Below are 57,207 nucleotides of genomic sequence, written 5' to 3'. Positions count from 1 at the left end.
GGTGCTGGGGTTGCGGGTTTCTTTCGGAAAGATAGCGCCAAACTGGATCTCCAGCGGATCGTTACCAGAGCCATAGGGATGCTGATCGGGTAGAGGCTGCTCGTAGCTGGCAAACAGCGTGATAAACTGCGGCACCTTGCGGAAAGGGGCGCTGTAGTTGAGCAGATCCTGCTGGGCACCCCAGTTGCGGCACTCCTGAGCCTCTTGACCCAAGCCGCGAATGTAGGGAACCGTTTCTTCGTTGAAGTAGTCGCCGTACTCCCTAGAATCCACTAGAGCATCCACGAAGGCTGACCAGCCGCCCTCAGAAATAATCGAGAAGTACTTTTGCACTTCTTCGCGAGAACTAGGGCCGCGTCCCAGAATGTGACGGAAGCCTAGCTCAATCGCCCGGCTGTTGATATAGGGTTCGTAGAAGTTTTTGCGGTAGAGCGGAGACTTCGCCAGCCGTCGAATAAACTCCTTCATGGAGATTTCGCCGTTCTTGACCTTGGATTCTAGGTCAGAAATTGATAGCGAATAAGCGCGGGTAATGTCTCGCTCAAATACTTGACGGTAGGCTGCTTTCACCACCGTCATCTTCTCGCTAGCAGAGAGTCCCGGCTTCATAGCATAGACCGGGCGTCTTTCGGCGGCGTTGTAGTAAATCTGTGGTAGTTCTAAACCCTGCAGATCAGATGAGGAACGCTGACGTAGCTTATTAGAAGGCGTCGGCGCTTTGAACTCGGAAACGACTACGCCAAAGTAGCGAGCCACAGTTTCCTGAGCTTCTGCATCTTGCTTGAAGTAGCTAAGCGCTACCTGCTCCATTGTTTGCAGTGCCACTATGGTAGCGGCGCTAGAGCAGGCATTTTCGATAATTTCCCGCAGCCCTCGGATATTGACCGAGAGAATATTGGGGTCACCCGCCACAATGGCATAGGTGGTGTAGCGCAGAAACCAGCTCAAATCCCGCAGCGACTTTTGCATGTTGCTGGGGCCATAACGAGAAACGTTAATTGGCCGAAATCCGGGAGGAATCGGCCCGGAACTGGCAGCGCTAAAAAGCGATCTCAGCCCTTCAAAAAATCCGCCTCCACTCTCAACATAGGTGGCGGTTCCCAGCTTAGCCGCTTCCTTGTCGTCTAAGACGGTACCCCCGCGGGTTATTTCAGGCGCATCCGTTTCCTCTGGTCTTTCCAAATAAGCCAAAGGCGATCCGCCCGTAAAGATACGATTGGCCGCCTGAGACACAATCAGTTCCGATTTGCGAGTCAGCGTTTGGGCAATTTCCAAACGCTTAGCGCCCGACTCAAAAAAATTAGCTAACTCGGTCAGCTCGCCCCGGGTGATATAGCGATCTTGCTGCTCAGCTTGGGAGATCGTGGCGACCGGAAGAGTCTGATAGAGTTGTGGCCGCGCAACAGAGCTTCCACCGCTTGCTGTAACACTCATTAGATCTCAAAGGCTCCCTTCTCAACTAGTGTCTGCATTCAGACCTGCCTTGCGATTCCAAGCTACTTGCTCAAAGGGCTACAAAGCGGAAACTCCAGCGCCGACTTTGAGTTTGTAAAATTGCATGGAATTGGTTAGTCAGGATTCAACCTAAAATTATTTATCTAGGTTTCAGATTAAAACGTTTCGGGATGTCACAGTGATTTATTAAAAAGTGTGTAACATCTCAGCGCTTAACTTCTTCAGGCAATCATAAGAGATAGGGGAAACTCCCTGAGAAAAAAGATAAGTTTTGTTACGTCATCGCAATAAAAGGCATCGTTTTTGACGTTTTGTTACGGCTTGTTGTCGTGAGTGTTTCCCCTGTGTTCTGTGGGCGCTGAAGCGGTCTGCCGCAGCCCTAGATTTCCCCTTAGCCTTAGATTTACCTAGATTCAATTGGACAAGCATTTAAACCGAGATGGAAGCATCAAAAACTCGTCAGATTAGCGATCGCGTCGCCCAGCTTTACAACACCTATCCCTTTCCGCCAGAGCCAATTTTAGACGAGCCACCGCCGGGCTATAACTGGCGCTGGAACTGGTTGGCGGCCTACGCTTTTTGTACAGGACAAAAGCCGCCTAGAGAGAATATCCGTATTCTGGATGTGGGCTGCGGCACGGGTGTCGGCACTGAGTATCTAGTACACCTGAATCCGCAGGCCGAAGTGGTAGGCGTAGATCTTAGCGTCGCCGCCATTGACATTGCCCGTGAGCGTTGTCGCCGCTCCGGAGCCGAGCGAGTCGAGTTTCACAATCTCAGCCTCTACGACATCGATCAGATTTCGGGTCAGTTTGATCTGATCAACTGCGTCGGCGTCCTGCATCACCTGCCCGATCCAGTCCGGGGAATTCAGGCGATCGCCCCTAAGCTGGCCCCCGGCGGCCTGATGCACATCTTTGTCTATGCTGCCTTAGGCCGCTGGGAAATTAGCCTGATGCAGCAGGCGATCGCGCTGCTCCAGGGCGATCGGCGGGGAGACTACACCGATGGCGTTAAAGTCGGGCGGCAGGTCCTCGCCTCACTACCGGAAAAGAACCGTCTGGTACAGCGCGAAAAGCAGCGCTGGTCGATGGAGAATCAGCGGGACGAGTGCTTTGCCGATATGTACGTGCATCCGCAAGAGGTGGACTACACTGTTGACTCGCTGTTTGAGCTGATTGCCGCTTCTGAGCTGGATTTTGTCGGGTTCTCTAATCCGCAGTACTGGCAGATTGAGCGACTGTTGGGCCAAGCGCCAGAACTAATTGAACGGACGCAAAATTTGAGCGATCGCCAGCGCTATCGCCTAATTGAGCTGCTCGATCCAGATATCAGTCACTACGAGTTTTTCCTCAGCCGTCCGCCCTTGCCTGTGGCTGACTGGCAAGATGAGGCTCAGCTACTGAAAGCCATCCCCCAGCGTCACCCCTGCATGGAAGGCTGGCCGAGCCAGTCTGTGTTCAACTACGACTACCAAATCACCAAGCTATCCCCGGCAGAATTTGACTTCTTGCAGGCCTGCGATCGCAATCAGACTTCCGAAACCGTAGGACAGATAGCAGAAAAATTATCGACGCCTTTGGAAACCGTGCGGCAGCTTCAGTCGCAGCAGCTAATTATCCTAGAGCCGCAATAGGCGATCGCTAAATCTAGCTGGCGAAAAATAATTCTGCAAAATCCAATACCCAAATTTCCATTAAGTATTATTGCCGTGATATGATCTGCTCTGGCTTGAAGGTTGGCTAAAGCTTTTATGCCAGCAAGGAATATGAGGTTGTGAGTTCGTCCAGAGAGTCTCTTGAAGTAGATTCGGTGCAAGCGTCAGACACAGAACCTCAGCTGTCCTCAGCCCAGCCGAGTGAGTCTATGCAGGAGTACTATCAGCTGCAGCAAGGTCTGCTATGGTACACCCTCTTGCTATCAGGAATTGTCTTTGGGTTTGTCTGGGTTTTCTATTCCTTGCACATCGCTCTGAATTATTTAATCGGAGCGTGCACAGGTGTGGTTTACTTGAGGATGTTGGCTAAAAGCGTGGCACAATTGGGTCGCCAAAAACAGCGACTCGGCAGCGGGCGACTGGCCTTGTTTATTGGCTTGATGGTTGTCGCTAGCCAACTCAACCAGCTTGAAGTAGTTCCTATATTTTTAGGTTTTTTGACCTACAAAGGGTCTTTGCTGGGGTACACAGTCTGGGCCGCGCTGACATCGGAATAATGGAATTTTCGGTAGTCTAGCATCCTTTTTATCTGCAGATTCCTACGGAAATCTTAAAGTTTATGGAGATGTTGAATCCCTTGTCTTCTGTATTTCCCTTGCCTCTAGCTGAGTTAGAGGTGGGGCAGCATCTTTACTGGCATATTGGCAACTTAAAGGTGCACGGTCAGGTCTTCCTCACTTCCTGGTTTGTGATCGCGGTGCTGGTGATTGCCTCACTGTTAGCAACCCGGAAGGTTGAGCGGATTCCTTCGGGTCTGCAGAACTTTATGGAGTATGCGCTAGAGTTCATTCGTGACCTGGCAAAAAACCAGATTGGTGAAAAGGAATATCGCCCCTGGGTTCCCTTTGTCGGCACGCTTTTTCTGTTCATCTTTGTCTCTAACTGGTCAGGTGCGCTGGTTCCTTGGCGGCTGATTCATTTGCCCGCTGGTGAACTTGCAGCTCCAACCAACGACATCAATACAACAGTGGCGCTGGCTCTGCTGACTTCGGTTGCTTATTTTTACGCCGGATTTAGCAAGCGTGGACTTGGCTATTTTGCTCGCTATATTGAGCCGACTCCCATTCTGCTGCCAATCAATATTCTTGAAGATTTCACCAAGCCTCTTTCCCTTAGCTTCCGTCTGTTTGGCAACATCTTGGCAGACGAGCTGGTTGTAGCTGTTCTAGTGCTGCTGGTACCTCTGTTTGTACCGCTGCCGGTAATGGCTTTAGGACTCTTCACCAGCGCAATTCAGGCATTGATTTTCGCTACGCTAGCGGCTGCCTACATTGGTGAAGCAATGGAAGGGCATGGTGTAGAAGAGCATGAGTGATAAAGATCGCTCAGTTGACAGTTGGTTGATGCTGGACTTACGTCCTTTACTGCTCATCAACTAAGGCACAAAGCCTAATGTATCGAGGTTGACTGGCCTCATTTTCCCTCCAAATCTGTTTTAGTCTGTCAATTTTCACTTTGAGGTAAGGAACACATGGATCCTATTATTGCTGCTGCTTCCGTTGTAGCTGCTGCATTAGCTGTTGGTCTAGCAGCTATTGGGCCTGGAATCGGTCAGGGTAACGCGGCAGGTCAAGCGGTAGAAGGTATTGCGCGTCAGCCCGAAGCTGAAGGTAAAATTCGCGGTACTCTACTGCTGAGCTTGGCCTTCATGGAAGCGCTTACCATTTACGGCCTGGTTGTTGCTCTCGTTCTGCTCTTTGCTAACCCTTTTAGCTAAGAAGTAGATATGGAAGAGGGAGTTGCTAGTCAACTTCCTCTAAAATTTGCGGGTCAATAGTAAACGTTTTGATTTTCAAGCCCCTCTATGACATGAGGGCATTGACTTATGACATATTGGATAACGCTATTGGCGGTTGAGGCTGCTGCTGAGGGAGGGGGTCTCTTTGACTTTGACGCCACGCTTCCTCTGGTTGCTGTGCAGTTTGTGATTTTGGCCGTTATTCTAAATGCCGTCTTTTACAAGCCCTTAGGCAACGCGATCGATGAGCGTGATGGCTACATTCGCGGTAGTCAGGCAGAGGCTGAAGAGCGGTTGCAAAAAGCTGAGCGTTTAGCCCAGCAGTACGAGCAGGAACTGGCAGACACGCGCCGTCAGTCTCAGGCTTTAATTGCTGACGCCCGTGAGGAAGCTCAGAAGCAGTCATCTGCTAAGATTGCAGCCGCTCAGCAAGAAGCTCAGGCTAAGCGAGAACAAGCGCAGCAGGAAATCGATCAGCAGAAAGCGGCGGCTATGGCCACGCTTGAAGGCCAGGTTGATGAACTGAGTCAGCAAATTTTAAACAAGGTTTTAGCTGGCGTTTCAACATAGCTGAAGTTAGATAACGAGTAGTTTGCATCCTACTGCGTCTTGAGTAAGCTGCAAGCTGCCAACCTTTGATTATTTGAAGTGACTTTGATTACTGTGGGCAGCGTGTATCCGTGATGGAAAGTATAGTTTTTTTCAGATTGCTAGCTGTCGAAGAAGGTGGCGTAGGGCTGAATTTTGATTTGCTAGAGACAAATCTGATCAACCTGGCAATTATTATTGGTGTCTTATTTTACTTCGGCAGTAAGTTTCTGGGGAATACCCTGGCAACCCGTCGGCAAGAGATTGAAGCCGCTATCAAAGCAGCCGAGAAACGCAAGCAGGAAGCCTCCTCGGCGCTGGCTGAGCAGCAGCAGAAGCTAGCTCAGGCTCAGGTTGAAGCGGAGCAAATCAAGGCGAGAGCTGAAGAAAACGCGACGCGGGCCAGGGGTGAAATCTTGCAGCAGGCCGACAAAGACGTTGAGCGATTGCAGGCGGCGGCTGAGCAGGATTTGTCAGCTCAGCAAGACAAGGTTATGCGGGAATTGCAGAAGCGCATAGCGGCTCTGGCAATGGACCGAGTTGAAGCCCAGCTAGCCGACCGGCTTAATGAAGATGTCCAGCGACAGCTAGTAGACAAGAGTATTGCACTGTTAGGAGGTCGTTGATGAGCGGCAGTCTAGTTAATTCAGAAATTATCGACCCCTACGCGCAGGGACTGATGTCTTTGGCGAAGGATCAGAGTTTAACCGATCGCTTTGGTGAAGACGCCGCTGGCTTGCTCTCGATTCTGCAGGAGTCAGCAGAACTCAATCAGTTTTTGGGCAGCCCGCTAGTGGGCGCAGAGGCAAAGAAATCTGTTCTGCGTCAGGTGGCCTCAGAGAGTCTTCATCCCTACATGCTCAACTTTCTCATGCTGCTGATTGACAGAGGGCGTATCTCTCTGCTGACAGGCGTTTTGAAGCAGTATCAGTCATTGCTGCGGGATTTGAACAAGACGGTGCTGGCTGAAGTGACTTCTGCCATCGAACTGACAGACGAACAGAAGGAGTCTGTACGTCAAAAGGTTTTGTCGATGACGGAGGCTCAAGGTGTCGATTTGGAAACTCAAATTGATCCCGATCTGCTAGGGGGCGTCATTATTAAGGTTGGTTCTCAGGTGGTTGATGCCAGCCTTCGCAGTCAGCTTCGTCGAATTGGACTACAGCTCGGCAGTGCCGCCTGATTCTGACTTGCTCGCACTTTTGATAACCTACTCACTGTTCTTAGAGATTCAGTAACTTTTATGGTAAGCATCAGACCTGACGAAATTAGCAGCATTATTCGACAGCAGATCGAACAGTACGATCAGGAGATTAAAGTTTCCAACGTGGGAACAGTACTCCAGGTTGGAGACGGTATTGCTCGAATTTATGGCCTAGATAAGGCGATGGCAGGTGAACTGCTGGAGTTTGAAGACGGTACTGTGGGTATCGCCCTCAACCTGGAAGAAGATAACGTGGGCGCGGTGCTGATGGGCAGCGGCCGCGATATTCAAGAAGGGAGTTCGGTTAAGTCAACGGGGCGGATTGCTGAAGTTCCGGTAGGCGAAGCCCTGCTGGGCCGCGTTGTGGATTCTCTCGCTCGTCCGCTAGATGGCAAAGGCGATATTCAAACTTCTGAAACTCGTCTAATTGAGTCGGGAGCGCCTGGCATTATTGAGCGGAAGTCAGTTTACGAGCCGCTGCAGACAGGGATTACGGCTATTGACGCTATGATTCCGGTAGGACGCGGTCAGCGAGAGCTAATCATTGGCGATCGCCAAACTGGCAAAACTGCGATCGCGATCGACACCATTCTCAACCAGCACGACCAAAACGTAGTCTGTGTTTACGTAGCAATTGGTCAAAAAGCCTCTTCGGTAGCGCAGATCGTCAGCGTTTTGGAAGAGCGGGGCGCAATGGAGTACACCATTGTAGTCGCTGCCAATGCCAATGACCCGGCTCCGCTGCAGTATCTCGCTCCCTATACCGGCGCAGCGCTAGCTGAATACTTCATGTATAACGGTCGCCATACCCTGGTGATCTATGATGACCTGACCAAACAAGCTCAAGCCTATCGTCAGATGTCGCTGCTGCTGCGTCGTCCGCCCGGACGGGAAGCTTACCCCGGTGACGTTTTCTATCTCCACTCCCGTCTGCTAGAGCGGGCAGCCAAACTAAGCCCTGCCCTCGGCGAAGGCAGCATGACGGCACTGCCGATTATCGAAACCCAGGCAGGTGACGTTTCAGCCTACATTCCCACCAACGTAATTTCTATTACAGACGGTCAGATTTTCTTGTCTTCTGACCTGTTTAACTCCGGCCTGCGGCCTGCCATCAACGCCGGTATTTCCGTTTCACGGGTGGGATCAGCCGCGCAGATTAAGGCCATGAAGAAGGTAGCTGGTAAGGTGAAGCTGGAGCTAGCTCAGTACGACGAACTGCAGGCGTTCGCCCAGTTTGCTTCTGACCTGGATCAGGCCACGCAGAAACAGCTAGCTCGCGGTCAGCGTCTCCGGGAACTGCTGAAGCAGCCTCAATATTCGCCACTGCCGGTTGAGGAGCAAATCGCGATCATCTACGCCGGTATCAATGGCTTTATGGATGATGTACCGGTGGAGAAAGTATCTAACTTCGCCGTTGAGATGCGCGAGTATATCCGCAACAATAAGCCCAAGTATGCTGAGCTAGTCAGAAACGAGAAAAAGCTCAATGACGAGATTATCAGCCTGCTTGAAGAAGGCATTACTGAAGCCAAGCAAGCCTTCATGGCGACTGTCTAAGCTCCGTGTTAGTGGGTAGCTGTTGACAACAGACAGCAGCTACTCCCACTGCCTTTGATATCACCGGTACGAGGAAGGCCGATGCCAAATCTCAAATCTATTCGCGATCGCATTAAGTCAGTTAAGAATACGCGCAAAATTACCGAAGCTATGCGCTTGGTGGCTGCCGCCAAGGTTCGGCGGGCACAAGAGCAGGTAACGGCAACTCGTCCCTTTGCCGACCGGCTAGCTCAGGTGCTCTACGGGCTACAAACCCGTCTCCGCTTTGAAGATGCCGATCTGCCGCTGCTGAAGCAGAGAGAAGTTGAGAACGTTGGATTGCTGGTTATTTCTGGCGATCGCGGTCTTTGCGGCGGCTATAACATCAACGTTATCAAGCGGGCTGAAATCCGTGCCAAAGAGTTGGAAAAAGAGGGCGTAGGCTATAAGTACGTTATTGTAGGCCGCAAAGCTAACCAACACTTCAAGCGCCGTGATGTCCCCATTAGCGCTTCTTTTACTGAGCTAGAGCAAATCCCGACGGCTGAGGAAGCATCAAATATTGCCGACGAGCTGCTTTCACTGTTTCTTTCAGGGACAGTTGATCGAGTTGAGCTAGTCTATACTAAGTTTGTTTCGCTGATTAGCTCTCGCCCAGTCGTACAAACCCTGCTGCCGCTTGATCCTCAAGGTCTAGAAGCCTCGGATGACGAAATCTTCCGCTTGACTACGCGCGGCGGTCAGTTTCGGGTTGAGCGTGAGCGGGTAGAATCGCCTCTGGAAAATCTGCCCCAGGACATGATTTTCGAACAGGATCCGGTACAAATTCTAGACGCTTTATTGCCGCTCTACCTCAACAACCAAATTCTGCGGGCGCTACAAGAAGCTGCTGCTAGTGAACTGGCCGCGCGGATGACGGCGATGAACAATGCCAGCGACAATGCTTCCGAGCTAGTGAAAACCCTAACCCTGTCTTACAACAAGGCGCGTCAGGCCGCAATTACTCAGGAAATTCTAGAAGTTGTTGGCGGAGCTGAAGCATTGGGCTAAAACTCAGCTATTACTAAAACAATAGTAAAACGACTAGCGAGGATAATTTATCCATCCTTGCTAGTCGTTTTTTAGATCCTCAAGATATTTGTGAGGCGGCAACTTATTGCTTGAGCTTTTCCAAAACTCGCGTGTTGCCTTGGTAAACCACCTCAATCTCAGCGTTGTTTTCCGCCTTGATATCTTCTTTCAACGTGTCGGGCAGCGAGTACAAGAAAATATCTGCGAATCCATCGGGAATTTTGGGCGCGTTAAACTCGTCATGCAGTAGCTGAAGTTGGACGTTCGGCTCTAAAGAGTAACTCAATGAGAGAATTGATCTACCATCGTTGCTTGTGAGCCTGGCAATTACCAGAGCACTTTCAGACTTATTGATAAGTTTAGAAATTTTAGGATTATCAACATTGTTACTCTTGTTCCACCAAACTTTTGCTTGGGAATAAGTCAAACAGGAAAAAAGACTAATTGATAGGGTTATGTAGAGGATGAATTTCCATATTCTTCGCTGTAGAAAACTGGTCGGATTTAGACTGATTTTAGTCCCGAAGGTATATGCAGTTGCTAGCTGTATGCCCAAGTAGCAGGACATTAAATAACGGGGAATAGTTGAGCGTATTCCGCCTTTAATTAGATCCGGCAGTGCTAAAAAAAGCCAAGGCACTAATATCAGCACTAAGATAAAAAGCCAGCTTTTTCTAGAAGTACCGCGAATTAGACAGTAAAACGCATACCCAAATAAAACAAGCAGAAAAAAGATCAATAAAAATTCTTTGTTTGAAATACTCCATAAGCCATCCCCATAAAAATCCCATAGCGTAATACTTAAGCTAGACAGCCAGGCTTTTACCAGCATCAGCAGAGGTATTTTTTGCTGTCTCCAGTCAGACATTTGGCCAGAGTTAATAGCGATCAGCCAGCCCCACGGCGCAAAAGCAACAACGCTAGCAAAAAGCGACAGCAGATAATTAACAGTTTCCTGGTTCAGCTTAAACTTGTTGATAAACGCTAAATAAATTCCATGACTGATGGCAATTAGACCTGTGAAAGGATATATGTATAGTCCTACGGTCAAAGTGGCTGCATAGAGCACCCATGCCAAGCTGTGTTTACATCGAACTGACCATAAAAAAACTGCACTAGATAAAGCAACTATTGCCGTCCAGGCGGCGTAATAGCGAGCTTCTTGAGCATAGATAATGTGAATGGGAGAAACTGAGAACAGCGTTACAGATAGCCAAGCGACTAAATTTGAGTTGAATAACTCTTTGCTCAGCCAATAAATACAGGGAAAAGTGAGCAGACTAAAGAAAACGGATAGGCTTCTTCGGATAGCGACAGAATCGCCAAAAATTTGTATCCATCCTCTCAGTAAAAGATAGTAGAGGGGGGGGCTTTGAGGTTCTTCAAGCGCTAGCGCTCTAATCGTATCGACCGGGGTTTTATTGGGGCTGGGCGACTGAAATCTGTGTAGTTCTTCAATACTGATAGCCTGACCCTGCCAGTCTTGAACCTGATTGCCGATATCTACCTCTGTGTAGCCGAACGTGTAATGGGTGTTGATGACTTCATCAACCCAAAAAGGCTTCAAATCTAGGTTGGCAAATCGAAAAAAAATGCCTAAAACTACGGATGCAGCAATAAAAATTTGCAGGTAATTTGTTAGAGGCGTTACCCAAAATCTAGTTGAAGGTACTACCCTTAATTTGTTTTGTATATTTTCAACGAACATTGGATGAGGAGGGGCAAAATTTTTGAAATTGAGGTAGTCAACTCTGATTAATAGATAGATCAAAGCCAGAAGATCGCCAAAAACACAATCTTCTGGAGCTTTTTAATTGTTAGTCAAAATTAAACTTCCTGATATTGAAAAGATAATTCCTTGCCAAAGCTCTCAGGAACTTTTGATGTATAGATCACTAAATCTTAAAAGACAAACGTTCTATTTAAAGAAATAGCAAACTGAAGGAAATAGAGTTTTATATCTACCCAAGGAAGGAGCCGAAAGATCGAATCTTTAGCTGACTTACTCTGTCTCGGGCGCAATTGCCAATTTGTAAACTTGCTGACGGGACAGGTTAGTCTGCGGCGCTATTTGACGACTGGCCTGCGATCGCGATAAGCCCTGGTTCATCAGCGCCGCCAGTGCTGCCCGGATTTCTGCTGGGCTGGTGAGTAACAGGTTATCTGCTGGTGCACCGGCTACAACCAGGGTGAATTCTCCTTTGGGTGACGTGGTTTGGTAGTGAGCGATCGCTTCAGTCAGGGTTCCCTGCCAAAACTCCTCGTAGCGCTTAGTGAGTTCGCGGGCGGTCGTGATTAGGCGATCGCCGCCCAAGGTATCGGCTAAATCAGCCAGCGTCTTTTCCAAGCGGTGAGGGGCTTCGTAAAAGATTAGGGTGCATGGTTCTGACTGGATAGCCTGGAGGCGATCGCGTCTGGCCTTGCCCTTAGCGGGCAGAAAACCTTCAAAAGTGAAGCGATCGGTGGGTAAACCGGAAGCGGCGATCGCGGTAATGGCAGCGGTCACACCTGGAATCGGAATTACTGGCAGGTTGGCCGCCCGACACGCTTTGACTAGCTCATAGCCCGGATCAGAAATTCCCGGCATCCCCGCGTCAGAAACCAGAGCAACTGTTTTACCCTGCTGAAGCAGCCGCAAGATTTCTGGAATACGCTGCTGCTGATTATGTTCATGATAGCTAAGCTGCGGTGTCTTGATCTGAAAGTGCTGTAATAGCTTGCCTGTATGGCGAGTATCTTCGGCGGCGATCAGGTCAGCTTCCCCCAGCACCCGCACCGCTCGCAGCGTCATGTCCTCTAAATTACCAATGGGCGTCCCTACAATGTAAAGCGCCCCTATGCTCGATTCTGTCACTAGTAAATTTGCAACCCCAGCCTATGCGTGAACAGCCCAAGCGTGGTCTCTTTGTCGGCATGACCACCCTCGACTTAATCTATCAGGTTCCCCGTGTGCCTCAGGCTAATGAGAAACTAGTCGCCTCAGCCAGCCTGATGACGGCGGGCGGGCCTGCAACCAACGCGGCGATCGCTTTTCAAAGCCTGGGCAATATTGCACAGCTAATGAGCGTTTTAGGCCAGCATCCTCTATCAGGGCTGCTGCGGCAAGAACTACAGCAGCAACAGGTTCAATCTTTTGACCTGATGCCGCACTACGCTCAAATGCTGCCCGCCTCCTCTATTTTAGTAACCCAGTCCACGGGCGATCGCGCTGTGGTTTCGCGCAATGCCGTAGATCTGCAGGCAGCACCTCACAACCTGCCGCCCGAACTCACAGCCGAAGTTGTGCTCATCGATGGTCATCAGATGGCCGTTAGTCAGAGGGTGGCTCAGCAGGCCAAAGTTCAGCAGATTCCGGTGGTGATTGATGGTGGTAGCTGGAAACCTGGTTTTGAACACGTTCTACCCCAGGCTACCTACGCCATTTGCTCAGAAAACTTCTATCCACCGGGTTGCCAGTCCACCCCGGAGGTTGTCGCTTACCTACAAGACTTGGGAATTGCGCAAATTGCCGTCACCCACGGCGATCGCCCAATCGAATTTTGGCAGTTTCAGGAGCAGGGGACGCTATCGGTACCCCAGGTTAGGGCTGTTGACACCTTAGGAGCAGGGGATATTTTTCACGGCGCGTTTTGCCACTGGATTTTACAGCCCCACAGCACTTTTGTTCAGGCTTTGACTCAGTCTGCTCAGGTCGCCGCTTTTTGCTGTCAGTTTTGGGGAACACGCGACGGCCTCAATCGGCTGCGGCAGCAAGGCTGGCAAAGCTTAAAGTTTAAGTAAATCAGCCTCAAGAATCTACGGCCAATTGATCGGCACAACAGTAGACTAGAGCAGAAAACTACTCCACTTAAATAGCTGCATGGTCTACGACACCGAAAAACAAGTTGCGGTTCAAGCTGCGATCGCCGCTGCTAAGCTCTGCCAGCAAGTGCGGCAGCAAATTACGCCCGAAGCGATTGAAAAGAAGGATCGCAGCCCAGTAACAGTTGCTGACTTTGGCTCTCAGGCTCTGATTTGCCATGCCCTAGCTGAGGCTTTTCCTGATGACCCGGTGGTGGGGGAAGAGGATGCGGCTACCCTGCGTCAAGCCGATATGAGCCAGCAGTTAGATAAAGTGACGAAGTACGTGCAGGCAATTGATCCAGCGGCGACGCCGGAAAAAGTAGCTGACTGGATTGATCAGGGGAACGGTCAGGTTAGCTCACGCTACTGGACGCTCGATCCGATTGACGGCACGAAAGGCTTTTTGCGAGGCGACCAGTACGCCGTGGCGCTGGCGCTGATTGAGGAGGGGGATATTAAAGTCGGCGTACTGGCCTGCCCTGCTTTAGAAATTGACGGTCAGCAAGGGATAGTTTTGGTGGCTGTGAGAGGTCAAGGGACAGAGCTTCTAACGGCTGCAGGCCAGCCCGTTAAGTCAGTGCAGGTGTTGCAGACCGCAGACAAAGCACGATTGCGATTTGTTGAAAGTGTGGAATCTGGACACGGCGATCAGTCCCAGCAGTCAGCAGTGGCGAAAGCAGTGGGTATTACAGCAGATTCAATCCGCATGGACAGTCAGGCTAAGTATGCGGCGGTGGCAACCGGAGAAGCAGCACTCTATCTGCGACTGCCATCACCCAAGTCACCAGACTACCGCGAAAAAATTTGGGATCACGCCGCAGGTGTTCTCGTCGTGGAAGAGGCTGGCGGCCAGGTCACCGATATGAACGGCAAGCCTTTGGACTTCTCTAAGAGCGATCGCATGCAGGATAATCGCGGAGTGGTAGTGAGCAACGGCGCTATTCACGATACGGTTTTAGCTGCGCTGGCCGCTAGCTCCTAAGTCAGCGCTTTTGGGTTCCTGGTCACCTGACTGGGAATCCATCTTAGGGTTTTTTGCCAGTGCGCTTGCCAGTGTTGCGTCTACAGTAATCGCAACTGCTGGGAAGCCAAGTCCAGTTCAGGCAAAACTTCATCAGTCTCCGATTCGAGGAGCGCAGCAGGGCAGTCTTCCTCAATCAGCAGGGCATTGGCTGCTGCCAGCATTTCAGCCGACAGCTCGGTCAAATCTTCCCGATTAGCCAAATAGGTTTGTAAGGCTGCTAGGGGTTCTAAAGTGCTGTCAGCCTTGAGTTCTGGCAGCCGAGGGCGGGCTAATTGGCTGATAAATTCAGCCTGAATCGTATAGGTATGAGCCGCACTGAGCGCTTCATAGAGGGCGGCGTTATCGATCTGCTCGACCTGCTCTGATCGCAGCTTATACATCAGCCGCACCACCGCCTCGTCAATTTCAGCCGCTGCGATCGCTTGGAGCAGCTTTTGCTGCGGTTCCTTTGCCTGAGACAAATCAGCTTTGATGGTTTTAAAGGGACGTACCGGCAGAGAACAAAATTCAGCCGCTACCTGTCCTCGTGCGAGGGATACTAGGACGTATCCTTTCTCTTCTTTTTCTTCGCTGAAGTCTACTCGCTCAATGCTGCCGGGATAGAGCGCCAGCGGGGACTGGCTCAAAATCTGATGTTTGTGGACATGCCCTAGAGCAATATAGTCAAAACAGTCCCGCGTCAGCAGCGCCATAGGTACTGTAAACCCTTTGCCTGCAGCCAGAAAACGCTCCGCGCCATAGCAGGCCGTATCGGCCATTAGGTGCCCCAGCAAAATTGTTGGCAGGGCCGGATTGAGGCGGCGAATTTCTCCCTCTAGGGCGACTCGCAGCCGATCGATCAAAAGCTGATTCACCTCAGCCATTGAAAGTCCTTCCGTTTCAGGGCGGGTTAGCAGGGTCGATCGCGTCAGCCAGGGCAGCGTGATAATCTGTACTGCGCCGCTGCGGGTTTCAATCTGGTGGGTCATTAGGCGATCGCCCACCACAAACCCCGGTACCCCCAACGTTCGATAAATGCAGAGGCTAGCCCCGCCTGTACCCTGAGCGTGCTGATCGTGATTGCCGACAAGTAAAACAGTCGGAATTTCGGCATCCACAAGGCGACGAAACTGACTGGCAAATGCCTGCTGCACAATTGGTGGCGGCGTAGCGTCGGGGAAAGCGTCGCCGCTGAAAAGAACTAGGTCAACCGGGTCTTCAAGGGCACGATCAATGCATAGGCTGAGGGTTGCGACAAAATCCTCTAGCCGGGTGTTCAATCCGGTTTCGGGATTGATCCGTCCGTGACAGAAGCCGCTGCCCATGTGGATATCGGAGAGGTGCAGGAGGCGGATCATAGCGGGTATACCTGTACTAGGCTTAAGCGTAGCATGAGCGAAGCAGGGGTAATAAAGAGGGGATAACTGGCGAAAATTGCCACCGTGCGCGCAGTTGTTTTGTCACTAAGGTAGGCTAATTTCAAAATTCTTAATGGGCGAAAGTCGCTCAATGGCTGACAGCCGCTGGGAATCGCTATAGGCTGAACAAGCAGGCACAACACATTGCTCATGGTTCGCCTAAAAATTGTTCAAAACTATGACAGCCGCTTCACCCTGGCCCCGGATGCTAAAACGGCATTGTTTGAGCTGCTGCAGGACGCCAGTTTTCTCAAGCAGGTTTGCCAGCAGGCGGGATTTAACCAGATAGAATTCACCGGGCTGCTCTTTCAGCCTATTCCCTACACAGAAGCTACCCCTAAAGGGATGCCTGCTGAGTTTGAACCGTATCATGAATCTCCCGATCACGTTCTAATCAACGTACCGCCGCCGTTCATGTTTAAGGCTAAAATTTTCCAGCCTAGCCGTCTCTGTGCCATTTATCGCCGAGTTGAAACTCAGTAATGCCTTCTCAAACCTCAACGCCTAACCTTGCCGATCTTGAAGCTGTGCCTTACCTCAATGAAGCGGGGCAAATTCCCGAACAGTTTCAGGGCAAAGTGGGTATTTACGCCATTTTCGATCAGGCGCAGACCTTACAGTATGTGGGCTACTCCCGCGATATAGCCCTGAGCCTGAGACAGCACCTCATGCGTCAACCGATGGCCTGTCACTGGATAAAAGTGCAGACCGTCGATCGCCCCAGCCGTACTCTCTTGGAAGGAATTCAGGACGCCTGGATTAAGGAAAACGGTGAGATGCCGGTGGGGAATGCCGCCGAAAGCGATCGCTGGAACCAGCCGATTGATGCCAAACCTGCTATGACTGCAGCGGAAAAGCAGCAGTTTGCCCAAACCGATGAGCTAGGCCAAATTAAGCTGTTGAAAAAGGTATCGCGGCGGGTAGAGGCTGAAATCCTGGAAACACTGAAGCAGCGCGGGGTACAAATGGACTTGCGCTTCAATCCCAAGCTGAAAGAGCAGGGACTGTTAGATTTGAAATGAACTGCGACGGATAGGACAGCGATGACAGCTCCGGCAAGCATGGGACAGATTGATGTGGAAACTCTGGCGCAGCGACTGGCCGCCGGGGAGAGCTTACAGCTAATTGACGTGCGGGAGGCACAAGAGCTAGCGATCGCCCGTTTAGACGGTTTTGAGCATTTGCCCCTGAGCGAGTTCAATCAGTGGGCCGAGCAGGTACCCGTCCGCTTAGATCCCGATGCGGAAACTGTTGTCATGTGTCACCACGGTATGCGATCGGCGCAGATGTGCCAGTGGCTACTCGGTCAGGGCTTTACCCAGGTGAAAAACCTGGTGGGCGGCATTGATGCCTATTCCTGCGTAGTGGATCCAGCAGTGCCACGTTATTGAGCTTTGAGGGCGATCGCCACAAGTCTAAAAGGCTCTCTCCGCAAAATGGTGCGTTACGGCTATGCCTAAGGCACCTTTGCGTTGACTCGCTTACTGAGTCAGATCGGCTAGAAAATTGCCAATTAGGTACAAAGAACCACATAAAACTCTGAGTCCGTTTGTCTGGTGAGTTGTGGCCTGTAGCGCCGTGGATAAGTCGGTAAAAGTTTGACATATCGCTAAATCGGGGCAGATCGTGCTCGCTAGCTCAGCCAATTCTTTCGGTTCTGCAGAGAGGTGGCCGGGTACGGGGACTAGATGAAGGCGATCGCCCGGACGCAGCAGTGCCGTAAAAATGTCGGCATGATCTTTAGTGGCTAGCATTCCCATCACCCAGGTAGTCGGGCCGTTGGCAATCTGATCAACATATCGCCGGAGGGCTGTTGCGGCTGCCGGATTGTGCGCTCCATCAATGAGTAGCTCGTGCTGAGTTCCGGCTGCATCTGCCCAGTCAATCCACTGCAATCTGCCGGGCCAGCGGGCCTTGGCCATGCCTTGCTGAATGGCTGTGTCAGAAACCTGCCAGTCCTGCTGCCGCAGAATATTCAGGGCCGCGATCGCCAGTGCCGAGTTCACTAACTGATGCTGACCCAGTAGCGATAGGGGATAGTCAATCTGCAGGTTATCGTGGACATATCGCGCCCAATCGCCGTCAAGCTTGTGCGCAGGCTGGGGCCACACCGCCGGACAGTCGAGGTCAGCTAAACGCTTTTGAATCACCGCTGCCGCCTCTGGAAGCTGCGGTGCGATCGCGGCAGGACAGTTGGCTTTCAAAATGCCAGCCTTTTCTCCGGCAATATCGGCCACGGTTGGCCCTAAGCGCTGCCAGTGCTCTTTGCTAATCGGCGTGATGAGACTGACTAAGGGGCGATCGCAGACGTTGGTGGCATCTAGGCGTCCGCCTAGTCCTACTTCGATGACCGCAATGTCTACCGCTTCTGTGGCAAAATGCAGCCAAGCTGCCGCTGTGAAGACTTCAAACTGGGTTGGAGTCGATTCGTGGGGATTAATCGCGGCGATGACCGTTTCTAAACGCGATCGCAGCGTCTCAGCCGCGATCGGCTGCTCATTGACACAGATACGTTCACTCCAGCTCACCAGATGGGGCGAAGTGTAGCGTCCCACTCGGTAGCCGGCCTCCGTTAGAATTGCTGAGAGATAGGCGCAGATCGAGCCTTTGCCGTTGGTACCCGCTACGTGAATAATCGGCACTCGTTCTTGAGGGCTGCCCAGGTTTGCCAAGAGCTGCTGAATTCGCTCTAGCCCCAAATGCACGCCAAAACGGGCAAAGCTCTCTAGTATCTGATTAATGTCGTTCGCAGAATCCACCGCTGCTGGCTGTTCCCAAAAGTTTTCTCAAAGATATCCTATTGTTGAACTGTACTCGCTGAATACCCGCAATCTCCGCTATGAACCGCTGGTTCCGAAAACGACTGCGCCCTAAATTGATTTGGCTGTCGCTGCTACTGCTGGTATGGCTGTTTTGCAGTGCTCAGGCGGTGGCTGGCTCGCTTAGCGATCGCTTAGCCCAGTTTCCTGACTGGACAGACAAGCCCCCTGTGCAGACGGCAGTAGGGGATTTGGCCTATCCGGATTGGATGGCGGGTACTTGGGAGATGACCACAACGCTTGTTGATTTGGCCGCACCGCTAGCGCCAGAAGTCACTACGCCTGGTTTTGAAGGCAATCGGCAGTTTTTGCAGCAGCCTGTGGTGTGTCAGGTGCGCTTCGTGCCAGAGCGCCGTCGTTCCCTCAGCCGCTTTGTGCCCAGCGCGATCGCCTCAGCGCCTAAAATTGTTTCCGATCGGGCTTTCAATGGTCTAAGTCTAGCCAGAGCGTATTTAGGGGAAGCCGCCGTCAAGTCTGTCAGGGTAGATCCCAACAATCCCAATCGCCAGGTGACGATTTTGCGGGGCGATCGCCAGCTAGAATCTACCGTCACCCAGCGAGCGACGGAAAGCCCTAGCCGCGATCGCTTTGTCACTTCAGAGATTTTTCAGCAAATTTTTCGCGGTTTGCCCCAGCCCTATCTGAATGAGGTGGAGACGACGACGGCTTACACCCAGCCATCAGTAACAGAGGATGTGACATTTGCGGCGGATCAGGTAACGGCAATCTATTTATCACCCCAGGATCCTGATTACTTTAAAGCAGGCGATCGCCCAGTGGCACTGTATCGCTATCAGTTAGAATTTCGCCCGGTTGCTTAGCGGACAATTCTGCGGCAAACAGTTCGGGGCAGCCGTAATTCTAAGCAACTCGTTAAAATAGGGGATGCGGTTTCTACGGTGACGATACACTGGCAGAGCCGCCGTTGTTGTCACATTATCTAAGCTCAGTCTATGTCTTCGATCGCCACTCCCACCGCCCCCGCTCAGATGGACGATACTAAGCACGGTTTGCCCGTCACCATCATCACTGGCTTTTTAGGCAGCGGCAAGACGACTCTGCTCAACCATATTCTGTCTAATCAGGAAGGGTTGAAAACGGCTGTCTTAGTCAATGAGTTTGGCGAGATTGGCATTGATAATGACCTGCTGATCACCCCCGAAGGCGGTGATGACACGATGGTAGAGCTAAGCAACGGCTGTATCTGCTGCACCATCAACAACGATCTGCTCGAAGCCGTTTACAAAGTGCTAGAGCGCAAAGACAAAATTGATTACCTCGTGGTCGAAACCACCGGACTGGCTGATCCCCTACCGATCGCGCTTACCTTTCTCGGCACTGAACTGCGCGATCTGACTCGACTCGACTCCATTGTCACCGTGGTAGACGCCGAGAACTACAGCCTCGACTTGTTCAACAGTCAGGCGGCTTACAATCAGATTGCCTATGGCGACATCCTGTTGCTGAATAAAGCTGATTTAGTAGACGACGCTGACCTAGATTTGCTGGAAGTCAAAGTCCGTGAAGTTAAGGAAGGCGCTCGGATTCTGCGCACTGTCAAGTCAGAAGTGCCGCTGCCGCTGATTCTAAGCGTAGGCTTGTTTGAGTCTGATAAATACTTTAGCCAAGAGCCTCACGCCGATCACGACCATGACCACAGCCACGGGGAGCACGACCATAGCCACGGGGAGCACGACCACGCCAACTGCGACCACGAGCACGGTCACTGTGAGCACGACCACGACCATGAGCACCACCATCATCATTCTGACCACCTAGCTGTTGATGGCTTCACATCTCTGTCATTCCAAAGCGATCGCCCCTTTGCTATCCGTAAGTTTCAGTACTTTTTAGACAACCAACTGCCGGAAAGTATCTTCCGCGCCAAAGGCATTCTTTGGTTTGATGAAAGTCCCAAGCGTCATATCTTCCACCTCAGCGGCAAGCGCTTTTCCCTCGATGACGACCAGTGGACCGAAACGCCGAAAAATCAGCTTGTGCTGATTGGTCAAAATCTCGATCATGCCAAACTGCGGGAACAGCTCAATAGCTGTCTTTGCGTACCGTCGGCTAGTCGGGGTAAGGGGTTTGGCAAATAGCGCTCTCTCACATCCCAACTGCCTCGCTTGTCAAACGCTGCAGGGACAAGTTGCAGTACCGGGCGGCGTAATTGCCGAAAACGAGTGGTGGCTGGCTGACCACTGTTTAGGGCCGTATGGGGTTGGCGCTATTGTGGTCAAGACTAAGATTCACCGTGAGGAACTGGCCGACTTGAGCGCCAATGAAGCGGCCTCGCTGGGCCTGTTTCTGCAGCGTCTCACCACTGCCATGCGGGTAGCATTAGGGGCTAAGCGAGTGTATATCAATCTGTGGGATGACGACGCGCCTCACCATGTTCACTTTCTGCTGCAGCCGCGCTACGGCACTAGAGAAGAACTGGGCTTAGTCGGACTGGAGCTGCAGGTCTTTCGGGCCTTGCAAAAGCCACCTGCGCCTACTGAGGCTGAGGCCGCAGCGGTCAAGGTACGACAGTGTTTAGCGAATTAGCCAGCTTAAGTCTATGCGGGTGGTGATACAGCGGGTCAAGTCCTCGCAGGTTGAGGTTGAGGGCGAAGTGGTAGGCCGGATTGGGCTGGGACTAAATTTGCTGGTGGGAATTGCTGCGACTGACACTGAAGCTGAACTCGACTGGATGGTACGCAAATGCTTAGACCTGCGCCTGTTTCCTGATACTTCGACTGGACGCTGGACACAGTCGGTTCAGGATATTGAGGGAGAACTGCTAGTGGTCAGTCAATTTACGCTGTACGGGGACTGTCGCAAAGGGCGGCGGCCCTCATTTGATCAGGCGGCGGCCCCGACGGCAGCAGCGGCTCTGTATGAGCTATTTGTGCACAAGCTGCGGCAGAGCGGTTTGCGTGTAGAAACTGGGCAGTTTGGGGCCATGATGCAGGTTGCAATCGAGAATGATGGACCGGTGACGCTGCTGCTAGAGCGAGAGTCTGCTTAGCTGCATACCGCATTTATTACGGTATTGCTGATTTTGGGTACGAATTAAAACGCGAGCAAGATGTTCGCACTAACCTGTCTGATGATAGGCGAGGGAGTGTGAGCGTCTCGCTCACGACCGGCAAACACCAGGCTCATCCCTTGATTCAGCAACGCCCTTATTACATTAATGAAAACTAAACGAAAACCTATAAGTATTAGTTCAGTTAATATTAGACCTGCCGATGAGTCCCCCATTTAGAAAACGGGATTGCTAGAGTAGAAAAGCATTTCTTAACATTTTGAAATCTCGCGGCGTCCTATGCTCAGAGAAACGCTTCTCAAACCTACCCAAGCGAGCTACATCAAGCCTTCGGGATTGCTTTCCCTTAAACCGGGCGATGTCCTTTTTTGCGATTTTGACGGCCCTTTTGTCGATGTCTCCGATCGCTACTACAGCACCTATCAGCTTGGTTTAGCCGATACCCAGGCTGCCTATCAGTCACGAGGCATCGTCTTACCCATCAATCCCCTGAGCAAGACGCAGTTCTGGCAGCTCAAGCAGAATCGGACTGCTGATGAGGCGATCGCCCGCTGGTCTGGACTGGCTGATGAGCAAATTCCCTTTTTCCTCAACCGGGTGCAGCAAATTGTCAATCAGCCCACCCTGCTGCACCAAGATTCGCTGCAGGCTGGCCTGCACCGCGCGGTTTACTTACTTCGCCGCTATGGCATTCGTTTGGTGGTCGTTACGCTGCGTCATTCGGCTCAGGTGATGCAGATTTTGCGAGAGGCTAAGTTAGAGCAGGCGATTAGCGGTATTTACGGTACGTCTGAGGTGGAGCTAGCCTATGCCAACCACAGCGAACACAAAACTGCGCTGCTAGAGCAGGCGATCGCGGCGCAAAAGCCTCTTCACCGTCGCGCCTGCATGGTAGGTGATACCGAAGCTGATTTACTAGCCGGACAGTCGTTAGGCGTCCCAACAATCGCCCTCACCTGTGGCATCCGCAGTCGCTCTTATTTACAGGCATTCAACCCAACTTATCTTTGTCCTAACCTGCTTGCAGCGGTAGAGCAGCAGCTCTGCCCTTACGGTAGCCTACAGTCTGCCTGAGGTATCAGGTACAGCCTTTCCGGTCGGGGCTATTCTTGTTAGGCAAGCGGCTCACTTGGATGGCTAAAGCTTGCGCTATCTTAGGCTTAAGACACTCGGTTAGCTTCGTGCCGGTGTCTAGCTGTTGCTTGCACCTGGCAAAATCATGACTGCCCTTAAACCTGCGCTAAAAGAATGGGCTGTAGCTGTGGAGGCTCTAGCCGCCGGAGATACGATTGTGCTGCTGCGCAAAGGCGGCATTCGCGAAGTGGGCGGCCAGTTTACGGTGCCGCAGCGACGGGTGATTTTGTATCCTACCTATGAGCATCAAAAGCCTGATTTGCTGAAGCCGGATTATGCGGCAGCGGTAGAGCCTGTGGTCTCTGGCTGGCATCCGACGACAGTGCCACTACAAGCCTGGGCCGAGATTACCGATGTCTTGCAAACAAGCCAGGAGAGTAGCCTAGCCGCTCTACAGCCTTTTCACATTTGGCAGCCCCAGTTTGCCGCAGAACGCTTTAACTGGAAGCCAAAACAGCCCCTCTACATCTTGCTGCTGCGCGTCTATCGGCTACCCCAAATCGTGGAAATTCTCTACCATCCCAGCTACGGTGGCTGTCGCTCTTGGACTGAGCTGCAAACGGCGATCGCCTTGGATGGCTCTACTCCGGCCTTGACTCATGAAGATTATCAGCAACAGCGCGATCGCCTGGTTGCCATCAGCGCCGCAGAGCCAGTTATAGCCTGAGTAGACTGCTACAGCAGTTCGCCAATGGCCGTCACGAGCTGGTCAATTTGAGCAAATGTGTGGGTCGCCATTACCGTCAGGCGCAGCCGACTGGTGGTTACGGTGGGGGGACGCACCGCTGAGGCGAAAATTCCGGCTTGTCTGAGCTGCTGGCCTAAGCGTAAAACCGTGGCAGCGTCGGGTACCTGTAGGCAGACAATGGCTGATTCTGAGGGCAATAGCTTGAGGTCAGGATGGGCCTTTTTCTGGAGCTGAGCCGTCAACTGCTGCCGTAAATACTCGCTGTTGGCCTGAAGCTGCTGTCGCCGTTCGGGTTCAGCTTGAATAAGGGCGATCGCCGTCAGAGCCGCTGCGGCATCAGCGGGAGATAGGCCAGTGGTGTAAATCCAGGTAGCAGCCCGATTGCGCAGATAGTCAATCAGCTCAGCCGTACCTGCCACATAGCCGCCCAAACTGCCCAAAGCTTTGCTCAACGTACCCACCTGCACCAGCGGACGGCCCGTACAGTCAAAATGCTCCACGCCGCCGGCTCCTGACGGGCCTAAAACGCCGGTGCCGTGAGCCTCATCCACCAGCACCATGCAGTTGTACTGCTGAGCTAGATCCAGCAGCTCTGGCAGCGGGCAGAGATCGCCGTCCATGCTGAAGACGCTATCGGTGATAATCAGGCCGCGACGGTAAGCTGGTCGAGCCGCTAGTTTTTCCTGCAAATCCGCCATCTGACAGTGCTGGTACTCGCTGATAGTCGCACCGCTGAGAACAGCCCCGTTTTTGAGGCTAGAGTGATTGTACTGGTCGGCTAGGATCAGGTCTTTGGGGCCAACCAGCGCCGCGATCGCCCCTAAGTTAGCCAAATAGCCAGCGCTAAACACCAGCGCATCTTCTGTCTGCTTGAGCTGAGCGATCGCCTGCTCTAGTTCTCGGTGGAGGGGGCGGTGACCGCTGAGGAGGCGGGATCCCGTGCTGCTGGTGCCATAGGTTTGGATGGCGGCGATCGCAGCAGCGGCTAAGCGGGGATCGCTGGCAAGACCGAGATAGTCGTTGCTGGCGAAGTTGATCAGCGGCTGTCCGGCCAGGGTGATCACCGGGCCGATAGTGTCTATCGGCTGAACAGCGCGGTGCCAACGGGCTTTATGCAGCGTACCAAGCGATCGCGTCACCCAGGCGTAAGAATTGGCCATTGCCTAGCGGACTGAAAAATCAGGAATCCAGGCCAGGGGATCGCTAACCGACTGAATACCGCCTTCCTTAGAGAAAACGACCACCAGAATATTAGACTGCGATCGCCCTACATCCAAATAGCCTGCGGCCCAGGGATTGAAGCGAGTAATGCCAGCAATTTCTAGATAATAAGCGCCTTCTCGCAGCACTAGCTGCTCCCGGCGGTTAAAGTTGCGCTGCACCAGTACCCGCTCACCGTTGAGATAAACCGAGGCCCAGTCATCCCCCAGCGCTACAAACTCCACCACTACTTCCCGCACCGGCTCAAGTTCTATGCGGCCCGGAAAATAAATATTGATATCGGCATGAAGCTGCGGTTCTAGGGCTTGAAAGGCAGGGGTAGCCCTAGCTGCGGCCAGTGAGAATAAACTCAGTGCCGCCATGCCCAAAGCTCTCAGTAAAGGCGATCGCCCTATGCTGCTGTTTTGTTTCACGCTGACTGCCTCACTGACTGGCCTCTTCTTTATTAGAACTCGTTTAGCCCCGCAGAGTTTCCGGGTTGTCACAAGCGGTAAAGGAACTCACGGCTGCGCCAGCCCAATCCCTAAGCGCTGAAATATTTTGCCGTCGGATGGTAGGCCACAATTGCCGTAGTAGACTGCTCCGGGTAGAGCTGTTCGCTCTCATCCATGTACATGCCAATGCGATCGCTCTGGAGCAGATCGAGCTGAATAAACTGATCTTGAATGTTGGGACAGGCCGGATAGCCAAAGCTGTAGCGCGATCCCTGGTAGCGCTGCTGCAAGATGTCCCGCAGGGTTTCGGGTTCTAGTTCTCCGTAGCCCAGTTCCCGGCGAATCCGGGCGTGCGTCCACTCGGCCAGGGCTTCCGCTGTTTGCACCGCCAAGCCGTGATAGTACAGATAGTCCGTGTACTGGTCGGCGGCGAATAGCTTCTGGGCAAACTCCGTTGCCACCTCCCCCACCGTCACCGCCTGCATGGGAAAAACGTCAAACTGTCCCGGCTGGGCCATTTCCTGCGGCAGGAAGAAATCGGCAATACACAACCGCCGCATTGATTTTTGGCGCGGAAAGGTAAACGTGGCGATGGGGGCCGGTCGCGGTTGGGATGATTCATGCCCCGCCCCTGCGTCGCCGACCGCATCCGGACTGTAAATATGCAGCGAATTGCCCTCAGCCAAACAGGGAAAATAGCCGTAAATTACCTGAGGATGCAGCAGGTCTTCCGTGAGCGATCGCCGCTGCCATTCCGCCAAAATTGGCTGCACTGTCTCCTGCAGAAAGGCATCATACTCTGCTCTCGACTGCTCCTTCGGTTTGCGAAACTGCCACTGTCCGGCAAACAGCGCCTGCAAATCCAGATAGTCAAACACCGCCTCTAAAGAAATTGCCTCCGGCGTCAGCAGCTTCGTGCCCCAGAACGGTGGCACAGGCCGGGGAATAGCAGGATCTACGGCCTCAGAGCGGCGAGTGTCGATTGGGAGTGCGGAAGATGGAGCGGGTGAGGAAGGGGGGCTTGAACTGGTCGCAGTTCCTTTATCTCTCCCCTCTGCTTTATCGCCCCCATCTTTTCTATCTTCCTCATCTCCTCCATCCGCCAAAAAGCCCCGCACGTCATCCCACTGCCCCTCGCTCTTAGCGGGCATGAGCTTATCCATGAAGTGCAGATCGGAGAACGCATCTTTGCCGTAAATCACCTGACCTTGATAGACGTTTTGGCAGTCTTCGTAGACAAATTTGGGGGTCAGGGCCGCACCGCCTAGAATGACGGGTACGGTAATTCCGGCTTCGTTAAAGGTCTGCAGGTTGTCCTTCATAAAGGCGGTAGATTTTACCAGCAGACCGCTCATGGCAATGCAGTCGGCCTGATGTTCCTGGTAGGCCGCGATGATGTTATCGACCGGCTGCTTGATACCCAAATTCACGACCTTGTAGCCGTTGTTCGACAGAATAATGTCCACTAGGTTTTTGCCAATATCGTGGACATCCCCTTTAACCGTGGCGATGACGAAGGTGCCCTTGGCGCTGCTGCTATCCTCTTTATCCAGGTAAGGTTCTAGGTGCGCCACCGCCGCTTTCATGGTTTGGGCTGACTGCAGCACAAAAGGAAGCTGCATCTGGCCGGAGCCAAAGAGATCGCCCACCACCTTCATGCCGTCTAGCAGAAACGTATTGATGATGTCGAGGGGCGGATACTTTTGCCGCGCCTCTTCCAGCACTTCTTCCAGCCCAATCCGCTCGCCGTCGATGATGTGGCGCTTTAGCTTTTCTTCTAAGGGTAAATCTTCGGTGCTGGTGCGAAGCTGCTTGGCCTGCTTGCCTTCAAAGAGGGTAGTCAGTTTTGTCAGGGGATCGTAAGTGCAGACATCCCCCTCAAACTGACGGCGATCGTAGATTAAATCTTGGCAAACCTGTTGGTGCTCTGGCTCAATTTTAGCCAGCGGCAGAATCTTAGCGGCGCTGACGATGGCCGCGTCCATCCCTACCGACATAGCTTCATGTAGGAAGACAGAGTTGAGGGTGACGCGGGCAGCAGAGTTAAGGCCAAAGGAAATATTAGAGACGCCGAGCAGAATGTGACAGCCGGGTAGATCCTGGCGAATCTGGCGAATGGCTGCCACTGTGGCTTTACCGTTAACCCGGTCTTCTTCGATGCCGGTGGAAATGGGTAGAGCTAAGGGATCAAAGAAAACTTCATAGGGCGGAATGCCATATTCTACGGCGTCACGGTAGGCTCGCTGGGCGATCGCGAATTTTTTCTCAGCGCTGCGGGCCATGCCGTCTTCGTCAATGGTGCCAACGACTATGCCGGCGCCGTATTTCTTGGCTAGCTCTAGCACCTTAAAAAAGCGCTCCTCGCCGTCCTCGTAGTTAGTCGAGTTGAGAATGCATTTGCCGCCGGCCACCTTCAGTCCGGCTTCCATTTTCTGCCACTCAGTCGAGTCCAGCATCAGCGGCAGGGTGACATTATTCACCAGCCGTGACACCAGCTCATGCATATCGCTTTCGCCGTCGCGGCCCACGTAGTCTACGTTGACATCTAAAATATGGGCCCCTTCGCGCACCTGGGATTTAGCCAAAGAGACTAAGCCATCCCAGTCTTCCGCATTCAGCATTTCCCGGCACTTTTTGGAGCCGCTGGCGTTGATCCGTTCCCCCACAATCAGGAATGAGTTGTCCTGCTCGTAGGGCTGGGGGCTGTAGATAGAGGCGGCGGCGGGAGTATAGTCAAGCCCGTCGTAGGGCGGAAACGACTGGCGATCGCCCACTTGGCGTAGCTTGGGCTTTAGATCCTGGCTCATTTCAGCGAGCTGCTGGATGTGGTCAGGCCGGGTGCCGCAGCAGCCGCCAATCACCTGCACCCCCAAATCTTCGACAAAGTGCATCAGCGCCATCCGCAGCTCCAGCGGCGTTAGGCGGTAATGGGCCTGCCCGCCCACATTCTCTGGCAGTCCGGCATTGGGAATGCAGGAAATAGTGAAGGGTGAATGCTCGGCAAGATACTTGATGTGCTCCTTCATCTTGTCCGGGCCGGTGGCGCAGTTGAGGCCCAGAATATCGATGTTGTAAGGCTCCAAGATGGTCAGGGCCGCGCTAATTTCCGTCCCCACCAGCATCGTCCCCATCACTTCCATCGTGATCGAAACCATAACCGGCAGGCGATCGCCCTGCTGCTGAAACACTTCCTCAATCGCATTCAGGGCTGCCTTGATCTGCAGCACGTCCTGGCAGGTTTCCACAATCAGCAGATCGACGCCGCCATCATAAAGCCCCTTGACCTGCTCCACGTAGGCATTTTTGAGGGTGTCGAAGTCGATGTGCCCTAAAGTCGGCAGCTTCGTTCCTGGCCCCATCGATCCGGCGACAAAGCGCGGCTTTTCCGGCGTCGAGTATTCCGCCGCGACCCGCTTGGCAATTTCTGCCGCTTTTTTATTGAGCGCGTAGGCTTTATCGGCTAGATCATATTCAGCTAGCACAATTGAAGTGCCGCCGAAGGTATCGGTTTCAACCACGTCGGCTCCAACTTCCAAGAAGCCGCGATGCACTTTTTCCACCGCCTCCGGCTTGGTTTCCACCAAATACTCATTGCAGCCTTCATAGTCTGGTCCGCCAAAATCAGCAGCTGTCAGGTTCTGAGCTTGCAGAGAGGTTCCCGTCGCACCGTCAAAGACAATCACGGGACGCTCTGGACTGTGAAGGCGATCGAGAAAAGCGCTAGGCATGGTTCTGAAAATAGGGCGAGCTGAATGAGCAAGAAGCAATAGATATCAGGTTTTCTATTATCGTCTAAGCCGCTGTGAGAAGGAAAGCGGGCTGAGGTGTTCTGCCTGCCGCTTTCTTCTGAATCCGAACCTAAAATTTATCCAACTGGCAGCAGCAGCTTGTGAAGTTTGTTAAAGTTGCTTTGAGACGATCGCCATGCTGTTGAGAGTTGAGCCCCTATGCTACGCCTAGAACATATCAGCAAAGTTTATCCCACCGGGGAAATCCTCAAAGATGTCAACTGGGAGGTAAAGCCGGGCGATCGCATTGGCTTAGTGGGCGTCAATGGGGCTGGCAAATCAACCCAGTTGCGCATTATCAGCGGCGAGATTGAGCCGACTTCTGGTACCGTCATTCGTCCGAGTGGCCTCCACATTGCCTATCTCACTCAGGAGTTTGAGGTTGACCCTAGCCGCACCGTCCGCGAAGAATTTTGGACAGTCTTTGCAGAGGCTAACCGGGTACAGCAAGCACTGGCCCAAATGCCCCACCGCATGGAGCAGGCCGATCCCGATGAGCTAGAAAAGCTGATTACGCAAATGGATCGCCTGCAGCGCCAGTTTGAAGCGCTCGACGGCTACGGCTTGGAAGCCCGGATCGAAAAGATTTTGCCGGAAATGGGCTTTAGCGCTGAAGATGGCGATCGCTTGGTGAGTGCTTTCAGCGGCGGCTGGCAGATGCGGATGAGCTTGGGCAAAATCTTGCTGCAGGCTCCGGACTTGCTGCTGCTAGACGAGCCGACCAACCACCTAGACTTGGAAACTATTGAGTGGCTAGAGAATTACCTTAAAGGACTGACCACGCCGATGGTCATCGTCTCCCACGACCGGGAATTTCTCGATCGCCTCTGCACCCAAATTGTTGAAACTGAGCGGGGTCTCTCCACTACTTATCTAGGCAACTACAGCGCCTACATTGCCCAAAAAGCCGAAAACAAAGCGGCTCAGCTCAGCACCTACGAACGTCAGCAAAAAGAACTGGAAAAGCAACAGGCTTTTGTAGAGCGCTTCCGGGCCAGCGCCACGCGCAGTACTCAGGCCAAAAGCCGGGAAAAGCAGCTCAGCAAAGTCGAGCTGGTGGAAGCCCCCGAAACCGACCTCAGAGGGCTGCGCTTCAAGTTTCCGCCGGCCCCCCGCAGCGGTCGTGAAGTGGTGGAGATCAACGATCTCAGCCACATGTATGACGAAAAAATTCTGTTTTTAGGGACAGATCTATTAATCGAGCGAGGCGATCGCATTGCTTTTGTCGGCCCTAACGGGGCGGGTAAGTCTACGCTGCTGCGGCTGGTGATTGGCTCTGAGCAGCCAATGGAAGGCCGTGTCAGTTTGGGCAAACATAACGTGATCCCCAGCTACTTTGAGCAAAATCAGGCAGAAGCGCTTGACCTAGAAAAGACCGTCATGAACACGATTCACGACGAGGTGCCCGATTGGAAAGATGGCGAAGTGCGATCGCTGCTGGGCCAGTTTCTCTTCAGCGGCGATGTCGTCTTCAAGCCAGTGAAGGCGCTGAGCGGGGGCGAAAAGGCGCGGTTAGCCTTAGCTCGCATGTTACTCCGACCTGCAAATTTGCTGATTCTAGATGAGCCGACTAATCACCTCGATATTCCAGCTAAGGAAATGCTGGAGAACGCCCTGCAGCACTATGACGGTACGGTGCTGATTGTCTCCCACGATCGCTACTTTATCTCTCAGGTGGCAACCAAAATCGTGGAGCTGCGCGACGGCGAACTGCGGCTGTACCGGGGTGACTATCACTACTATCAAGACAAAATAGCTGAAGAGAAAGAACAGGTGCGTCTAGCTGCGATCGAAGCGGCCAAAGCAGCCAAAACCGCCGAAAAGCGCCAAAAGCAGCGTGAAAAAGAGAAAGCCCGCAAATCAGCGCGCAAATGAGCCAAATGTTTGCAGTCAATCAGACTGTGAAACCTTGCCTGTCAGAAAAGCAGCCCGGCCTGTCGGTAGTTTCCTGCTCTGAACCTCAGCGTTCAAAGAAATCTTGTTCGCGTACAGCCAGCTTAGAGATAAATCTCAGTTGCAAATTGCAGCTTTTCGATAAAATCCACCATCACTTAGACATAGATATTTAGACAGAGATTCATTGCTAGGGTGAACCGCCAGTTGTTGCTCAGCAAATTGGGAAACGAAGCAAACATACCTGCCCGATTCAGTTAGCCTCATGCCTAATTTCAGCAATTCATTACATAAGATATCGGCTGGCTAATATTGCTGTATAACGGGTAAAGGCAATTCTTAATCAAGTATTAACTTGATTTTTAATTGAGGTTTGTGGTTTAACGTGGTTTAACTGAAATTCAGCTTTAAGGTCATTTGACGGGTATTGGCCAAACTTTTTCTCTCAAAAGAGCTAGGTTTCAATGCAACACACGATCATAAACGTGGATGGTATTATGGCTGAGTCAACTGTCTACATGGTTAAAGGATCTTTGATATGACACAAGCGCCTGTTTCGCCAATGGTGCTCGTCATCTTAGACGGTTGGGGGTATCGGGAGGATACAAATGGCAACGCTGTCACAGCGGCCAATACCCCGGTTATGGACAGTCTCTGGGCAGCTTATCCCCACACCTTAATCCGCACATCCGGAAAGGATGTGGGTCTTCCTGACGGGCAAATGGGTAATTCAGAAGTCGGCCACCTCAATATTGGGGCAGGCCGGGTTGTACCGCAGGAATTAGTCAGAATTTCGGACGCGGTTGAAGACGGCACGATTCAAGAAAATGCGGCCCTACTGGAAGTTTGCCAAGACGTGCGCTATCGCAACAGCAAACTGCATTTGATTGGACTTTGCTCGGAAGGGGGCGTCCATTCTCATCTCAATCATTTGCTGGGCCTGCTGGAGATGGCAAAGGCTCAGGATTTAACCAATGTCTGCATTCACGCCATCTCTGACGGACGGGATACCAAACCCACCGAAGGGGTGACGGCTCTGCAAAAGCTGCAGGATTCTATTCAAGCAATTGGCGTCGGCCAAATTGTGACTCTCAGTGGCCGCTATTTCGCGATGGATCGCGATCGCCGCTGGGATCGAATAGAAAAAGTTTACCGGGTGATGACAGAAGATGGGGCAGGCACCGGCCAAACGGCGGTTGAAGCTTTAAAAGCTTCTTATGAAGCCGATGCTACTGATGAATTTGTACAGCCCGTCCGGCTAGCGGCTGGTGCTATAGAACCCGGTGATGGCATCATCTTCTTCAATTTCCGGCCTGACCGAGCACGGCAGCTGACTCAGGCATTTATCGCGCCCGAATTTGACGGTTTTGAGCGATCGCTGATTGAGCCGCTGTCTTTTGTCACCATGACTCAGTACGACCAAAGCCTTTCGGTCAAGATCGCGTTTGAGCCGCAGAATCTTAGCAATATCCTGGGCGAAGTGATTGCCGATCGCGGTCTGAAGCAGTTTCGGACGGCTGAAACGGAGAAGTACGCCCACGTTACTTACTTTTTCAACGGGGGGTTAGAAGAACCGCTAGAGGGTGAAGATCGAGAGCTGGTGATGAGTCCTCAGGTGGCTACTTACGACAAGCAGCCTGAGATGTCTGCTAAGGCGGTAACTGACGTGGCGATCGCGGCGATTAGCAAGCAGATTTACTCGCTGGTGGTGATCAACTATGCCAACCCTGACATGGTGGGGCATACAGGTAATCTAGACGCCACCGTTAATGCTTTAGAAGTTGTCGATCATCAGCTGGGGCGTCTGCTGGAGGGCGTGATTCAGGCGGGCGGTACCGCAATTATCATTGCCGATCACGGCAACTCTGAGTATATGTATGATGAAGACGGCAAGCCGTGGACAGCCCACACGACCAACCCGGTGCCGTTCATTCTGGTAGAAGGAGAAGGGCTAAAGATCCCAGGACACGGGACTGAAGTGCAGCTTCGCGCTGATGGTCGCTTAGCCGACATTGCCCCAACAATTTTAGATATTCTGAAGCTGCCGCAGCCGCCAGAAATGACCGGGCGCTCTATTCTGCTGTCGGATAATGTGGAGTTCAAGCCCAATCGTACGCCTGTGCGAGTGCCGCTACAGCGCTGACCTGTGACAGCGGCGCTGAGCCTATCTGAGTTAGGATAGAAAACTGAACTGTCTGAGGGGGAGCGATCGCCCTTGGCACGTCAATGGCGGTGAACCGCTGCCGACCACTGAATTTTTAGGCTTATTGATCTATGCAAATTACATCACTTTTGCAGATTGTTTGGGCAGTTTCGGCGCTAGGGCTGATTGTGCTGGTTTTGCTCCACAGTCCTAAAGGCGACGGCCTAGGGGCTTTGGGCGGACAGGCCCAGCTTTTCACCAGCACTAAAAGCGCTGAAACCACCCTCAACCGCGTCACTTGGACCCTAACCGTCCTCTTTATGGGGCTGACGGTGATTCTGAGCGCAGGTTGGCTAGACACATCTGTTGGCTAATCTCTGAGTGCAGAAGGCTGCATCCAGCCCGGATAGCCAGCTATTGGCTTGATTTCTGGTGAACGATAGGTAAGCTGCTTGCTGGTGTGCTTTTTCAGCGCTACCAGCGATTCGGCCAGACAGACGGCGGCGGCAACCGCATCTATCACAGGAACGCCTAGCTCTGCTTCCAAAGCCGTATCTAGACCGCTCATACCAGCGCAGCCTAAACAAATGGCTTCAGCTCCGTCGACGGCGATCGCTGCTTGACTGGCCGTAATGAGCGCCTCTAGAGTAGCCTCCCGACAGCTCTCCGTTTCTAGCACAGCCAGCGGCGTTGTCCGTACCGAAGCGCAGCGCTGACTTAGCCCTGTTTTAGCAATCGTTTTTTCTACCATGTCCCGGACGCGGTGCAGTGTGGTCACTACGCTCCACTTGGCTGCCAGCATGTTCGCCACATAAAGGCTGGCTTCGGCAATGCCCACAACGGGTCGCCGGGTAATTTCGCGGGCCGCTTCAATGCCCGGATCGCCCCAGCAGGCCAAGATGAAAGCGTCGGCTTCTTGATCTAAAATGATCTGCTCTAGAATGCCGGGGATTGCCAAGTATTCATCGTAGTAGCTCTCAATGGAGCTAGGGCCAGTGCGGGGCTGGACCGTCACCAGCGTCGTCTGGGATGAGCAAATAGTCTGGGCGACCTGATCAATCCCCCGCGTCATCGCCTCAGAAGTGTTGCCATTGATAATCTTGATTTGCATGAGGCGATCGCCTGCCATTGCCCCGCCTCAGCTACTCTGGCTTAGGCAGCGCTGCGGAGGTCTGCAGCATGGCCAGCAGCCCTGGAATATCTTCTTTCAGCAGAACGCTAATTTCTCCTGAATCGACGTTGCCGCTGGCATCGCTGGTAATTTCTATCCAGTAGGCATAGCGATCGCCTTCCCGCAGTTCTCCTTGAATCAGCAGGTTGGGATTGTTGCTGATGGGAGCATCGGCGGTGGGGTAGACGTATATGGGCTGCGATCGCTGATAGTCCGCGAAAATATCGCTGCCGTAGATCACTCGCAGCGATTCTTCTAGCCGATCGAAGCTAACGCCGTTAATCATGTCAAAGATGGCGGTGCGCTCGGCCCGGATTTGGCGCGGGTTGATTCCAGAGCGCAAGTTGCCGGGCGGAAAGATGGAAGCCTGAAAGGTAAAACGCTGGGCTGGAGTATCGACCCGGTTCACCAGCAGCCGCTCTCCGGGGCCGGGCCTGAGGGTTGGGTTAGCCTGAATCCAAGCAGCGACCTCGGTTACGGTTTGCCCTGGCAGTGCCCAGCTTGGCAGGGCTGCTGCTAGACCCAAGCCTAAGGCTAGAAAAAGACTGTGTCCTAAATATTTCATGATGACAACTCCTCAAACCCGACCGAACGGGGTGAAATGACGCTAAATCAGGAGGAATGGGCAATGCCCACTCTACGACTACGGTACTTGCAATATAGATTGATGTGTACCTGTAATAACGCATTCTGTAAATCCAGGGCCGTCCGGTGTTTCAGGTAGAGCCTGACCACCGTCACCGATGCCGCTTCATTAATGACACGTTATCGCAGAATTGTCATGCCTTTAACGAAAAACAAAGCAAGGAAATGATGCGCATCTCCTTGCTTTGATGAAGGCAAAGTTTAGTTAGGTTGACAACTACAAGCCCTTAGTATTCCGGCACAGAAGAATCCACTTCCCGGCTCCAGGCAGTGATACCACCCTTGACGTTAGTGCCTTCAATGCCTGCCTGCTTCAAAATGCCGAGCGCCTTGGCAGAGCGTCCACCCATTTTGCAGTGGGCAATCAGACGATGGCCGTTGAGCATTCCCTTAATTTTCTCGACTCCGGTGCCGTTCTCAATGTCGGGCAGCGGTACGAGTACTGCGCCTGGAATATTGGCAATTTCGTATTCATTGGGATTACGCACATCCACTAGTAAATAGTCGTTTGCCTGCCCATCTAGCAGCTCTTTCAGTTCGCGCACCGACATTTCCGCCAGCTCGGCCTGCTGCTGAGCCGCTTCTGCCTGGGCCTGAGGAATACCGCAAAACTGTTCGTAATCAATCAGCTTTTCGATTACGGGCCGCTCCGGATTGGGCCGCAGCTTGAGCTGGCGGAAAGTCATATCTAAAGCGTTATAAAGCAGCAGACGACCGCTGAGGGTGTCCCCCGCGCCTAGGATAATCTTCACCGTCTCCGTAGCCTGGATGGTGCCGATAATGCCGCACAGTACCCCCAAAACACCGCCCTCAGCACAGGAGGGAACCAGCCCCGGCGGCGGCGGTTCGGGATAGAGATCGCGGTAGTTGGGGCCACCTTCGTAATTGAAGACGGTAGCCTGCCCTTCAAACCGGAAGATTGAGCCGTAGACGTTGGGCTTGTCTAGCAGGACGCAGGCATCGTTGACCAGGTAGCGAGTCGGAAAATTATCGGTGCCGTCAACCACCACGTCATAGTCCCGCACAATGTCCAGTGCGTTTTCGGAACTGAGGCGCGTCTCATAGAGATCTACCTGGCAGCTAGGATTGATCTCTAAAATGCGACCTTTAGCAGATTCAATCTTGGGCTTGCCAACCCAGGAGGTGCCGTGAATAATTTGGCGCTGCAGATTTGAGTGATCGACTACGTCGAAATCCACAATACCAATGCGGCCAATACCGGCAGCGGCTAGATAGAGCAGTAGGGGCGATCCTAAACCGCCTGTACCAATGCACAGGACGCTGGCAGCCTTGAGCTTTTTCTGGCCGTCGAGGCCGACTTCGGGCAGGATGATGTGACGCGAATAGCGCTCGTAATCATCCTTTGTCAGTTGAATATCATCCAGGTTGGGATTGAGCATAGCAGTCTACGCAGGAAGTGAGCAGTAAAAACAATCGGAGTGAGAGCGGAATAACTAGGACAGGGCTACAACGTTGAGGGAGAAAGCGGCAGCGCGGCAGCGATTTCGATCGCTTCAGGTTGAAACTGGTGCCGATCGTCTAGGCTCCAGCTTTGCAAATCCTGCGATCGCTCCTGACAAACTGACACAATCACATAGGAGTACTCAGCCCAGGCTAGCTGGCGATCGCATTCAGAAGGCTCTGCCGGATGGTCTGGGTGAGAGTGATAGATGCCGATGATGTTTAGGCCGCGATCGCGGGCCTGACGCTGAGCGGTGAGCAAGTCGCGGGGATCAATCCAGTAGCGACGACGGCGATCTAAAGCTTGAGACGGGTGGCTAACCGTAGCCAAATCGGCCTCGACCTCGGCATCCCAGGTATTCTCAAGCGGAATCACTTCTACCCCCTGTCGCCGCGAAGTCTCGCCCAAATGCACGTGCCCCAGCAGCAGCCCGCAGCATTCTTCTGGGTAAGTGCGCTCGGCATGATGGCGGATATGGTCAAGCTGTTCCGGCAGCAGGGTTAAGGTCACAGGGCAATGAGGGGCAGCGCTCTCAACGTTGATTCAGACTCTCTATTGTAGTTCACAGGCTTATTCTATTGAAGGGATTGCCTGAGAGTTTGCCAGCTGATCGACCACCCGGTCTAGGGCCACTGACCGAGAAGCTTTGAGCAGGAGGCGATCGCCCGGTTTGATAAAATCCTGCAGCCGCTGCGCCAAAGCCCCATGACTGTCAAATTTTTCGTGTGGAACTGGATCGGCTCCCCTGGCTAGGGCGACTGCCTCCGCCGGATCGGCCAGAATGAACAGATGATCTAGCTGCAGCCGCTGCACGACCTGCCCTACCTGATAGTGAAAATCTGGCGATCGCTCTCCTAGTTCTTTCATCGTGCCCAGCACCGCAATGTGACGCTGGCCGGGAGTTTGGGCCAGCAGGTGCAGCGCCGCCGTCATCGATTCCACCCCGGCGTTGTAGGTTTCATCCAACAGCCAGATATCTGCTGCAATTTGACGGCGACGCGATCGCCCAGCCGGCAGCTCTACGGTGATCCCCTGGGTCAAAACGCGCCAGTCTAGCTCTAGTGCCTGCATTACCGCGATCGCGGCCAAGTAGTTGAGGGCATTGTGTTCACCCGGCAGGGGCAGAGGCAACTGCACGCCCTCGACTTCCAAAGTGCCAGAATCTACCAGCCGCCCTTGCAGATCTCCCTGTGTCAGGCCGTAGGTAATTTGCCGCCCCGTCCAGACCGTAGCGGCGGTCTTGATCAAGCGTTCGTTATCGGCATTGAGGACGGCTATGCTCGTCGTCGGCATCTCTGCCAACAGCTCACACTTGGCCGCCGCGATCGCCTGTTCTGACCCCAAGCGGCCAATGTGGGCCGTTCCGACATTGGTAATCACCGCCACGTCTGGGCGAGCAATGCGGCTGAGCAGCGCAATTTCTCCGGCTGCCCGCATTCCCATTTCAATCACGCCAAACTGATGGTCGGGCTGTAGGGACAGCAACGTTTTCGGGACGCCAATTTCGTTGTTGTAGTTGGCCTGGGTCTTCAGGACTGATCCCTGGGTTGCCAGAGCCGCCGCAATCAGTTCTTTCGTAGTGGTCTTACCTACCGATCCGGTAATCGCAATAATTGGGGCTGAGGCTCTTTGCCGCCACCAGTGCCCTAGCTGCTGGTAGGCCGTTAGCGTATCTGCGACTCGTAGTAAGGGATAGTCATCGCTGACGGAGGCTGCCTGATTCACAACCGCTGCCACCGCCCCCGCTGCGATCGCCTCTGGTACAAACCGATGCCCGTCAAAGTGCTCTCCACTCAGAGCCAAAAACAAAGCGCCGGGTGTGAGCTGGCGGGTGTCGGTTTCAATGGCGGTAACGGATAACTGTGAATTGGCGATCGCCTGATTCCTCGCTGCGCCGATCGCCGCTGCTATCTCGGCTAAATTGATCTGATCACCCATGATTCCATAGCTTTTGCAACGATAACTCCCATTAAATCAGGAGTCGCGTCTTTGTCCCTATTTTCAGAGAAGCTAGCTGGCCCATAGGAACTTGGCTAGCATTTTTGGGTTCAATAGATGTAGATACGGCTAGTAGCGTTAGGCTCCCAATCTGTTTTCGCTCTAGAACTAGTCTTCAGATGCCCCTCGATCCTATCTGTCCCTGTTGTTTTGCTCTATCACCTAAGTAGGCTAAAAAATCTTTACTCAATCTTCAATGAAAATTCCCTTACATAGCCTGCACTCAGAACTGGCTCGCAGTAAAGTTGATCTATAGATGCAAGACAAATTTGGTATAAAAAGCAACGCTTTGAGTTGCACGCACAGCTTTTAATGAAATGGGCTGTGGAGCTGGAATATGGCATGATAGGTCGAAATCTAGCTTTACATCCGGCTTTTAAGGTTGTTCTGGCACTATGAGGCTTTGAATCGAAATCTGTGAATAGTTCAGTCAGCTACAGTAATAGGTTTACTAGCCCAGAAGAACAGCGGCTGTACGATCACCTGCTTCACCAGGTTGAATCGAACTCACCTGAGCAGCTAGTTGAGCGCTTTCGGCTGCTTTTTATTGAAGCTGCTGGCTATCCCGAACGCGATATCTTGCTAACTCTCGATACTCTGGTGTCTTCTAAACGGGTTGAAGAATACTTTCGCTACATTCTGAATCGCTGCTGCCATATTTTGATCAATCGCTGGCAGACCAGCCGCCACATGCAGGCGGCTATTCCAGAACTGGTTGCTTTGTTTGAGACGGGGCCGACCCGCTCGGTTTCTGAAATTTCTAGGGCGCGAACGGCGCGATGCCTACGAGAGCTAGTCAGTCAGTTTAAAGAGACTGAGCAGTTCATTACCCTAAAGCGGCTATCGCGCGTAGTCAGCGAAAAGCCTGAATTTACTCACCAGGCTGGCTCTCGACCCTTGGGAACGCTGATCAAACGTTATCCTTACCTCTATGGTCACTGCCTAGTCAGCGAAGACAGCACCTCCGAGCATCAGCGCAACGTCCGCAGCCTGCAGCTTAAAGCTCAGCAGCGCTTTGAGGTTGATCTTTCCCACTATGTGACGTACCGGGTGCGGCGATCGCGCCTGCGCCGTCAGGGCAAAGCCACTGCGGCTGAACAAACACTACGTCCCATTGAAAATCCGACGCTGCTGAGCGATCGCGATTTAGTCATGTCGCTGCGGCAGTTTACCGGCAGAGTAGAAGCCAGCGGCAGCTACCGCGACGTGGCCCAGCGGTTCAAGTCTCAGCACTGCCAGATAACACAAAAATTTGGCGCTTTCAAAGATGACCTGTACGAATACGTCACGTCAGGAATCGATCCCGAATATGGCAAGCGACAGTTCAACAATCTGCTCTTTAAGCACCTGGGACAAATTTATCCCGAAAACGACGGTCAGCCGCTCAACGACTTCCTGATGGTGCGTACCTGCAGTCAGCTTTTTAACTTCCTGGTCGTCGATGCCTCGACGCATCCGCAGCACTTCGTCTTCGTAGACCTGATCAACAATCTGGGCGCGATGCTGACTACGGGCATTCTGCTGAAGGTGCTGCTGCTCTGCGGTAAAGTCAAGCCTTACTTAGAGCGGCGACTATCCATTCTGTTTAACCACTACGAGTCTGCAACGCGAGATACGGTTGCTTGGCTGGTGCAGGTGCTAGAAAACCTGAATGTGGCCCTCAGCCTCAATTTTGGGGCAGTTGACCTGTCTCACGTGCTTTAGGGGCTGTGCCTGCATTGTCGGTTAGGCCAGCGCGATGCTTGCCGTGCAAGTTGACGCAGACGCGGGGAGCAATTGCTCATCCCGTGTCTCTTTTTCTAAGGGCTGCTTACCCCCAAATCGTAGGCTGACAGTCCCCTAAGCCTTGCTGGCTAAATGAATCCGATCGCTGACCTGCCGTATCGTTTGCGCTAAATTGAGGTCGCGCTTGAGCAGACGGTTAATTTTGTCGCAGCTATACATTACCGTTGTGTGATCTTTGCCGCCAAATTCTTCGCCAATTTTGGGCAGGCTCAGCTCAGTGTGCTGGCGCATGAGGTACATGCCTACCTGACGGGCGAGGCTGATTTCTCGCCGCCGAGAATTTCCTTTGAGATCGTCTACAGAAACAGCGAATGCTTCAGCCACGGTGACAATCACTGAAGTTGGCGAGGCTTCCACTTTCTCAGAAGGTGGATTGAGGACGGGGGCTAAATTTTCTACGGTCATCGATAGCCCCGAAATAGACGTGTAGGCGATCGCCCGAATCAGCGCCCCTTCAAGTTCACGAATGTTAGAGGTATAGTTAGAGGCAATAAACTCCACAACGTCACGGGAAAGGCGCACATTTTCGTACTCCGCCTTTTTTTGCAAAATGGCCATGCGGGTTTCCAGGTCAGGCGGTTGGATATCGGCAATTAGCCCCATCGAAAACCGTGAACACAGGCGCTCTTGCAGTCGAGGGATCTGACTAGGCGGGCGATCGGAGGCCAGCACAATCTGCTTGCCGGATTCGTGCAGGGTGTTGAAGGTGTGAAAGAACTCTTCTTGGGTATATTCTTTGCCTTCAATGAACTGAATATCATCGACCAGCAGAATGTCAGCGGCGCGGTAAAGCTCGCGGAAGCGCTGCATACTGTCCCGCCGAATCGCGGTAATAAGGTCGTTGGTAAACTGTTCCGTCGAGACGTAGGACACCTTGGCATTGGTATCAATTTCTAGGCGATAGTGGCCAATCGCCTGCATCAGGTGAGTTTTACCCAACCCAACGCCGCCGCACAAAAAGAGGGGATTAAATTCTCGGCCCGGCGACTCAGCAACCGCCAACGCCGCTGCATGGGCCATCCGGTTGTTGGCACCCACTACGAAGCGAGAAAAAACGGCTTTGGAATTAAGATCGGGCGATCGCGATCGCTGACTAGTCCCTGAATCAGGCGGGTCAGCAGGGGGGGCGATCGGCTGGCGGCGGATCGGTTCTGGCGGCGCAGTTGTCACGACTGGGGCAGGGTTGGCAGCCTCATTAATGGCTACGGTCACCTGAATATCAACCGGATGCCCCACAATTTCGCAAACAACGTTGGCAATCGTGCTGACATAGTGCTTTTGTAGCCAGTTACGAGCAAAAGGATTGGGCGTGGAGATAACCAAAGTCTCTTGGCTCAGATCCTGAATACGAGCAGGTTTGATCCAGGTTTCAAAGGTAGGGCGACTGAGCTGCTGTTGCAGCCGCTCTAAAACTTGGCTCCACAGCCCTTCAGATCCTTTGTCCACGGCCAAACCTCCTCAGTAAAAATCGTCAGCAGCTTAGGAAGCCAGTTCAAACAACCGTATGCGCACCTCAAACGCTGACTAAAAGCGATAGATCTTAGTCATAATCACCCTACTAACATTTTTTAGGTGGCTTCAAAGCGCTTCTGTAGATCCGATAGATTCTTTCAAGAAAGCCACCGTGACCAATGCCGGGATTTACTAGCGTACTAGATATAAGGCTAAAGCAACGGTTCAAATTCTACATATAGCGCTTTGAATAATGTTGCTTAAATTTAGGGTTAACCCAGTCCCAGGTAAAATGACTACTAATAGCAAAGCCGCAGATTGACCAGATTACCTCAGTCTGTTGAGAGACTGTTGGCGATCGCGGCCTAAGAAAACCCTGGAACCTGATTTGACCTGTTGTAGTCTGAGAAGTCAATCCGTGATCCTTAAAATAGGGACATAGGCTTTGTAACTCTAGACCACTGGTTTGAGGAACGCAGCAGGTTTCCCTGTAGTATTTGTCTGCAGCTAGTCGTTTAGAGAACTTAGCATATTGAGCGCTGTGGTGGTGCTCCGGTCCCGATATTGGACATAGCGATGCCGCTTGTACCTATCAAGATTGGTGTGAGAGAAGCCCCATGACTCGCAATCCTACGCAAGACTCTAATCTTTCATCTTCAGAAACCCACGTTAGCAAGCAGTCTCGCTGGCGGCAAGGCTTGGCCTATGTCTTGCTGACCCTAACCAGCACTGGCACCGTTTTCCTCGCCAGTCGGACGGCCTCATCTGGTGCCATACCTCCCGCGCCGCTGGTGAGCCAGGTTCCGGCCGGGGGATCGGGGCGGCTGCTAGCGCCTCAGGGCACGAACTTTATTGCCGCGGCGGTGGAGCGGGTTGGCCCTGCAGTTGTGCGCATTGACGCTTCCCGCACCGTGACTCAGCGCCGTCCCAGCATTTTTGACGATCCCTTCTTTCGTGAGTTTTTTGGCGACTTCGGTGCTCCGGAGATGCCCCCAACTCGCGTAGAGCGGGGCACTGGCTCCGGCTTTGTGATTGATGCTGAGGGTCTGATTATTACCAACGCTCATGTGGTAACAGGGGCAGATGAAGTAATTGTCACCCTGCGAGATGGGCGAGAATTTATCGGCACGGTTGTTGGGGAAGATTCTGTGACCGATGTGGCTGTTATTCGAGTAGACGCCACCGACCTGCCTGGGATTTCGATGGGGGACTCAGAAGAGATTCGACCCGGTGAGTGGGCGATCGCCATTGGTAATCCTCTGGGACTGGATAATACGGTGACGGCAGGCATCATCAGCGCGACGGGCCGCAGCAGCGCTCAGGTGCGGGTACCAGACAAGCGGGTCAGCTTCATTCAAACCGACGCAGCCATCAATCCCGGCAACTCTGGGGGGCCGCTGTTAAACGAGCGCGGTGAAGTCATTGGGGTCAATACGGCCATTATTGGCGGGGCGCAGGGGTTGGGCTTTGCGATTCCTATCAACGCGGCTCTAGAGATTGCCGAGCAGCTAATTGCCAATGGCCGGGTCGATCATCCCTATCTAGGGGTGCAGATGCGCACGCTCACAGATCCCCTGCGGGAGTCGATTAATCGCAATCCTCGCGCCAATGTGCAGATTACGGCTGAGTCTGGGGTGATTGTGCTGGGTATTGTGCGCAATTCGCCAGCAGAGCAGGCAGGCATTCAGCCGGGGGACGTGATTGTCAAAATCAACCAGACGGCGATCACTGAGGCAGAGCAGGTGCAGCAGCTAGTAGCCGAGGCCGCTATCGGTCAGCCGCTGAGCTTAGAGATTGACCGCTCTGGGTCAGACCTGACCTTAGCCGTTAGCCCTGCTCCTCTCCCCCAAACCGCCCAGCGCCGCTAGCCATTATCCAGGAACGCTCTATGAATCAGCCATTAACTATTATTCAGCTCGGCCACCCGCTGCTGCGTCAGTCAGCCCGGCCTGTGACCGATATCGCCAGCGATCGCCGACAGCAGCTAATCGATCGCCTAATTGTCACGGCCCAGCAAGCTCAGGGGGTGGGGATCGCCGCGCCGCAGGTGGCCCACAGCGATCGCCTGTTTATTGTGGCTTCCCATCCCAATGCTCGCTATCCGAAGGCGCCGACCATGCCGCCGACCGCTATGATCAATCCGGAAATTGTGGCTCACGGCGAGCAGCAGGTTAAAGCTTGGGAAGGCTGCCTTAGCCTGCCGGGGATTCGGGGTCAGGTACCTCGCTACTCAGAGATTGAGGTAGTCTACTGGGATCGTCACGGCGATCGCCAGCAGCAAGTCCTAACCGGGTTTGTGGCCCGCATTTTCCAGCACGAACTCGATCACCTCAACGGGCTAGTGTTTTTAGATCGGGTTGAGAGTACAGCTGACCTGATGAGCGAGCAGGTATATCAGGAGCGGGTGATGGGGGCGGGGCTAGGGAGTCGCTAGAGCCTGCCGCGCCAGTCTAGAACCTGTTCCGCCTGATAGGGACCAAAGCGACGGATAGCCTTGAGTTCTATTTGGGCGTAAGTGCCTGAGCGCAAATGGCTGCCGCTAATCGGTAGGCGACCTATATGCAGGACAAAGCGGTTGTGGTCGCGGCTGATTAAGTCCGTTGGAATGACATCTTCATAGCGAGTGATGTAGCGGGTGCGGGGACCATCGGTGCGGTTGGCGGCAGGGGTGCTGTATTTCAGGTGAAACTGAGTCACAAGCTGGTCAGCTTGTTCTCCCTGGTCGATGACGCCTACCTGAAACTGATTGCTGCGCCCGGTGACGCTACCCAACGCCAACTGTGTGGCTTCACTGGCTCGCATGGCGTTGGTCACGGTGTAGGTGGTGAGATCGCTTGTTTGGGAAGACTCGCCCATGACCCAAAGATCTGCTGCAAAGCGGGGCTGTATCTGGCCGCTGTCTTGTAAATTCAAAGTTAGCTGCGTGGTTGTGAAGTCACTAAGCGACCGGGGAGCTGCCCAGTTCAAGGCAAAACGTCCTTCCACCCTACCCGTATATTGGCGATAGCTGTCATCCACTAGGGAGTTGGGGGCTAAGAGCGATCGCGCCCCGACGCGGGTCTGCCAAAGATTTTTAGAGAGGGAGACAGGGGCTTCTAGCTGCGACAGCGATTGTGTGCGGCTAGGCTGTTCGGCCTGCAGCGGCTCTAGCTGATTGACTAGCACTAGCTGTCCTAGCTGCCCGTCGCGGCCATCGCGGCCATCGCGGCCATCCCGACCGTGATCTCCATCTCGGCAAACATACTCGCGATCGCGGCAGCTATAGCCCGACTGCCCCGGCGTACCCGTACACTGGCGAATTGCCCAGCGGCGATCGCGGCAGTCACAGCCCTCAGCGCCTCGCCCCCCGCGTCCGCCTCGTCCCGGTCGTCCGCCCTCAGCATCTACGAAAATTCGCCGCAAGCTGGCTGACTCGGCGTAGTAAACCGTCAGCGTGCCGCCATTACCGCTATCGCCGCCATTGCCGCCATCACCGCCATCGCCGCCACTGGCGGCCTGCAGATCATACTCGACGTCCGTCGGCTGCCGCCGACAGGCCGGGCGATCGCCGCGCTCCCCATCCTCTCCGTCTTCGCCATCACCGCCACGGAGCAAAAGCGTTTGGGGCGTTTCCGTGGCCGTCACGGTCTGGCTAGCGCCTGAGCGGCCCGCTTGACCACTGCGTCCGGCCCGCCCATCGCCGCCGTTAGAGCCAAAGTGAACAACCCGATCGGCTAGCGCTGTGACTGTGCAGCTATCAACCAGCGAGACTGCTGTAACGAGCAAAAAGGCGATCGCACTGGCTAAAAGTATTAGCTTTTTCAACCGACGCATGATTAAATTCCAAGCTCCGAGCGAAGTCCAGGTCTAGTTCCAGTAGTTTCACTGATCTGACGCCGAATTCCGCAAAAAGCTCCGCCTACTTCTACAGGCAGACTTTATAAATTCTTTGGGCAACTTCAAATTACTTCGTGTTATTTTGTCTAATAACACACTGCCAAAGCGCAATTTGTGCGGCAGTTTTTCAAGGCTCCAGAAGCTATTTTTAATCCACTGAGCGGTTTTAGCTGCAACAGTGTTTTTTTTTGCTCAGTCTGACTTTAAATTTTCTTCTCAATCTTCAAGTAGGAAATAGGGGTTTTGATGGATACCACTACCACACTAGGACTCATCGCTGGCTCATTGACCACCATTGCTTACCTGCCTCAGCTAGTCAAAACCTGGAAGACTAAATCAGCCGAGGATATTTCTTGGGGCATGTTGATTACTCTGTGCCTAGGTATCTCGCTGTGGCTGGTGTATGGCTCCTATATTCATGACCTGCCAGTGATCTGCGCCAATGTGGTAACGCTGGCTTTGGCGTCCATCATTTTGGGGCTGAAAGTTTATTACCGCTCATTGCGCAAAGCCTAAATCCGCGTGAACGGCCAGCCAAATACAGGCCGGTTCTTGGCTGGTATAGTCTACCCGGTGGCGGCAATGGGCCGGAATTAGCAGAAAGTCGCCAGGTTTGAGCGTATGGCGATCGCCGCTCTCATAGACAATGACGGCTTCGCCCTGCAGCAGGGCAACCCACTCGTCTCGTGGCTGGTCATACCACTGACCTACCGGGGTGCGCTGCCCGCTGGAGACGATGCGCTCAATCAAGACTTGCTCGCTTTGGGCCAACGGTTCAAAGCATTCTGCTGCTGGCAGCGGTACCGGGAGCTGAAAAAGATTATTCATCGGCTGCAGGCAAAATCTGGACTCTGGCAAACTTGAGACCGTTAACTCCCTGCAGCGGCTCGACGATACCCTGTTCAATCTCGTCTGCCACCCAGCCGTCACGATGCAGGTAGCGTAGATATTGGCGATATTCTTTCCACTCGTCAGCGGTGGAATAAACCACCGTCAGCATTCCCGGCTGGGTAATACGCTGCTGATCCTCCGTATCGACGGCTTTGTCAATGCGCTTTTTGACAATTTCATAGCGCGTGTCGCGCGATCCCCGTACCTCGAAGAGGCGCTCTGTCGTCTCGTCGTGAGAAATATCCACCGTGGCGTCCTGAACGAGGACTAAGTGAGTAATCTCTAAGTGCGTATTGCAGGTTTCTTTGAGCCGAAAGGCTACGCGGGCGCAGTCACAGACGGCCCGTAGCTGCTCGTAGCGCAGGCTGCGTAGTTGGAAAAGCGAAAATTCAGCGGCAATCGATTTGCCCACATAGAGCATGTGGTCAATACCATCCGTTGCTTCAACATCACAGTAGTGACGAGCAATAGTTTGCATGTTCTCCTGCCAGCGCATCCACGTATCCCGCAGCAGGTTGTTGATTTGCTGGATCGTTTTGTCATAGATTGCTCGCGCCGTGTAGACACACTGCTGGTCGTTGTCACACGCTTCCTGATAGGCGGTGACGGCGGCAGCGGCTGCCGGACTACAGCGGGCGAAATAGTCAAAATTAGGTTCTACGTTGTCAGCCAGGTAGCGAATAAAAGTTACTTCAGCGTCAACGGTAATCCCCTGCTGGATCTGCTCAATATGGGCTATCAGATCGAGGCGAAACTGCTGGGCAAAGGCATGGGGCTGAGCGGCGCAAACAGCTTCAATAATGGCCAGGGCCAGCTTGAACTGAGTCAGCAAGTCGGCCTGAATAGCCCGGTTCCGTTCGCTAGAGGAGCCGCGAATGTCGGAGATACCATATAGCGGATAAACCTCGGTGAAGGTAATCGGTTCGGGCGGTAGCCCCCAGCTCCGGCGCTCAGCTTCTTCTTCAAAACGCCAGCGGACGGAGGGGTGAATATTGGTAAAACGCTCCTGCGTGGTGTAGCGCATGGCGGCGGTCAAAGCTGGAATTAGCAGCGCCGCGTTGTGGCAGTCGCGGTTGTCAAAAGCATAGGGGCGATCGCTCGCCAAGCCAACAAGTCCTAGCAGCCGCCGCGCCATGCCGTCAGCTTGGATCGATTTGGTCACTAGCGGAATAATCAGCAGCGATCGCGCCCCTCTGTCTACAATTGACTGCTCGCAGGGCGTCAGGACTATATCAGAGAGATCTGGAATGTTGAGCACGCTGCCCTGCTCGGCTGCTTGCAGAAATAGAGAGGTTTGCAGAGAGGCTACCGAGTAGGTATGAATTTGCCATTCTGACTGATCAAGGTCAATAAACAGCTTGGCGTGTTCATTCTCGGCGCTCATAATCAGGCTGTCTGACGCCCGAAATAGCCCCCGCATCAGCTCATTAGCCCGGCTGAACTTGTGGGGCTGCAGTACCGACTCGCGGCCAATTAAGAGCTGTACTAAGGTATTGATTGTCTCTCGCTCAGTGACCTCTGCGCCTTCTAGCAGCAAAAACCCCGTGGCCCGATAGGGCTGCTGTGCTAGCTGCTGCAGGCAGCGTTTTAAGTCCGACTTCGCTTCATAGATCTGGGCCATTACCTGCTCTAGGGTCGGCTGCTTTCCTAGGCAGTCTCGCAGCGATCGCGTTAGGTCTGGGGCTAGAGACTGAATCTGTAAACATTCACTGCTGAGCCTAAGTTCTACTTTGCACAGCAGTTCGCTCCGGGGCTGACGGCAAGTCAGCATAATCGGTTCATCGAGTAGCCGAGGCGAGAGCAGCAAGTGCTGGGGATAGAGATGGGCCAAAATGGCCTTAAGTAGATGAAACTGCAACACCTGTTGAATTCGGGTCTGCTCGTCTGGCAGCAGCATCTCTAGCAGATAGATATCGGCACTGTGATTAGCTGCGATCGCCCTCTCAGCAATGCCTACCGTTTGGCAAAAGCGGGGATTAGCAAACTGAATTCGCAGGGATTGCGGCTCTAAGAGCGCGGTTGGCAGATGGCTGTGCTGCATCAGGATGCTCAGCCACTGCATCGGTAGCGGTTTGAGGGTGCCGTTCTCGCTCTGGTTGGCCTCTGCTGGAAGGGTGATGGGCGATCGCGGATCTAGCGATGCCTCAGAACTAGAAGCGATCGCGCGTGTACCTTCATGATTCGGTGCGTCAGGCGATGGCGGCATAGACGAACCTATAACAGCAGGGTCTAGCTTTAGACTACCGCCTAAGTCCAGTTCGGGCATAGAAGAATGTCCTCAGCTTGTAACAAGCTTTAATTTCTTTAGCAGCCTATAAGCCGTCTTGTCGTCAAGCGGGCGTTCGGCAATAGTTCAAAATGCCCCTAGCCGCTTTCAAAGGGGACAAGTCAGCGACTTCTGAACCAAAGCCTCTAGAATAGAGAGACTATTTGTAATGCTAAGCTAGCGGGCTTGGCGCAACTTTGATTCTGCTGAAGCGAGCGATTTTCCTATGTTTGAAGCCCTCTCCGAGCGTTTAGAAGGAGCCTGGAAGAAACTACGCGGTCAAGACAAAATTTCTGAAGGCAATGTGCAAGAAGCCCTGCGAGAAGTGCGGCGGGCGCTGCTAGAAGCTGATGTCAACTTGCAGGTGGTCAAAGCCTTCATCGCGGAGGTGCAAGAGCAGGCGCTAGGAGCAGAAGTGGTGCGCGGCGTGCGCCCTGACCAGCAGTTCATCAAAATTGTCCACGATGAGCTGGTCAGCCTCATGGGCGATACCAATGAGCCGCTGGCCCAGGCCCGAACCGCACCAACTATCGTCCTGATGGCAGGTCTGCAGGGAACGGGTAAAACCACTGCTTCCGCTAAGCTGGCCCTACACCTGCGCAAGCAGAATCGTAGCGCCCTGCTGGTAGCCACTGACGTTTATCGGCCTGCGGCGATCGATCAGCTAATTACCCTGGGTAAGCAGATTGACGTGCCTGTGTTTGACATGGGCTCTGACGCCAACCCGGTTGAGATTGCCCAGCAAGGGGTGGCGAAGGCGCGGGAGGACGGCATTGATACGGTCATTATTGACACCGCCGGTCGTCTACAAATTGACCAGGACATGATGGGCGAGCTGGCCCAGATTAAGGAAACTGTCAATCCCAACGAAGTGCTGCTGGTCGTGGACGCCATGACCGGGCAAGAGGCGGCTAACCTCACCCACACTTTTCACGAGCAAATTGGCATCACCGGGGCAATTCTCACTAAGTTAGACGGTGACTCTCGCGGCGGGGCGGCCCTCTCTGTCCGGCAAATTTCTGGTCAGCCCATCAAGTTTGTCGGTGTAGGCGAAAAGGTAGAGGCGCTGCAGCCTTTCTACCCGGAGCGCATGGCCTCTCGTATTCTGGGCATGGGTGATGTACTCACCCTGGTAGAAAAGGCCCAGGAAGAAGTTGATCTGGCGGATGCCGAAAAGCTCCAGGAAAAGATTTTAGAAGCCAAGTTTGACTTCAATGATTTTCTCAAGCAGACGCGCTTGATGAAAAACATGGGATCCCTGGGCGGCATTATGAAGCTGATCCCAGGCATGGCTAACAAAATTTCCAGCGATCAACTAGAGCAGGGAGAAAAGCAGCTAAAGCGAGTGGAGTCTATGATCAACTCCATGACGCTGCAAGAGCGCAAAAATCCTGAGCTGCTCTCTAGCTCTCCCAGTCGGCGGCGGCGAATCGCCAGCGGTTCTGGTCACAAAGAAAAAGATGTGAGCAAGCTGATTAGCGACTTTCAAAAAATGCGATCGCTGATGCAGCAGATGGGCCAAGGCTCGATGGGGATGCCGGGGATGGGTGGCTTCCCCGGTATGGGCGGCGGCTTTCCCGGCATGGATGGCGGCGGTATGCCTGGCATGGGCGGCGGTGGCCCGGCTCCTGGTTTCCGGGGCTACAGCGGCCAGTCCAAGAAAAAGAAAAAGGGCAAAAAGAAGAAAGGATTTGGTCAGCTCTAACAGAGCGCGACGGCTACCGCGAAGCTCCGATGATCGGGCTGAGATCGAGATGGGCTTCGAGGGTCTCAGCTAGGGCATTGAGCATAGCTTCGCGCTGTTCGCGGTGATTGGAGATGCCAGTGGGCAGAGAACCCAAACCTCGCTGCTGGCGCAGACGGTTGAGCCAGGCCCGTCGCCACGGCCCGTTGTCAAAGATACCGTGTAGATAAGTGCCCCAGATAGAAAGGCTATCATCGACCACGCCCAGACTGCGATCGTCGAAAAGGGAGTGATAGACGGGAGCCTCTGCCTCTTCTTTGTCGGAGGGGACTAGCTGAGTCCGGCCCTGATGGATTTCATAGCCAATGACGGGCAGCCCTGTCTGGGGATATTTGGAGGTCACCGAGCGCTGACGGGCAATCTTCTGCGAGGTGATGACTGTGCGCAGGGGAATTAGTCCCAGCCCTTTGTAGCGGCCTTCGTGGCCTTCAATTCCCTCTGGGTCGGCCAGTAGCTGCCCCATAATCTGAAAGCCGCCGCAGATGCCCATGACCGTTCCGCCTGCCGCTGCGTAGTTTTGAATAGCCTCTGCCATGCCTGTGCGCTGCAGCAGAATTAGGTCGGCGATCGCCGCCTTTGATCCGGGCAGAATCACCGCATCGGGATAGCCCAGGGTATCTTTAGGGCTGACATAGCGCACGGCAACGCTGGGTTCAGCTTCTAAGGGGTCGAAGTCAGTAAAGTTAGAGATGCGCGGTAGACGAATGACCGCAACGTTGATTTCGCTGTTGTCAGGCTGAGGCTGGCGATCGAGCAGGGAAAGAGAGTCTTCGGCGGGGAAAGACTCATCTAGCCAAGGAATAACGCCGATTACAGGAATGCCTGTGCGCTCTTGCAGCCACTCAATTCCCGGCTGCAGCAGCTCTCGCTGTCCCCGAAACTTGTTGATAACAAAGCCTTTAATCAGCGATCGCTCCTCCGGCTCCAGCAGCTCTAGCGTGCCGACAATGTGGGCAAAGACGCCGCCGCGATCGATATCTGCAATCAGAATTGTGGGCGCTTTCAGGTGGGTAGCGACCCGCATATTTGTCAAATCGCGGTGCTTGAGGTTGATCTCGGCTGGGCTACCTGCCCCCTCGCAGACCACGAGGTCAAACTCTTGGCCCAGACGCGCTAGCGCTTCTTGAATCGCCTGCCAGCCCGCTTCAAAGTACTGCTCATAGTAGCTAGCGGCTGTCGTCCGTCCAACTGCTCGCCCTTTGAGGATGACCTGAGAGGTAGCGTCTCCTTGGGGCTTGAGCAAAATGGGATTCATCTCCACTTGGGGAGCGACACCAGCGGCCCAAGCCTGTACCGCCTGAGCATAGCCAATCTCTGCGCCTGTGGTTGTTACATAGGCGTTAAGAGCCATGTTCTGCCCTTTGAAGGGGGCTACTCGCCAGCCGCGACGGCTCAGAATACGGCATAGGGCCGTCACTAACAGGGATTTACCGGCATGGGAAGTTGTCCCCACTACCATTATTGCCTTCATGCAGAGTCCTCCAGGACAGATCTCTCAAATTGGGCTAGCTGCTAATGCGCAGAAAACCAGTGAACGCTTTACTACTGTAGCCAGCTTGGTAGCCGTAGCCAACGATTCAAGGAATTATATAGTTGATCCTGAAGCGACGGATGGTTATCCGGAAATCCTTCAGCCGCCCACCGATCGACGAGCTGACGACCTAAAGGGGTCAGCCGAAAACTATCGGTTAGCCCCTGTCCGTCAACTTCGCGGCGCAGCAGCCCAACCTGAATCAGCCAGAGCAGTTCGTTTTCTGCCGTGAGTTCAGCTAGGGGACGCAGCGTATATCCATTGCGAATGCCGTAACTATCTGCGATCGCCTTAATAGAAACGCTTTCAGTGCGCATATTGGCCAGTAACTTCAGCCGAAAGGGAGAGCATTGCACAGCGCAGCTTGCTCGTTTCAGCGTTGCGGGGGGATACTCAATGGGACTCACGGGTGAGGAATTTGTATCCATGCCTCTGCTATCTAACTAATCTTGATTTTAATCGGGTTTAGGCTCAAACGCTTGAATAGGCCCAGCGATTGACTGAAATGAACAGAAAGTCCTGACTGCTTTAACTCAGCACCTCCACTGTCCCGGCCTGCCCGTCAATTCGTACCCGCTGACCGTCGTGTAGCCGCTGCAGCGCATGGGTCACATCCATTACCGCCGGAATTCCATATTCCCGCGCTACGATCGCCCCGTGAGACAGCCGACCGCCCACTTCAGCAATCAGTCCCCCCGCTCTAGACAGCAGGGGAGCCCAGCCGGAGTCAGTGTAGGGAACGACCAGAATGGTGTCAGTAGAGATATCGGGCAGGCTTTGTAGGCTTTCTAAAATGCGGATTTGTCCAACTGCCTGACCGGGGCTAGCGCCAATGCCCTTGAGCGTCTGCACAGAGCTGACAGGCGAGTGCAAAATGAGCTGGGCAGGGGGCTGGTGGCCGTAGATGACGTAGGGCGTGGGTTTCAGGGTTTGATCTTGTTCAAAGCGCGATCGCCTAGCTGTGACAATTTCGGCTAAGGAGACAGGCAGTGACTGGCCGCTAGGCCGAATTACGGCTCGAATCTCTGCTAGCTGCAGGAAAAAAATGTCCCCAGAGGCTTCAAGCTGCCTAGATTGGATCCACTGCTGTTCGAGAGCGACGAAGCTCCAGCGCAGTTCGGCCAATAGGCGGCTATAAACTTCGGTCACTTGGCCTTTGAGGTCGAGGCGGCGCTGCACCTGATGCGTTTTCCAACCTGTTGCCGCCGATTTCTCGGCAGCAGCGGCAGGTGGGGGCGGATTGAGCAAAAACTGGGCAAACAGCTCTCGCACCGGATGGGGATTTTCGCGCCAGGTGGGAACGGCAATATCCGTGCCGACTTCGCTGAGGTAGCCATACTGATGCAAAAAGCGATCGATGCGCTCTAAAACCGTATGGGCATCGGCAGTTTCAGCCAGAGCCGCAAACAGAGAAGCACTGTTGTCAGGCCGCGTTGAGAGGCTAGAGAGAACCGAGCGAGAATCCTGGGCGATCGCCCGCAGCGATCGCATGGACTCTACTTCTGGAGAAGCGGCTGAGTTTAAATCGGTATCGTCTACCTGCAGCACTGCCTGCCGGATGGCTAAGCTTAGGGGGGCCAAAATGCTGTAGTAGGTCGCGGTTTGCAGCAGTGCTAGCAGTCGCTCAATCCGCTCTAAAATCTCTGCTGGTGAATTCTGACTTGCAGGCTGCTCAGCTAGCTGAGTTAGGGCCGGTTGGAAACGGCGGCGGTTATCCTTTTGAAAGTCACGCCGCAGCCGCAGTTCTCGGCTTGCCAACCGCAGCAGCCCTGGCAGATTACGCAGGGTAGAGGCCAAGGGCGGCTTGCTGAACTTAGCCCCCCGAGTGAGAAACTCCAGGCTCTCTGGCGGCAATCCCATGCGGCGAAAGATATTTCCCAGCAGCGAAGCGTTGAAATAAGCCTGGGAGTAGTGCAAAGTAGCGGTTTGCTCAAAGTCCAAGTCGCGGGCGCGATCGCCCAGCACCAGCGTAAAAATTTGGCCCCAGACGCCGCAGGTCAGCGGACGATTGATAGACCAGGTGAGAGGCCGGATATAGCCCGGAATCACCTCAGCCGCGATTTTGCGCGTCCAGATAGGCAGCAGCGTCGTGATGGGACGGCTCTGCAGCAGCCAGATTTGCTCACCGTCATAGCTCCACTCAATATCTTGGGGAATGCCGTAGTAGCGTTCTTCCAGATGGCGGGCCAAAAAAGCCACTCGCTGCAGCAGCGCTGGCGGTACGGTGCCGCTGCCCTCAACCTGCAGGGTCAACGCGGCGGGAAGCTGCCAGGTCTCGCTGGGCTCAGTGCGCTCAAAGCTGGGAATATCTTCTGGCTGCACCATAACCTGATAGGACTGGGGCGTCACCTGACCAGAAACTACCTGCTCGGCCCCCCCTGGCAGGGCTTCAATGATGACCGCATCGCCGTGACGGGCAATTGGATCGCGGCTGAAAGCGACCCCGGAAAAAAGGCCCTGCACTTGGGTCTGCACCAGCACTGACATTTGGCCTTCTGGCAGGCGGCGATCGCGGCGGTATTGCTGGGCCGAATCGCTGTTATAAGAGGCAAAACAGCGGGCGATCGCAGCAGTCAGGGCTGCTCGACTTTTGACATTGGCAATGGAAACGTACTGTCCGGCAGCAGAAGCGGCTTCGGTATCTTCTCCCACCGCCGAGGAGCGAACTATGACTGGCTGCTCCGGCGAGGGCTGACTAATCTCAATGAGTGGGGCCGGATCGTCCCCGGCAGGCAGCACATAGCCCAAAGGCACCGGATAGCCCCAACGCCGCAGCTGAGCCAGCGTGGCCGCTTTGCTCCCCACCTTTTCTGCCTGCAACGGCTGATCAAGCGAAAGCAAAGCGCGATCGCCTTGAAAAAAACGAAACATAGACTGTGACTCAATACGCCCTGCTTCTGAAGGTAACTCTAAATCATCCGGCAGCTTTTGATAAATCCAGGCAATCAGACCGCTGAGGCAAACCATCGCCAGCACCAAGCTGCCTTCATCGCCGTGGCGCAGCGCCGTGATAATCGGCAGCACAATCAGCACCAGCAGTCTGCCCTGCCGTCGCTCCCGCAGAATAGTAAAACCAATGCCGCTAATTAAGAATGTCAGCGCCGCCGTGATCCAGTCGTGCACCCAAATGCCCCAGACCACGTTGGTGGTTCCAGCCCCCTTACCTATCCAGTAGCGGCCTAGCACCAGGGCAATCAGGGCCACAATTTCCCAGGTGGAGTCAGTGGGGAAATAGTAGCGCGCCAGCAGCACCGCCGCGATTCCCTTAAACGCCTCGGCACAGACTGACAAAATGCCTGCGACCCGCCCGCCGTGATAAAATGCGGCTGAAACGCCGATATTACCGGTTCCTACCTGAGACAGGCGCTTACCGCTGAGCAGCCGCGTGATCCAGCCCGTCAGCGGCAGTCCCCCCAGCAGCGGACACAGCACAAAAATTAACAGCGCCCCTAAAACCTGAGTCAGGGTCATATTAACGATCGCCTAAAGATGCTCTCTTCATTTATGAGTGTATGGGTTTACCCTCTAAACCCATACCCCTTGCAGACCTAACATTCTCCTAGCAAAATCTCCAGGTAGCTATAGGTTTGAGCGCTGTGATGCTGAACATAGCTAACGCTACAGCAGGGATAGCGCGGCTGCGATCGCAGATATGGACCCATAGGCACCGAAGCTGAACGCTGGCGGACAGAAACGCGCTGTGTCTGGGAAATCATAGTTCTGCCTCTTCATAGATGAGTTAATCCTAATGGATCAGTTTAGGGGGTGGATCTGAGAAAATTCTGAGGATGCGGTGCCGTTGTGCACCGGGCGATGGCGTGATGAAGCTGCAGCAGAGCACCGAACCCTGTCGCCACAGAGATTTCCCTATCAGTCTGGGACTTACACCCTAAAGCGTTTTGCTAAACTAAACAGCTCAAATCCTCAGTTTTTTGGCTGAACAGTAAATTCTCGCGGTAGTCAACGGGGCAGTCGATGACGACGGGTACGTCCTGTTCTAGCGCTTCCCGCAGGGTTGGCGCAAAATCTTCTGTGGCCTCAATCCGATAGCCCTTCAAGCCCATACTCTCGGCAAACTTAACAAAGTCCGGATTCTTGAAGTGGACAAAGGCCGATTCGCCGTAGTGATTGTGCTGCTTCCACTCGATCAGACCATAGCCGCCGTCGTTGAAAATGATGGTGACAAAGTTGGCCCCCACCCGCAGCGCCGTTTCTAGCTCCTGACAGTTCATCATGAAGCCGCCATCGCCGGTAGCAGCCACCACTTTGCGACTGGGATGAACCAGCTTGGCGGCGATCGCCCCTGGAATCGCAATCCCCATCGCCGCAAAGCCGTTGGAGATCAGACAGGTGTTGGGCCGCATACAGTGATAGTTGCGGGCGATCCACATTTTGTGAGCGCCCACGTCGGAAATGACAATATCCTCAGCCCCCATCACCTGCCGCAGATCGTAAATTAGCTTTTGCGGCTTAATCGGAAACTCAGCATCGTTGGCATACTGCTCATAGTCGGCTCGAATTTCCTCTCTGAGGCTGACGGCATAGGATTCGGGTAAACCCTGGCGATCGACCCGCTTCAGAATTTCCTGCAGTGAATCAGCAATATCGCCTACCACCTCCACGCGGGGAATATAGCTGCTGTCAATTTCGGCCTGAGTCAAATTGATATGCAAAATGGGAATTTCGCTATTGGGATTCCAGCGCTTGGGCGAAAACTCTACCAGGTCATAGCCCACCGCAATCACCAAGTCGGCTTTTTCTAGAGCGCAGCTAATAAAGTCGCGCTGCTGCAGGCCCAGCGTCCACAGGGAAAGGGAGTGAGTGTAGGGAATGACGCCTTTGCCCATAAAGGTATTGGCCACTGGAATATTCAAATGAGTGGCAAACTCGGTCAGGGTTTCACTGGCATCGGCTCGAATCGCCCCATTGCCCACCAAAATAATGGGATTAGTTGCCTGAGAAATGGCTACCGCTGCCTGCTGAATGCTGTGAATGGAGGCAAAGGTTTTTTCCCGACTGTCAGGGCGCAGCGGCATCCCTTTGGCTGCCATGCTGGCAATATTTTCGGGCAGGTCAATATGGACTGCGCCTGGTTTCTCTGTTTGGGCCAGCTTGAAGGCTTTGCGAATAATTTCAGGCGTATTGCTAGGCCGCACAATCTGCGTGTTCCATTTGGTTACGGGAGAGAACATCGCCACCAGGTCAAGGTACTGGTGGGACTCGATGTGCATGCGGTCAGTCCCTACCTGACCTGTGATCGCCACTAAAGGAGCGCGATCGAGGTTGGCATCGGCTACTCCCGTCATCAGGTTGGTAGCTCCCGGCCCCAGGGTAGAAAGGCACACTCCAGCTTTACCCGTCAGTCGCCCGTAGACATCGGCCATAAAGGCTGCTCCCTGCTCGTGCCGGGTGGTGATGAACTGGATGGAGGAATGTTTGAGGGCCTGCAGAATCTGCAGGTTTTCTTCGCCGGGAACGCCGAAAATGTATTCTACGCCTTCATTTTCCAGGCAGCGAACTAGCAATTCAGCGGTGTTGAGTTCAGTCATGGGAATTGTGGCAGAGATGGTAAAGGTGAATATCGCTAGGGGCGGGTTTTAAGCGAAATGAAACAGACAGGAAAAAGGATTAATGGGTCAAAGGTAGGGGCGGGTTTTGGGCC

The 57,207-nt window shown here is 53.5% G+C and carries 50 protein-coding genes (1 of these 50 running past the window's edge); 28 read left to right on the top strand and 22 right to left on the bottom strand.

Annotation, left to right across the window (positions count from 1 at the left end):
• On the bottom strand, positions 1–1,434 hold the 5' end (the start) of the coding sequence (locus QJQ48_RS17890; RefSeq protein ID WP_346292613.1) for a phycobilisome rod-core linker polypeptide. 1,821 nt of this gene lie to the left of the window's left edge; only the first 1,434 of its 3,255 coding nucleotides appear in the window; its start codon is at positions 1,432–1,434; its stop codon lies beyond the left edge, outside the window.
• A 460-nt stretch (positions 1,435–1,894) separates the two neighbouring features.
• On the opposite strand from QJQ48_RS17890, the gene QJQ48_RS17885 reads away from it, so the two are divergent.
• The 9 genes from QJQ48_RS17885 (at position 1,895) to QJQ48_RS17845 (ending at position 9,288) form a co-directional block, all read left to right on the top strand.
• Positions 1,895–3,091, top strand: coding sequence for a class I SAM-dependent methyltransferase (locus QJQ48_RS17885; protein WP_346292612.1), 1,197 nt, complete (start codon positions 1,895–1,897; stop codon positions 3,089–3,091).
• Between the two features lie 230 nt (positions 3,092–3,321).
• Positions 3,322–3,669, top strand: coding sequence for an ATP synthase subunit I (locus tag QJQ48_RS17880; RefSeq protein ID WP_428843063.1), 348 nt, complete (start codon positions 3,322–3,324; stop codon positions 3,667–3,669).
• 62 nt (positions 3,670–3,731) lie between these two features.
• Positions 3,732–4,487: a F0F1 ATP synthase subunit A gene (gene atpB, locus QJQ48_RS17875; RefSeq protein WP_346292611.1), complete on the top strand. Its 756-nt coding sequence runs from the start codon at positions 3,732–3,734 to the stop codon at positions 4,485–4,487.
• Between the two features lie 156 nt (positions 4,488–4,643).
• Entirely contained in the window at positions 4,644–4,889 is a 246-nt protein-coding gene (atpE, locus tag QJQ48_RS17870; protein ID WP_346292610.1) for an ATP synthase F0 subunit C, read from the top strand.
• A 108-nt stretch (positions 4,890–4,997) separates the two neighbouring features.
• Complete coding sequence (locus tag QJQ48_RS17865; protein WP_346292609.1) at positions 4,998–5,480, top strand: F0F1 ATP synthase subunit B'; 483 nt, start codon at positions 4,998–5,000, stop codon at positions 5,478–5,480.
• A 113-nt stretch (positions 5,481–5,593) separates the two neighbouring features.
• Positions 5,594–6,124, top strand: a complete 531-nt coding sequence (locus QJQ48_RS17860) for a F0F1 ATP synthase subunit B (RefSeq protein WP_346292608.1) — start codon at positions 5,594–5,596, stop codon at positions 6,122–6,124.
• Entirely contained in the window at positions 6,124–6,681 is a 558-nt protein-coding gene (atpH, locus tag QJQ48_RS17855) for an ATP synthase F1 subunit delta (RefSeq protein WP_346292607.1), read from the top strand. Before QJQ48_RS17860 ends, atpH begins: the two co-directional genes overlap by 1 nt.
• A gap of 60 nt (positions 6,682–6,741) precedes the next feature.
• Entirely contained in the window at positions 6,742–8,259 is a 1,518-nt protein-coding gene (gene atpA / locus QJQ48_RS17850; RefSeq protein WP_346292606.1) for a F0F1 ATP synthase subunit alpha, read from the top strand.
• An 81-nt stretch (positions 8,260–8,340) separates the two neighbouring features.
• Positions 8,341–9,288, top strand: a complete 948-nt coding sequence (locus QJQ48_RS17845; RefSeq protein ID WP_346292605.1) for a F0F1 ATP synthase subunit gamma — start codon at positions 8,341–8,343, stop codon at positions 9,286–9,288.
• A 103-nt stretch (positions 9,289–9,391) separates the two neighbouring features.
• Here the strand turns inward: QJQ48_RS17845 and QJQ48_RS17840 are convergent, their stop codons facing one another.
• Both QJQ48_RS17840 and rsmI read right to left on the bottom strand, forming a co-directional pair.
• Positions 9,392–11,017, bottom strand: a complete 1,626-nt coding sequence (locus QJQ48_RS17840) for a glycosyltransferase family 39 protein (protein ID WP_346292604.1) — start codon at positions 11,015–11,017, stop codon at positions 9,392–9,394.
• Between the two features lie 294 nt (positions 11,018–11,311).
• On the bottom strand, positions 11,312–12,163 hold the full coding sequence (gene rsmI, locus QJQ48_RS17835; protein WP_346292603.1) for a 16S rRNA (cytidine(1402)-2'-O)-methyltransferase: 852 nt from the start codon (positions 12,161–12,163) through the stop codon (positions 11,312–11,314).
• A gap of 23 nt (positions 12,164–12,186) precedes the next feature.
• On the opposite strand from rsmI, the gene QJQ48_RS17830 reads away from it, so the two are divergent.
• Together QJQ48_RS17830 and QJQ48_RS17825 are read left to right on the top strand one after the other, a co-directional pair.
• A complete protein-coding gene (locus QJQ48_RS17830) occupies positions 12,187–13,089 on the top strand; it encodes a PfkB family carbohydrate kinase (RefSeq protein WP_346292602.1) in 903 nt (300 codons plus the stop codon).
• Positions 13,090–13,168: 79 nt separating this feature from the next.
• Positions 13,169–14,134, top strand: a complete 966-nt coding sequence (locus tag QJQ48_RS17825) for a 3'(2'),5'-bisphosphate nucleotidase (RefSeq protein ID WP_346292601.1) — start codon at positions 13,169–13,171, stop codon at positions 14,132–14,134.
• A gap of 80 nt (positions 14,135–14,214) precedes the next feature.
• Here the strand turns inward: QJQ48_RS17825 and sbcD are convergent, their stop codons facing one another.
• Positions 14,215–15,513, bottom strand: coding sequence for an exonuclease subunit SbcD (gene sbcD / locus QJQ48_RS17820; RefSeq protein ID WP_346292600.1), 1,299 nt, complete (start codon positions 15,511–15,513; stop codon positions 14,215–14,217).
• Positions 15,514–15,723: 210 nt separating this feature from the next.
• On the opposite strand from sbcD, the gene QJQ48_RS17815 reads away from it, so the two are divergent.
• The 3 genes from QJQ48_RS17815 to QJQ48_RS17805 are packed head-to-tail and all read left to right on the top strand — an operon-like array spanning position 15,724 to position 16,964.
• Positions 15,724–16,056, top strand: a complete 333-nt coding sequence (locus QJQ48_RS17815; RefSeq protein WP_346292599.1) for a hypothetical protein — start codon at positions 15,724–15,726, stop codon at positions 16,054–16,056.
• Positions 16,056–16,595: a GIY-YIG nuclease family protein gene (locus QJQ48_RS17810; protein WP_346292598.1), complete on the top strand. Its 540-nt coding sequence runs from the start codon at positions 16,056–16,058 to the stop codon at positions 16,593–16,595. The genes QJQ48_RS17815 and QJQ48_RS17810 overlap by 1 nt, the downstream gene beginning before the upstream one ends.
• Before the next feature lie 21 nt (positions 16,596–16,616).
• Complete coding sequence (locus QJQ48_RS17805; protein WP_346292597.1) at positions 16,617–16,964, top strand: rhodanese-like domain-containing protein; 348 nt, start codon at positions 16,617–16,619, stop codon at positions 16,962–16,964.
• A 90-nt stretch (positions 16,965–17,054) separates the two neighbouring features.
• Here QJQ48_RS17805 and QJQ48_RS17800 read toward each other — a convergent pair whose 3' ends face one another.
• Positions 17,055–18,332, bottom strand: coding sequence for a bifunctional folylpolyglutamate synthase/dihydrofolate synthase (locus QJQ48_RS17800; RefSeq protein ID WP_346292596.1), 1,278 nt, complete (start codon positions 18,330–18,332; stop codon positions 17,055–17,057).
• Between the two features lie 80 nt (positions 18,333–18,412).
• Between QJQ48_RS17800 and QJQ48_RS17795 the strand changes: the two genes are divergently transcribed.
• The 6 genes from QJQ48_RS17795 to QJQ48_RS17770 all read left to right on the top strand — a co-directional run bounded on the left by QJQ48_RS17795 (position 18,413) and on the right by QJQ48_RS17770 (position 23,224).
• A complete protein-coding gene (locus QJQ48_RS17795; RefSeq protein WP_346292595.1) occupies positions 18,413–19,213 on the top strand; it encodes a DUF6816 family protein in 801 nt (266 codons plus the stop codon).
• 132 nt (positions 19,214–19,345) lie between these two features.
• Positions 19,346–20,491: a CobW family GTP-binding protein gene (locus QJQ48_RS17790; RefSeq protein ID WP_346292594.1), complete on the top strand. Its 1,146-nt coding sequence runs from the start codon at positions 19,346–19,348 to the stop codon at positions 20,489–20,491.
• Positions 20,481–20,939 carry an HIT family protein gene (locus tag QJQ48_RS17785; protein ID WP_346292593.1) on the top strand — a complete coding sequence of 153 codons (459 nt, stop codon included), beginning with the start codon at positions 20,481–20,483 and terminating at the stop codon, positions 20,937–20,939. Before QJQ48_RS17790 ends, QJQ48_RS17785 begins: the two co-directional genes overlap by 11 nt.
• Positions 20,940–20,952: 13 nt before the next feature.
• Positions 20,953–21,402 carry a D-aminoacyl-tRNA deacylase gene (gene dtd, locus QJQ48_RS17780; RefSeq protein WP_346292592.1) on the top strand — a complete coding sequence of 150 codons (450 nt, stop codon included), beginning with the start codon at positions 20,953–20,955 and terminating at the stop codon, positions 21,400–21,402.
• Positions 21,403–21,702: 300 nt separating this feature from the next.
• Positions 21,703–22,497 carry an HAD family hydrolase gene (locus tag QJQ48_RS17775; protein WP_346292591.1) on the top strand — a complete coding sequence of 265 codons (795 nt, stop codon included), beginning with the start codon at positions 21,703–21,705 and terminating at the stop codon, positions 22,495–22,497.
• Positions 22,498–22,642: 145 nt separating this feature from the next.
• Entirely contained in the window at positions 22,643–23,224 is a 582-nt protein-coding gene (locus QJQ48_RS17770; protein ID WP_346292590.1) for a DUF1802 family protein, read from the top strand.
• 8 nt (positions 23,225–23,232) lie between these two features.
• On the opposite strand, the gene bioF is transcribed toward QJQ48_RS17770, so the two are convergent.
• The 3 genes from bioF to metH form a co-directional block, all read right to left on the bottom strand.
• Positions 23,233–24,405 (bottom strand): 8-amino-7-oxononanoate synthase, encoded by a 1,173-nt coding sequence (gene bioF, locus QJQ48_RS17765; protein WP_346292589.1) that lies wholly within the window; start codon positions 24,403–24,405, stop codon positions 23,233–23,235.
• A 3-nt stretch (positions 24,406–24,408) separates the two neighbouring features.
• Positions 24,409–24,879: a hypothetical protein gene (locus QJQ48_RS17760; RefSeq protein WP_346292588.1), complete on the bottom strand. Its 471-nt coding sequence runs from the start codon at positions 24,877–24,879 to the stop codon at positions 24,409–24,411.
• Between the two features lie 110 nt (positions 24,880–24,989).
• On the bottom strand, positions 24,990–28,628 hold the full coding sequence (gene metH / locus QJQ48_RS17755; protein ID WP_346292587.1) for a methionine synthase: 3,639 nt from the start codon (positions 28,626–28,628) through the stop codon (positions 24,990–24,992).
• A 219-nt stretch (positions 28,629–28,847) separates the two neighbouring features.
• Between metH and QJQ48_RS17750 the strand changes: the two genes are divergently transcribed.
• From QJQ48_RS17750 to secG, 3 genes are all read left to right on the top strand, one after another.
• On the top strand, positions 28,848–30,563 hold the full coding sequence (locus QJQ48_RS17750) for an ABC-F family ATP-binding cassette domain-containing protein (RefSeq protein ID WP_346292586.1): 1,716 nt from the start codon (positions 28,848–28,850) through the stop codon (positions 30,561–30,563).
• A gap of 556 nt (positions 30,564–31,119) precedes the next feature.
• Positions 31,120–32,724 carry a 2,3-bisphosphoglycerate-independent phosphoglycerate mutase gene (gpmI, locus tag QJQ48_RS17745; protein ID WP_346292585.1) on the top strand — a complete coding sequence of 535 codons (1,605 nt, stop codon included), beginning with the start codon at positions 31,120–31,122 and terminating at the stop codon, positions 32,722–32,724.
• A 131-nt stretch (positions 32,725–32,855) separates the two neighbouring features.
• Positions 32,856–33,098, top strand: coding sequence for a preprotein translocase subunit SecG (secG, locus tag QJQ48_RS17740; protein ID WP_346292584.1), 243 nt, complete (start codon positions 32,856–32,858; stop codon positions 33,096–33,098).
• On the opposite strand, the gene QJQ48_RS17735 is transcribed toward secG, so the two are convergent.
• From QJQ48_RS17735 to QJQ48_RS17715, 5 genes are all read right to left on the bottom strand, one after another.
• A complete protein-coding gene (locus QJQ48_RS17735) occupies positions 33,095–33,853 on the bottom strand; it encodes an aspartate/glutamate racemase family protein (protein WP_346292583.1) in 759 nt (252 codons plus the stop codon). The two genes, secG and QJQ48_RS17735, sit on opposite strands and share 4 nt — an antisense overlap.
• Positions 33,854–33,866: 13 nt before the next feature.
• The gene (locus QJQ48_RS17730) at positions 33,867–34,460 is read right to left on the bottom strand and encodes a hypothetical protein (protein WP_346292582.1); all 594 of its coding nucleotides are present in this window, start codon (positions 34,458–34,460) and stop codon (positions 33,867–33,869) included.
• 307 nt (positions 34,461–34,767) lie between these two features.
• Complete coding sequence (gene moeB, locus QJQ48_RS17725; protein ID WP_346292581.1) at positions 34,768–35,940, bottom strand: molybdopterin-synthase adenylyltransferase MoeB; 1,173 nt, start codon at positions 35,938–35,940, stop codon at positions 34,768–34,770.
• 65 nt (positions 35,941–36,005) lie between these two features.
• Entirely contained in the window at positions 36,006–36,512 is a 507-nt protein-coding gene (locus tag QJQ48_RS17720) for a M67 family metallopeptidase (protein ID WP_346292580.1), read from the bottom strand.
• Positions 36,513–36,572: 60 nt separating this feature from the next.
• Positions 36,573–37,940 carry a UDP-N-acetylmuramoyl-tripeptide--D-alanyl-D-alanine ligase gene (locus tag QJQ48_RS17715; RefSeq protein ID WP_346292579.1) on the bottom strand — a complete coding sequence of 456 codons (1,368 nt, stop codon included), beginning with the start codon at positions 37,938–37,940 and terminating at the stop codon, positions 36,573–36,575.
• 477 nt (positions 37,941–38,417) lie between these two features.
• Between QJQ48_RS17715 and QJQ48_RS17710 the strand changes: the two genes are divergently transcribed.
• Positions 38,418–39,704 (top strand): hypothetical protein, encoded by a 1,287-nt coding sequence (locus tag QJQ48_RS17710; RefSeq protein WP_346292578.1) that lies wholly within the window; start codon positions 38,418–38,420, stop codon positions 39,702–39,704.
• Positions 39,705–39,839: 135 nt separating this feature from the next.
• Here the strand turns inward: QJQ48_RS17710 and dnaA are convergent, their stop codons facing one another.
• On the bottom strand, positions 39,840–41,231 hold the full coding sequence (gene dnaA / locus QJQ48_RS17705; RefSeq protein ID WP_346292577.1) for a chromosomal replication initiator protein DnaA: 1,392 nt from the start codon (positions 41,229–41,231) through the stop codon (positions 39,840–39,842).
• Between the two features lie 623 nt (positions 41,232–41,854).
• On the opposite strand from dnaA, the gene QJQ48_RS17700 reads away from it, so the two are divergent.
• Both QJQ48_RS17700 and def read left to right on the top strand, forming a co-directional pair.
• Positions 41,855–43,105 (top strand): HhoA/HhoB/HtrA family serine endopeptidase, encoded by a 1,251-nt coding sequence (locus tag QJQ48_RS17700; RefSeq protein ID WP_346292576.1) that lies wholly within the window; start codon positions 41,855–41,857, stop codon positions 43,103–43,105.
• Between the two features lie 20 nt (positions 43,106–43,125).
• Complete coding sequence (def, locus tag QJQ48_RS17695) at positions 43,126–43,671, top strand: peptide deformylase (protein ID WP_346292575.1); 546 nt, start codon at positions 43,126–43,128, stop codon at positions 43,669–43,671.
• On the opposite strand, the gene QJQ48_RS17690 is transcribed toward def, so the two are convergent.
• Entirely contained in the window at positions 43,668–45,050 is a 1,383-nt protein-coding gene (locus QJQ48_RS17690; RefSeq protein WP_346292574.1) for a collagen-like protein, read from the bottom strand. The genes def and QJQ48_RS17690 overlap by 4 nt on opposite strands.
• A 309-nt stretch (positions 45,051–45,359) precedes the next feature.
• Here QJQ48_RS17690 and QJQ48_RS17685 point away from each other — a divergent pair, with 309 nt between their 5' ends.
• Positions 45,360–45,629, top strand: a complete 270-nt coding sequence (locus tag QJQ48_RS17685; protein ID WP_346292573.1) for a SemiSWEET transporter — start codon at positions 45,360–45,362, stop codon at positions 45,627–45,629.
• On the opposite strand, the gene QJQ48_RS17680 is transcribed toward QJQ48_RS17685, so the two are convergent.
• Entirely contained in the window at positions 45,612–45,941 is a 330-nt protein-coding gene (locus QJQ48_RS17680; RefSeq protein WP_346292572.1) for a cupin domain-containing protein, read from the bottom strand. The genes QJQ48_RS17685 and QJQ48_RS17680 overlap by 18 nt on opposite strands.
• A complete protein-coding gene (locus tag QJQ48_RS17675; protein ID WP_346292571.1) occupies positions 45,934–48,270 on the bottom strand; it encodes a GAF domain-containing protein in 2,337 nt (778 codons plus the stop codon). Before QJQ48_RS17675 ends, QJQ48_RS17680 begins: the two co-directional genes overlap by 8 nt.
• A 226-nt stretch (positions 48,271–48,496) precedes the next feature.
• Between QJQ48_RS17675 and ffh the strand changes: the two genes are divergently transcribed.
• Positions 48,497–49,975 (top strand): signal recognition particle protein, encoded by a 1,479-nt coding sequence (ffh, locus tag QJQ48_RS17670; protein WP_346292570.1) that lies wholly within the window; start codon positions 48,497–48,499, stop codon positions 49,973–49,975.
• Positions 49,976–49,988: 13 nt separating this feature from the next.
• Here ffh and cobQ read toward each other — a convergent pair whose 3' ends face one another.
• The 5 genes from cobQ to QJQ48_RS17645 form a co-directional block, all read right to left on the bottom strand.
• On the bottom strand, positions 49,989–51,485 hold the full coding sequence (cobQ, locus tag QJQ48_RS17665) for a cobyric acid synthase CobQ (RefSeq protein ID WP_346292569.1): 1,497 nt from the start codon (positions 51,483–51,485) through the stop codon (positions 49,989–49,991).
• A 71-nt stretch (positions 51,486–51,556) separates the two neighbouring features.
• On the bottom strand, positions 51,557–51,973 hold the full coding sequence (locus QJQ48_RS17660; protein WP_346292568.1) for an Npun_F0494 family protein: 417 nt from the start codon (positions 51,971–51,973) through the stop codon (positions 51,557–51,559).
• A gap of 100 nt (positions 51,974–52,073) precedes the next feature.
• The gene (locus tag QJQ48_RS17655; RefSeq protein ID WP_346292567.1) at positions 52,074–55,016 is read right to left on the bottom strand and encodes a glycerol-3-phosphate acyltransferase; all 2,943 of its coding nucleotides are present in this window, start codon (positions 55,014–55,016) and stop codon (positions 52,074–52,076) included.
• A gap of 77 nt (positions 55,017–55,093) precedes the next feature.
• Positions 55,094–55,261, bottom strand: coding sequence for a hypothetical protein (locus tag QJQ48_RS17650; protein WP_346292566.1), 168 nt, complete (start codon positions 55,259–55,261; stop codon positions 55,094–55,096).
• 186 nt (positions 55,262–55,447) lie between these two features.
• Positions 55,448–57,094, bottom strand: coding sequence for an acetolactate synthase large subunit (locus QJQ48_RS17645; RefSeq protein WP_346292565.1), 1,647 nt, complete (start codon positions 57,092–57,094; stop codon positions 55,448–55,450).
• Positions 57,095–57,207: the final 113 nt, after the last annotated feature.

Source organism: Sphaerothrix gracilis Ecp01, from assembly GCF_030405905.1.
GTDB lineage: Bacteria > Cyanobacteriota > Cyanobacteriia > Phormidesmidales > Phormidesmidaceae > Sphaerothrix > Sphaerothrix gracilis.
This window is presented reverse-complemented; position numbering and strand designations above follow the sequence as displayed.

What these genes read in the sequence shown, in the direction of transcription:
- sbcD (WP_346292600.1), bottom strand. Translation starts at nt 15,513, where the DNA reads ATGATCCGCCTCCTGCACCTCTCCGATATCCACATGGGCAGCGGCTTC.
- QJQ48_RS17685 (WP_346292573.1), top strand. Translation starts at nt 45,360, where the DNA reads ATGGATACCACTACCACACTAGGACTCATCGCTGGCTCATTGACCACC.
- QJQ48_RS17775 (WP_346292591.1), top strand. Translation starts at nt 21,703, where the DNA reads ATGCTCAGAGAAACGCTTCTCAAACCTACCCAAGCGAGCTACATCAAG.
- QJQ48_RS17730 (WP_346292582.1), bottom strand. Translation starts at nt 34,460, where the DNA reads ATGAAATATTTAGGACACAGTCTTTTTCTAGCCTTAGGCTTGGGTCTA.
- QJQ48_RS17675 (WP_346292571.1), bottom strand. Translation starts at nt 48,270, where the DNA reads ATGCCCGAACTGGACTTAGGCGGTAGTCTAAAGCTAGACCCTGCTGTT.
- QJQ48_RS17880 (WP_428843063.1), top strand. Translation starts at nt 3,322, where the DNA reads ATGCAGGAGTACTATCAGCTGCAGCAAGGTCTGCTATGGTACACCCTC.
- dtd (WP_346292592.1), top strand. Translation starts at nt 20,953, where the DNA reads ATGCGGGTGGTGATACAGCGGGTCAAGTCCTCGCAGGTTGAGGTTGAG.
- QJQ48_RS17660 (WP_346292568.1), bottom strand. Translation starts at nt 51,973, where the DNA reads ATGGATACAAATTCCTCACCCGTGAGTCCCATTGAGTATCCCCCCGCA.
- QJQ48_RS17770 (WP_346292590.1), top strand. Translation starts at nt 22,643, where the DNA reads ATGACTGCCCTTAAACCTGCGCTAAAAGAATGGGCTGTAGCTGTGGAG.
- QJQ48_RS17700 (WP_346292576.1), top strand. Translation starts at nt 41,855, where the DNA reads ATGACTCGCAATCCTACGCAAGACTCTAATCTTTCATCTTCAGAAACC.
- QJQ48_RS17735 (WP_346292583.1), bottom strand. Translation starts at nt 33,853, where the DNA reads ATGGCAGGCGATCGCCTCATGCAAATCAAGATTATCAATGGCAACACT.
- atpE (WP_346292610.1), top strand. Translation starts at nt 4,644, where the DNA reads ATGGATCCTATTATTGCTGCTGCTTCCGTTGTAGCTGCTGCATTAGCT.
- QJQ48_RS17655 (WP_346292567.1), bottom strand. Translation starts at nt 55,016, where the DNA reads ATGACCCTGACTCAGGTTTTAGGGGCGCTGTTAATTTTTGTGCTGTGT.
- QJQ48_RS17845 (WP_346292605.1), top strand. Translation starts at nt 8,341, where the DNA reads ATGCCAAATCTCAAATCTATTCGCGATCGCATTAAGTCAGTTAAGAAT.
- QJQ48_RS17865 (WP_346292609.1), top strand. Translation starts at nt 4,998, where the DNA reads ATGACATATTGGATAACGCTATTGGCGGTTGAGGCTGCTGCTGAGGGA.
- QJQ48_RS17860 (WP_346292608.1), top strand. Translation starts at nt 5,594, where the DNA reads ATGGAAAGTATAGTTTTTTTCAGATTGCTAGCTGTCGAAGAAGGTGGC.
- QJQ48_RS17715 (WP_346292579.1), bottom strand. Translation starts at nt 37,940, where the DNA reads ATGGGTGATCAGATCAATTTAGCCGAGATAGCAGCGGCGATCGGCGCA.
- atpB (WP_346292611.1), top strand. Translation starts at nt 3,732, where the DNA reads ATGGAGATGTTGAATCCCTTGTCTTCTGTATTTCCCTTGCCTCTAGCT.
- QJQ48_RS17795 (WP_346292595.1), top strand. Translation starts at nt 18,413, where the DNA reads ATGAACCGCTGGTTCCGAAAACGACTGCGCCCTAAATTGATTTGGCTG.
- QJQ48_RS17885 (WP_346292612.1), top strand. Translation starts at nt 1,895, where the DNA reads ATGGAAGCATCAAAAACTCGTCAGATTAGCGATCGCGTCGCCCAGCTT.
- QJQ48_RS17750 (WP_346292586.1), top strand. Translation starts at nt 28,848, where the DNA reads ATGCTACGCCTAGAACATATCAGCAAAGTTTATCCCACCGGGGAAATC.
- QJQ48_RS17825 (WP_346292601.1), top strand. Translation starts at nt 13,169, where the DNA reads ATGGTCTACGACACCGAAAAACAAGTTGCGGTTCAAGCTGCGATCGCC.
- QJQ48_RS17810 (WP_346292598.1), top strand. Translation starts at nt 16,056, where the DNA reads ATGCCTTCTCAAACCTCAACGCCTAACCTTGCCGATCTTGAAGCTGTG.
- atpA (WP_346292606.1), top strand. Translation starts at nt 6,742, where the DNA reads ATGGTAAGCATCAGACCTGACGAAATTAGCAGCATTATTCGACAGCAG.
- QJQ48_RS17690 (WP_346292574.1), bottom strand. Translation starts at nt 45,050, where the DNA reads ATGCGTCGGTTGAAAAAGCTAATACTTTTAGCCAGTGCGATCGCCTTT.
- def (WP_346292575.1), top strand. Translation starts at nt 43,126, where the DNA reads ATGAATCAGCCATTAACTATTATTCAGCTCGGCCACCCGCTGCTGCGT.
- QJQ48_RS17645 (WP_346292565.1), bottom strand. Translation starts at nt 57,094, where the DNA reads ATGACTGAACTCAACACCGCTGAATTGCTAGTTCGCTGCCTGGAAAAT.
- QJQ48_RS17840 (WP_346292604.1), bottom strand. Translation starts at nt 11,017, where the DNA reads ATGTTCGTTGAAAATATACAAAACAAATTAAGGGTAGTACCTTCAACT.
- QJQ48_RS17815 (WP_346292599.1), top strand. Translation starts at nt 15,724, where the DNA reads ATGGTTCGCCTAAAAATTGTTCAAAACTATGACAGCCGCTTCACCCTG.
- QJQ48_RS17650 (WP_346292566.1), bottom strand. Translation starts at nt 55,261, where the DNA reads ATGATTTCCCAGACACAGCGCGTTTCTGTCCGCCAGCGTTCAGCTTCG.
- gpmI (WP_346292585.1), top strand. Translation starts at nt 31,120, where the DNA reads ATGACACAAGCGCCTGTTTCGCCAATGGTGCTCGTCATCTTAGACGGT.
- ffh (WP_346292570.1), top strand. Translation starts at nt 48,497, where the DNA reads ATGTTTGAAGCCCTCTCCGAGCGTTTAGAAGGAGCCTGGAAGAAACTA.
- QJQ48_RS17790 (WP_346292594.1), top strand. Translation starts at nt 19,346, where the DNA reads ATGTCTTCGATCGCCACTCCCACCGCCCCCGCTCAGATGGACGATACT.
- moeB (WP_346292581.1), bottom strand. Translation starts at nt 35,940, where the DNA reads ATGCTCAATCCCAACCTGGATGATATTCAACTGACAAAGGATGATTAC.
- metH (WP_346292587.1), bottom strand. Translation starts at nt 28,628, where the DNA reads ATGCCTAGCGCTTTTCTCGATCGCCTTCACAGTCCAGAGCGTCCCGTG.
- QJQ48_RS17830 (WP_346292602.1), top strand. Translation starts at nt 12,187, where the DNA reads ATGCGTGAACAGCCCAAGCGTGGTCTCTTTGTCGGCATGACCACCCTC.
- QJQ48_RS17805 (WP_346292597.1), top strand. Translation starts at nt 16,617, where the DNA reads ATGACAGCTCCGGCAAGCATGGGACAGATTGATGTGGAAACTCTGGCG.
- cobQ (WP_346292569.1), bottom strand. Translation starts at nt 51,485, where the DNA reads ATGAAGGCAATAATGGTAGTGGGGACAACTTCCCATGCCGGTAAATCC.
- bioF (WP_346292589.1), bottom strand. Translation starts at nt 24,405, where the DNA reads ATGGCCAATTCTTACGCCTGGGTGACGCGATCGCTTGGTACGCTGCAT.
- QJQ48_RS17680 (WP_346292572.1), bottom strand. Translation starts at nt 45,941, where the DNA reads ATGAATAATCTTTTTCAGCTCCCGGTACCGCTGCCAGCAGCAGAATGC.
- atpH (WP_346292607.1), top strand. Translation starts at nt 6,124, where the DNA reads ATGAGCGGCAGTCTAGTTAATTCAGAAATTATCGACCCCTACGCGCAG.
- secG (WP_346292584.1), top strand. Translation starts at nt 32,856, where the DNA reads ATGCAAATTACATCACTTTTGCAGATTGTTTGGGCAGTTTCGGCGCTA.